The organism is Streptomyces sp. NPDC023723, from assembly GCF_040639815.1.
GTDB lineage: Bacteria > Actinomycetota > Actinomycetes > Streptomycetales > Streptomycetaceae > Streptomyces.
Window position 1 is genome coordinate 168,630 of the sequence record NZ_JBFAAP010000008.1, and the last position, 57,671, is coordinate 226,300.

Here is a 57,671-nt window from a genome sequence, read left to right on the forward strand (position 1 = left end):
TCGAGGTGTTGACCCCGGCGAAGTCGGGTTCGTTGTCGAGGTTGCGGTAGTTCAGTTCGGCGACCACCGCGCCCAGCTCCCGGGTGGCCAGGCCGATGTCGACGACGATGTTGTCCTCGTCCAGCTGCTCGCGCCGGAAGGTGGCGTCCACCAGGAACGTCGCTCCGTGCAGACGCTGCGCGGGGCCGAAGACCGCACCGCGGAAGCTGTGGGCGACCATGATGTGATCGCGGACGGTGATGCTGAACAACGGGCGACCCTCCAGGTGTGGTGCGGGTGTGGCGCGTCCGGTAGTACGGCCCGCCCGCCGCTCCCGTTCAGCGGTCGTACCGCACCCGGTGGCACAGCGCGGGCAGTTCTCCGTCGGCGAGACGCGGCAGCACGTCCGGCAGTTCCGTGAAGGCGCACTCACCGGTGACGAGGGCGTCGAGGGCCGGGTCGGCGAGCAGGTCCAGGGCGAGCGCGAGCCGGTCGGCGTAGGTGCGGCTGCCGGACCGGGCCGGGGAGACGGTGCCGACCTGGCTGCCGCGCACGGTCAGCCGGCGGGAGTGGAACGCCTCGCCGAGCGGCAGGGCGACGCTCCGGTCGCCGTACCAGCTCAGTTCGACGACCGTGCCCTCGGGGCGCAGGAGTTCCAGTGCGCGGGCCAGGCCCGCCGCCGTGGCGCTGGCGTGCACCACGAGGTCGCGGTCGCCGCGGGCCTGGCCGGGGAGGGCGAAACCGGCGCCGAGCGCGGCGGCGACCGCCGCCCGGCCGGGGTCGGCGTCGACCAACTGGACGTCCACGCCCGGGAACCGGGCCAGCAGCGCGGCCACCGAGCAGCCGACCATGCCGCCGCCGACCACGGTGATCCGGTCGCCGATCAGCGGGGCCGCGTCCCACAGCGCGTTGACGGCGGTCTCCACGGTGCCGGCGAGCACGGCCCGCCCGGCCGGCACCGACGAGGGCACCTCGGTCACGGCGGCGGCCGGGACCACGTAGCGGGTCTGGTGCGGGTAGAGGCAGAACACAGTACGGCCGACGAGCGCGGCGGGGCCCTCCTCCACCGTCCCGACGCTGAGGTAGCCGTACTTCACCGGGCCCGGGAAGTCCCCCTCCTGGAACGGCGCCCGCATCGCCGTGTGCTGGCTCGGCGGCACCTCGCCGCGGAACACGAGGGTCTCGGTGCCCCGGCTGACCCCGCTGAAGAGCGTGCGCACCAGCACGTCCTCGGGGCCGGGCACGGGCAGTTCCACCGGGCGGACGGCGCCGCGGCCCGGTGCGTCGAGCCAGAAGGCGGCGGCGGTGCGGGTCATCGGAGTCCTCCTGAACGGTCGGCGAACGGCCCACGTACCGAGAAGGCACAGGCCGCTGACTGGGTGGCGGCGCTGATCGACTCTGTCACACGGCCGGAGGATGTTCGGTGGCCCTGAACGACACGTACGACGCCCGTCCCGTATCCGGAGCCCGTTCCGTATCCGGCCCTCGCCGCCTGTACGGCGCGCGTCCCGCGGGCGACGCCCGGCCCGCGTACGACGCCCGGCCGGTGCGGCAGGAGACCGCTGTCGGGGCGGGCGCGCAGGTGCTGCTGCTGGCGCTGCTGGGCGCGGCGCACGGCATGGGCGCGGTGGGCTGGCTGACCGGGCTGGTCTTCGCGTTCGCCAGCTGGGCGGTGCTCTCCCGGGCGCTGCACCGCACCCGCCCACCGGTGTTCGGCCCGGCCAACCGGGTCACCCTCGGCCGGACCGTCCTGGTCGGCGCCGTCACCGCGCTGGTCGCGGACTCCTTCCGGGCCGCGCCGTCCGGCTCGCTGCTGGTCGGCCTCACCGCCGTGGCCCTGCTGCTGGACGGCGTGGACGGCCACGTCGCCCGCCGCACCGGCACCTCGACCCCGCTGGGCGCCCGCTTCGACATGGAGGTGGACGCGTTCCTGATCCTCGTCCTCAGCGTGTACGTGTCCGTCCGGCTGGGCCCGTGGGTGCTGCTGATCGGCGCGATGCGCTACGTCTTCGTCGCCGCCGCCCGCCACTGGCCGTGGCTGTCCGCGCCGCTGCCGCCGAGCCGGGCCCGCAAGACGGTGGCCGCGCTGCAGGGCGTCCTGCTGCTGGCGGCGGGCGCGGAGCTGCTGCCGCGCGCGGCGGAGCTGGGGCTGGGGCTGCTGGCGCTCACCCTGCTGACGTGGTCGTTCGGCCGGGACGTGCGCGGGCTGTGGCTCGGCTCCCGGCGCCGGGCGGCCGCCGAGCGGTGCACCGTGCCGTGCCCTTCCGGTCATTCCGCTTCGGCCGCCGTGCAGGTAACGCTGAGGTGACCATTGAACGATAGCTAGGGAAACACGAAGCATGCACGACCATCAGCAGCAGCCCGGGGCGTCCGACCGGGACGCCCGGCAGGGGGCGCCGCTCCCCCGCCCGCAGGGCAGGACCGCCACGGCGGTGCTGCCGTTGCAGCGTAGCGCGGGCAACACGGCGGTGAACCTGGCGCTGCGGCAGGGCCGGACGGCCGACGCGGCCGCCCCGGTCCAGCGGATGATGAAGCTGGTCGGCGGACTGACCGGGAAGGGCCGGGCGCCCAGCGGCCCGAGGGAGATCGCGGGCTGGCGCGGCCGCCTCCAGGAGATCACCGCGTCGCATCCGCGGGGCGAGCCGTCGCAGGCGGCGGCGGACGTCTGGGGCAGCGCGCTGGACGCCCTGGAGCACGAGGTGTACCGCTGGTTCACCGCGTCCCGGGGCGCCAGTGACGAGGACAAGCGGCTGGTCGCCGCGGTCATGGACGACATCCAGGCCGAGCACCGCAGGTACACCCGGTTCGTCGTCCAAGGGGGCTTCACCCCGCACATGGAGGGCCCGGTGAGCGACACCTCCCGGCAGACCTGGGCCAAGCTCAGCGGGAACCAGGGCGTCACGGTGGCGGAGACCGGGGAGAACGACGTCCCGGCGGGCGACGACTTCAAGACGTCCGTGCACGCGATGAACGCCCGGCTGATGTCCCGTCCGCACGGCCGCACCCTGCTCGACGCCCTGGTCGCGGACTCGGGGGAAAAGCCGCAGGTGACGGTCAAGGCGATCGACAACGCCCGGCTGGAGAAGATGCGGACCGCCGAGTTCGGCATCCCCGACCTGCACGAGGACGCGCAGGTGGGGCCGGACGACGACCGCGCCTACGCCCAGGACGGCAAGGACGGGCCGATCGGCAAGGGGCAGCCGTCGACCAGCACGATGCACCTGGAACGGGACTACCTGGACAGCACCGGCGGCCGCGCCGACCCCGACGCCAAGCCGCCGCGCGGTTACCAGGACCCGCTGTCACCGGCCTTCATGATCTACGGCCACGAACTGATCCACGCGCTGCACAACAAGCACGGCGTCAACGTCGCGAACGTCGGCACGACGAGCCTGCCCGAGGAGCACGAGACCGTCGGCATCGACAGCGGCAATCCGCACACCACCGCGTTCATGATGAACAACCTGCTCCAGGATCACATCACCGAGGCGGATCTGCGCAAGGAGCACGGTCTTCCCGCGCGGACCCGCTACTGACGGCCCGTCGCCGGGGCAGCAGCCCCGCCGCCGCCAGCGGCACGGCCGCCAGCACCAGCCACGGCACCGCGGCCGGCAGGCCGCCCGCCAGCAGGGAGCCGGTGAGGGAGCTGCCGAGCAGCACGATCAGCCCGGACACCGAGGACAGGGCGCCGGTGTACAGGCCGAGCCGGCCGTCCTCGGCGAGGTCCGGGACCCAGGCCCGGGCGACCGGCGCGACCAGCATCTGGCCGAGGGTGAGCAGGACGACGAAGGCGGCGGCGGGCAGCAGGCCCGCGACGCCGGTCCAGCCGGCCGGGCGGGCGGCGGCCACCACCGCGAACCCGGCCGCGACCAGCGCCAGTCCGGCGGTCATGGACCGGCGCGGGGTCAGCCGCCGGCCCGCCCACCGGGTGACGGGCAGCTGGGCCGTCACCACCAGCAGCGAGGACAGGGCGAACAGCCAGGCCAGCGGCGCCTGCGATCCGGCCGCCCGCTGCACCTCGGCGGGCAGCGCCAGATAGAACTGGTTGTAGGCGAGGAGATAGGCGCCGTACGCGCAGCACAGCGCCAGGAACGGGCGGTTGCGCAGCAGCAGCCGCGCGCCGCCGCCGGCCCGCACCCGGGTCCGGCCGGGCACCCGCTGCGGCAGCAGCCGGGCGTGCCCGGCCAGCACGAGGACGAAGATCCCGGCACCGGCCAGGCACGCGGTGCGGAAGTCGACGCCGAGCAGCAGCGCGCCGAGCAGCGGCCCGGCGAACGCGCCGGCCTGTCCGGCGACCGTGAACAGCGCGAGCACCCGGGTACGGTCGCCGCCGCCCGCCCGCTCCCAGCGCACCGCCTGCCGGGCGACCTCGGACTCGACGGCGGGCGAGAACAGCGCGGCGGCGAACCCGATGAGCAGCACCGCGCCGATGACCGACCAGGTGGCGTCGGCGTACCCGAGCCAGCCGAACCCGGCGATCCGCAGCGCGCATCCGGCGAGCACCACCGGCCGGATGCCGTACCGGTCGGCCAGCGCCCCGCCGACCACGAACAGCCCCTGCTGGCTGAAGGTGCGCAGCCCCAGCACGAATCCGACCAGCCAGCCGGCCATGCCGATGCCCTGCCCGAGGTGTTCGGCGAGGAAGGGCAGCACGGCGTAGAAACCGATGTTGAAGGCGAGTTGGGTGAGGATCAGCAGGCGCAGGAGCGGGGAGAGCCGGGTGCGGCCGTGCGGCCCGGCCGCACCGGTGGACACACCGGTCACCGGACCCCCGCCAGTGCCCCGGTCCCGGTCCCGGTCTCGCGCTCGGTCCCGGCGGCGGCCGGCCCGGTCTCGGGCGTACGGCGGCGGGGGCGGGGGCGGCGCGGCAGGCGTACTCCCCCGGCGGCGGTCACCGCCAGCGCGCCGAGCAGGGCGAGGACGGTGGCGGGGGCGAGGACGGCCCAGGGGGCGCGTTCGGCGTAGGGCTGGTTCTCGGCGAGCAGCAGGCCCCACTCGGGGGACGGCGGCTGGGCGCCGAGGCCGAGGAAGCCGAGCGAGGCGAGGGCGAGGGCGACGCCGGGCAGCCGGATCAGGGCGTGCCGGAGCACCGGCGGCAGCACGGCGGGCAGCAGTTCGCGGCGCAGCAGGTACCAGCGGCTCGCGCCCATGCCGCGGGTGGCCAGCACGTGCAGGGTGGCGCGTTCCTGCTGGAGCAGGGCGGCGGTGTGCGCGGCCAGCGGAACCCAGGCGACGGCGGTCACGGCGAGCACGGGGGTGGCGGTGCCGCTGCCCGCGACGGCGGTGACGAGGAGGGCGAGGAGTACCGGCGGAACGGCGTTGACGGTGTCGACGAGCGGCCCGGAGATGCGGGGTACGAGGCCGAGGAGCACGCCGATGACGAGCGCGGCGGCGCTGATGGTGAGGGCGAGGGCGAGGGTGTCCAGGGCGCCGTGGCCGACCCGGGCGAGCAGGTCGCGGCCGAGCGAGTCGGTGCCGAAGGGATGGGCGAGGGAGGGCGGGCTGAGCCGGGCGCCGGTCTCGATGGCGAGCGGGTCGCGGGGCAGGCCGAGGGCGACGACGGCGAGCAGTGCGGCGGCCAGGCCGAGCGGCAGCAGCGGGCCCGGTGAGCAGCCGGGCGGCGAGCCGGGCGGCGCCGGTGGCCAGGGCGGCGAGCAGCACCAGGGCGAGGGTGCCGGCCTGGAGGACCGGCAGGTCCTGGGCGAGGGCGGCCTGCAGGGTGCTGCGGCCGAGGCCGGGGATGTCGAAGATCTGCTCGACGGCGACGGCGCCGCCGGTCAGGCCGACGACGAACAGGCCGAGGTTGGGCAGCAGCGCGGGCACACAGCGGCGGACCGCCTGCCGGGCGATGCGCCGGCCGGTCAGGCCGCGGGCGGCGGCGGCCAGCGCCCACGGCTCGGCGAAGGCGCCGGGCAGCAGGTCGTCGAGGAGCCGTCCGAGTACCGCCCCGGCGGGCAGCCCGAGGGCGAGCGCGGGCAGCAGCGTGTACCGCGGCCCGTACCAGCCGAGCGCGGGCAGCCAGCCGAGCTGCACGCCGACCACGGTGGCGAGGACGGCGGCGAGCAGGAATTCGGGGAGGGCGGCGAGCAGGGCGGAGACGGTGCCGCGGGGCCGCCGGCCGCCGAGCCGCCGCCGGGCGCCCAGGCGGAGCGTACGGGCGCACACCGCCCCGGCGGTGAGCACGGCGACGGCCAGCGCCACCGCCATCAGCAGCAGTGACGCGCCCAGTGCCTGGAGCACGCCGGGCAGCACGTCGGAGCCGGAGATCCAGGACTGCCCGGCGTCCCCGCGCAGCAGTCCGCCGAGCCACGAGCCGAGCAGGTGCAGCGGCCCGTCACCGAGGCCGAGCTGGGCGCGGATCGCGTCCAGCACCTCGGGGGCCGGGTCGCGTTCGGCCGACCGGGCCTTGAGGACGGTCAGCGCGGGATCGGTCCGGGTCAGCCAGGGCAGCAGCCCGATCCCGCACACCAGTGCGGCCGCGAGCAGCAGCCGCCACAGGGCCGCCGTCACCTGCTGTCGCACGGCTCAGCGCCGCGTTCCGGTGCCGACCAGGGTGCGCTCGTAGGGGTCGAGGACGACGCCCTGGACGCCGTCGGCGACTCCGGTGATGATCCGCTGGTGCACCAGCGGCAGCACGGCGTCGCTGCCGAGGACGCGGGCCTCGGCGGCCATGGCGGCGTCGCGCCGCTGGTCGGTGTCGGTGACCTGCGCGGCCTCGTCGACCGCCGCGTCCACGTCCTGGTCGCAGAGCTGGGCGATGTTGAAGTCGCCGTCGCAGGTGTAGTCGCTGGCCAGGATGGAGACCGGGTCGCCGGTGTCGAGGAGGGTGTTGCGGGCCAGCACGAAGGCGTCGAACTCGCCGTCCAGGGCGTCGCTCTCCAGCCGCGAGTACTCGCGCACGGTGAGCTTCACCTTGAACCCGGCCTGCTCCAGCTGCTCCTTCACCACCTGGGCCACCTCCGGCAGCTCGGGCCGGTTGTCGTAGGTGGCGAGGGTGATGGTCTGCCCACTGGGCTGCTCGGCGGCGGCCCGCCCCACCGGCTTCTCCCGCTTGCCCGCCGCCCAGGTCACGGCGGGCCCGTAGATGCCGGCGCCGGCGTCGCCGTACCCCTCGTACACGTCCTTGGCGAAGACGGAGGTGTCGATCGCGGCCCGGGCGGCGGCCCGCAGTCCGGCGTCCTTGAGCGGCCCGGAGGAGGCGTTGAGCAGGAGGCTGGTGGTGCGGGTGGTGGCGGTGTCCCGCCGGGTGCCCTGGTCCAGGGTCGCGGCCTGGGCGACCGGCACCGCCTCGGCGATGTCCAGCTCCCCTGTACGCAGGGCGTTGGCCCGGGCGGTGCCGTCCGCGATGAAGCGGGCGTCGATGCCGGACGCCTGGGCCCGGCCGCCCCAGTAGTCGTCGAACCGGTCGAGGGCGGCGGACGTGGTCCCGTTCACCTCGGTGATCTCGAAGGGTCCGGTGGCGGTGCCGACCGGATCGACCTTGTCGCTCTTCCGGTACGCCTTCGCGGCGAGGATGGCGAGGGAGGGGCTGGAGAGCCGGAGCGGGAGTACCGGGTCGGGGTCGTCGGTGGTGACGGTGACCGTCCGGTCGTTGCCGGCCTTGGCGGTGAGTCCGACGCCGGACAGCGCGGCGGGCGCGGGTTCCGCCTCGACGGCGTGCGCGAGGGAGTCGGCCACGGCGTCCGCGGTGACCTCCGTGCCGTCCTGGAAAGTGGCCTCCCGCAACGTGAACGTCCACGTCCTGCTGTTCGTCTGCTGCCAGGACGCGGCGAGCGCGGGCGCGGCGCTGCCGTTGGCGTCCAGCGAGGTCAGTCCCTCGGTGACGCCGAGGCGGCTGAGCAGGGTGGCGTCGGCGCCGTACGGCGAGAGGTTCTCGGCCGGCGGGAAGGCGAGCGCGACCCGCAGCCGGGAGCCGTCACCGTCGTCGGACCCGGAGTCCGAGCCGCCGCCGGAGGAGAAGCAGCCGGCTATCAGCGGCAGGGACAGGAAGGGAGTGAGCAGCCGAAGGCGGCGGTGGGAACGCATGGTCCTCGGTTCGATCGGATTCGGGCAGGTCGGAACGGTGGCCCAGGCAAGACTACGTGGAAACCGTTTCCATCAAAACGTCAGGGCATGCCGAACGTAAGGGCATCGGGACGTCAGAGCATCGGGACGTCAGAGCATCGGGACCTCGAAGTGCACGACGTTCTGTCCGCCCCCGGCGTCCTCCCGCTCGTCGTGCACGACCTTGGCGAGCGACCGCCAGAAGGGCTCGGCGCCGGTGACGGCCGGGTCGGTGTGCAGATACACGGCCCGGTAGCCCCCGTCGGCGGCGGCGAAGGCGAGCAGTTCGCCGACGATCCGCCGGGCCAGCCCGCGCCGCCGGTGCGCGGGTCGCACGTAGATCCGCCGCAACTGCGCGGTCACGCCGCAGGGGTAGCGCTCGGCGAGGTGCGCCGGGTTCGGCGGATGCAGCGGCCCCCGGCTGTCCAGCGCCCCGGTGGCGACGATCTCCCCCGCCTCGTCCACGACGACCAGCAGGGTGTGCCGCGCGGGGCCGAGATACGCGCCGTCCAGGTCGATGATGTCGCGGTGCCACCGGGGCACGTACCCGCTGCCGAAGTCGTGGTAGACGGTGTCGAGCATGACGGCTCGGGCGGCGTCGAGGTCGGCCGGGGTCGCGGGGCGGAGGCTGTAGTCACTGGGGCGCACCTGCACATCATATGCAGTAAGCGAAAGGCCCCGGTCAGACCCCCCGCCGTACGTACGCGCCCGCGCGCGCCGCGGCCACCGCGGCCTCGGCGGCCCGGTCGGCGGCGGCCTCGTCGAGCGGGCCGCCGCCGACCAGCAACCGGTAGTAGAGGGGCGCGGAGACAGCGCGCACCACCTCGAAGGCGTCGGTCCCGGCCGGCACCTCGCCGCGCTCGACGGCCTGGTCGACACATGGGGCCCACTCCCCGACCCGGATGTCGTAGAAGTGACGCAGCGCCTCGGCCGCCTTGCCGTCGCACGCGGCGGCGACGATCAGCGCCTTGAACAGCTCCCCCTGCCGGGGATCGGTCAAAGTGCACCGCACCAGGCGCGCGTTGGCCCGCAGATCGCCCAGCAGCGAGCCGGTCTCCACGCGCGGCACGGACCGCTCGGCCATGTCCACCACGAGGTCGGCCACCAGCCCGGGAACGCTCCCCCACCGGCGATAGACGGTCGTCTTCCCCACGTCGGCACGGCGGGCGAGGTCGGCGAGGTCGAGCCCCGCGAAGCCGTGCTCGGCCAGCACGTCCTGCGCGGCCCGCAGCACCGCCTCCCGCACCCGCGCCGTACGCCCGCCGGGCCGCACCCGCCCCGGCTCGACCTCACCAGCCATAACGGCACCCCAGTTCCATTAACGCCCTCCTCCTGCTACGGTCGACACCACCTAAACGGAACTATAGCCCCGTTAGGCCAGATGTTCTTCGGAAGGGAACCGTCATGGAATACCGCCGCCTCGGCGCATCCGGCCTCACCGTCCCCGCGCTGAGTTTCGGGACCGGCACCTTCGGCGGGAGCGGGCCGCTGTTCGGCGCGTGGGGCACCACCGACGCGCGACAGGCGCGCCGGCTGGTCGACATCTGCCTGGACGCCGGGATCACGATGTTCGACACCGCCGACGTCTACTCGGCCGGCGCCTCGGAAGAAGTCCTGGGCGCGGCACTCAAGGGCCGCCGCGACCAGGTGATCGTCTCCACCAAGGCGGGCCTGCCGATGGGCGACGGCCCCGGCGACGCGGGCACCTCACGCGCCCGCCTGATCACGGCCGTCGAGGCCGCCCTGCGCAGGCTCGGCACCGACCGCGTCGACCTGTTCCAGCTCCACGCCTACGACGCCGGCACCCCGGTCGAGGAGGTCCTGTCCGCCCTCGACACCCTGGTCCGGGCGGGCAAGATCCGCTACACCGGCGTCTCCAACTTCTCCGGCTGGCAGCTGATGAAGTCGCTGGCGACGGCGGAGAAGTACGGCTACCCGCGGTACGCGGCCCACCAGGTCTACTACTCCCTGCTCGGCCGGGACTACGAGTGGGAGCTGCTGCCGCTCGCCCGTGACCAGGGCGTCGGCGCGGTCGTCTGGAGCCCGCTCGGCTGGGGCCGCCTCACCGGCAAAATCCGCCGGGGCACTCCGCTGCCGGCCGGCAGCCGGCTGCACCGCACGGCCGACTACGGCCCGCCCGTTCCCGACGAACACCTCTACACCGTGATGGACGCGCTGGACGGGATCGCGGCGGAAACCGGCCGGACAGTCCCGCAGATCGCCCTCAACTGGCTCCTGCGCCGCCCGACCGTCTCCTCGGTCATCATCGGCGCCCGTGACGAACACCAACTGCGGCAGAACCTGGGCGCGATCGGCTGGTCCCTCACCACCGACCAGCTCACCCGCCTCGACACGGCGAGCCACCGCCCGGCGCCCTACCCGTACTTCCCCTACGAACGCCAGGAAGGCTTCGCCCGCCTGAACCCGCCGATGAACCCACCCCACGCACCGGAGCCCACGGCGGACACGGACCCGGCCACCACCTTGGAGACACGCACGTGAAACCAGGGTGGTACGGGTGGCGGTGCGGCAGGGCGCGCGGGCAGCAGCCGGCGAGACATGCCAAGATGCTGTCCAGCCAGCGCGCACCACGGACAACGTGCGGAAGCGGCGCGCGAGTTCAGGACGGAGCCACGCACCATGACCTCCCTCGGCAGTGACGGCCGCAGTGACACCCCCGCCCACCGGATCGACACGAGCAAGCCGCATCCGGCGCGGATGTACGACTACTTCCTCGGCGGCAAGGACAACTACGAGGTCGATCAGGAAGCCGCCGAGGAGTTCATGAAGGCCGCGCCGGAGGTGCGGGAGGGGGTGCTCGCCAACCGGCGGTTCATGCGGCGTGCCGTCGAGCACCTGGTCACCGAGGGGGGCATCCGGCAGATCCTGGACATCGGCACCGGCCTGCCCACCGAGCCCAACGTGCACCAGATCGCGCGGCGCCTCGCCCCCGGGACCCGGGTCGTCTACGTCGACAACGACCCCATCGTCAGCACCCACTCCATGGCGCTGCTGAACGAGCCCGACACCTCCGTCGTCCTCGCCGACCTGCGCGACCCCCGGGGCATCCTCGACCACCCGGACGTCCGCAGGCTCATCGACCTCGACGAGCCGGTCGCGCTGCTGCTGGTGGCCGTCGTGCACTTCGTCTCCGACCTGGAGGACCCGGACGGCATCCTCGCCACCCTCCGCGACGCGCTCCCGGACGGCTCCTACCTGGTGCTGTCGCACGCGACCGGTGACGTCCACGAGGACCGGCGGGAGGGCGCGGCGGCCGTCTACCGGAAGGCCACCGCGTCCATGAACCTGCGCCCGCACGCCCGGGTGACGGAGTTCTTCGGGGACTTCACCCTCATCGAACCCGGGCTGGTGCGGGTGACGGACTGGCGGCCCGAGGAGCCGGTGGCGGCCGACGCTCCGCTGATCGGTATCTACGGCGGAGTGGCTCGGAAGGACGGCTGAGCCGCGCCGTCCACGGTCACAGCCACGCCGTGGCCGGCCACACCGTCGCCGCCGCCGTCAGTACCAGGGTGAGGTTGAGGGCGATCCGCCGGTCGCCCATCCGCAGATGGACCCGGGTCGCGGCGATCTGGAGGAGGACGAAGCCGATCGCCGCGGCCAGGGCCAGCCACGGGGCGATGCCGGTGAGCGGCGGGAGGATCAGCCCCGCCGCGCCGAGCACCTCCACCACCCCGATGGCCCGCACCGCCGGCATCGGCACGCTGTCCACCCAGGCCATCATCGGCCGGAGCCGATCACGGCTGCGCACCACTTTGATCCCGCCGCCGTAGAGGTAGAAGGCGGCGAGCAGGCCGGCGACGATCCAGTACGCGGCGTTCATGAGGCCACCGTGCCGAAGCCGATGGAGAAACCCGGTGTGTCAGTCATGTGCCGATCCCACCGGCCGGCCACCGGGGCCGTCCAAGACCTGTTCCGTCCGTCCGATACCGGACGGGTATCGTCGCAGCATGGAGCAGATGGAGTACATGCGGCACATGGAGCTGCGCACCCTGCGCTACTTCGTGGCGGTCGCCGAGGAACTCCACTTCGGGCGGGCCGCCGCCCGGCTGCACATGAGCCAGCCGCCGCTGAGCCGGGCGGTCAAACGGCTGGAGAACGACATCGGTGCCGCGCTGTTCGACCGGTCACCGGCCGGCGTCACCCTCACCCCGGTGGGGACGGTGCTGCTCGACGAGGCGCGGGACCTGCTGGACCGGGCCGACCGGGCCGGTGTCCGGGTGGCCGTGGCGGCCGGCCGCGCCGTCCTCACCGTCGGCATCCTGGGCGACAGCGGTGACCCGGCCGCGGCGCGGCTGGCCCGTGCCTATCGCGAGCGGCATCCGCACGTCGAGGTCCGGATCCGCGACACCGACCTGACCGACCCGACCTGCGCACTGCACGCCGGGACGGTCGACGTCGCGCTGACCCGGGGGCCGTTCGACGCGACCGGCCTGACCACCCGGCAGCTGCGCGCCGATCCGGTCGGGGCGCTGCTGCGGGCCGACGACCCGCTGGCCGGACAGGACCGTCTCACCCTGGCCGAGCTGGCCGGCCGGCCCTGGTTCCGGTTCCCCGAGGGCACCGACGCCCGCTGGCAGACGTACTGGCAGGGCGGGCAGCCGCGCGAGGGTCCGGTGGTGCGCGCGGTCCAGGAGTGCCGGCAGGCCGTGCTGTGGAACGGCACGGTCGGGATGACCCTCCTGGACCACGACCCCGGGCAGGGACTCACCGTGGTGCCGGTGGCCGACATGCCGCCGAGCCCGGTGGTGGCGGCGTGGAAGGCGGGCGACGGCAATCCGCTGGTCCGGTCGTTCGTACGGGCGGCGGTCGCCGCCTACCGCGAGTGAACCTCGGCGCCCGCCTCACCCCTTCTGCTCCACCCGCACCCAGTCCACCTCCGCCCGCACTCCGCCGCCCGCGATCCGGTCCACGCTCGACTGCGGCAGGCCCCAGTAGGGCGTGGTGACCTGGTTCCAGCCGGCCGGGTACGCGCCGCCCAGCGCCAGGTTGAGGATCAGGTACTGGTTGTGACCGAAGACCCACTGGCCCCGGGTCGCCTCCAGCTTGTTCCGGGTCGTCTCCTGGACCAGGCGGTCGTCGACGTAGAAGCGCATGCCGGTGGGCGTCCACTCCACCGCGTACGTGTGCCACTGGTCGGCCCGGCCGCCCGCCGGATACACCTGCCGGGCGCCGATGTTGCCGTCCGCCGAGTAACCCGGGCCGTGCAGCGCGCTGCTGGTCCAGTCGGCGTAGCCGATGTTCTCCATGATGTCGGTCTCGCCGGACGCGGGCCAGGAGACGGACGGGTCGTCGACATCGCTGCCGAGCAGCCAGAACGCCGGCCAGAAGCCGTCGCCAACCGGGAGTTTCATGCGGGCGCTGACCCGGCCGTAGGTGAAGTCGAACTTGGTGTGGGTGTCGATGCGGCCGGAGGTGAAATCGTACGTGCCGCCGCCCGCCTGCGTGCAGCCCTTGCAGTACTTCGGCTGGAGGACCAGCGCGCCGTTCTCCTGCCGGACGGTGTCGGTGGAGTCGACGTACGCCTGGGACTCGCCGTTGACCGGGCCCATCTCCGTGCCGGTGCGCACCACCCGCCACTTCGAGCGGTCCAGGGCGGCGGAGGTGAAGTCGTCGAAGAAGGTGGTCCGGTACGCGCCCGCCTGGTCGCCCGGCAGCGCCGGGTACGCCGCCGACGCTGAGCCGCCGGTGCCCCAGACCTCGAACTCGTAGAGCGAGTAACCGAATTGAGCGGTCGCCGGGGCCGGATTGTAGAAGGAGCGGCGTTCCTTGCCGAGCATGCGGACGTAGCGGCCGGTGGCGGGGGCGGGCAGCCGGACGCTGTCGTGGCGGCCGGTCGCCTCCGCCGGTGACTTGACGTCCGCGCGGCGGGCGGCCACCTCGGCGGCCGAGGGGCGGTACACCGTGCGCCAGGTGCGGTTGTCGTCGGAGACCTGGAGTTCGTAGTCGACCGCGTACGCCGCCTCCCAGTACAGGTCCACGGTGTCGATGGCCGACGTGGCGCCGAGGTCGACGGAGACCCAGCGGTCGGCGTTCCAGTCGCTGGACCAGCGGGTGGCGTCGGCCTTCAGGTCGGCCGGTGCGCCGCCGTCGGTGACGAACGCCGGTGAGTTGCCGGCGTGCTGGTAGTAGTTCGAGTAGGCGGGGTGGTTCAGGGCGAGGTTGGCGCGGGTGGTGGTGGCGGGGGCCGGTTCGCCGCCGTACACCTTGAAGGACCACAGCGAGTAGCCGTAGGGGGTGGCGCGCTCCACGCCGCGCAGGCGGACGTAGCGGGCTCGCACCTCCTGCGGGTAGGTGTGCGCGGTGACCGATCCGCCGGTGCCGGCCGTCTCCGTGTAGAACGGGGTCCAGGCGGTGCCGTCGGTGGACGCCTCCAGGACGTATCTCTTGCCGTAGGCCGCCTCCCAGTCGAGCACCACCCGGTCGACGCGGACGACCGCGCCGAGGTCGACGCGCAGCCACGCGTTGTCGGTGAAGTCGCTGGACCAGCGGGTGCCGGCGTTGCCGTCGAAGGCCAGGCCGGGTGCGCTGCCGGCGTTCTCGCTGCCGGAGGCGGTGACGGCGGCCGGGTTCGCGGCGTAGGCGGTGGCGGCGCGGTCGGTGTCCCAGGCCGCCGCCACCGCGGGGCGCGCGGCGGCCGGCGGCGTGAACGCCGGGCCGGCGGCCAGCAGGGTCAGCGCCGCGAGGGCGGTCAGGAGGGTGCGGGATGGCATGGAGGTCTCCTCACAACGGAATGACGTGTACCTGACATTACGTGTACCTGACATTCGGCTTGATGTACGGACCGGTGTTCGTACGGTCCACCGGGCGCGGGCTCCCGCGTCCGCGCCCGGTGACCACCGCACCGCCGGTCAGGCGGCCCTGCTACCCCGGACGCGCCCGTGCTCCCCGATGATCCCGGCGTACCGCCGTCCGCTGCCCTTGATGGTGCGGGTCTGCGTCCGGTAGTCCACGTGGACCAGCCCGAACCGCTTGTCGTAGCCGTACGCCCACTCGAAGTTGTCCAGCAGCGACCAGGCGAAGTACCCGGCGAGCGGGGCGCCCCTGCGGGCCGCCGAGGCGCAGGCGGCGATGTGGGCGGCCAGGTACTCCGCGCGCTCCGGGTCCTCGACCGTGCCGTCCGGGCGGACGGTGTCGGGGAAGGCCGAGCCGTTCTCCGTGACGTACAGGCGTCGTGCGCCGTAGTCGTGAGTGAGGCGGAGCAGCAGGTCCTCGATGCCGCTCGCATCGATCTCCCAGTCCATGCCGGTGCGCGGGACGCCGGCGCGGCGGACGGTACGGACGTAGGGGGCCGGGGCGGCGGGGTCGGCGGCGACCGTCTGGGGGAAGTAGTAGTTCAGGCCGAGCCAGTCCAGGTCGGCGCCGATCAGCGCCAGGTCGCCGTCGCGTTCCGGCAGGTCGACGCCGTACAGCTCGCGCATGTCGGCGGGGAAGCCGCGGCCGTGCACCGGGTCCAGCCACCAGCGGTTGGTGTGGCCGTCCATGCGGCGGGCGGCCGCCATGTCCTCCTCGCCGGAGGTGGCCGCGTGGATGGTGGAGAGGTTGTTGACGATGCCGACCTGGGCGCCCGGCGCCGCGGCCCGGATCGCCTGCATGCCCAGACCGTGGGCGAGCAGCAGGTGGTAGGAGGCCCGGACGGCCGCCGTCAGGTCGGTCCAGCCGGGGGCCATCGTGCCCTCCAGGTGGCCGATCCAGGCCGAGCACAGCGGCTCGTTGAGCGTGGTCCAGTGCGTGACGCGGTCGCCCAGGCGCTCCGCGACCACGGCGGCGTACGCCGCGAAGTGCTCCGCCGTCGACCGCTCGGGCCAGCCGCCCCGGTCCTGGAGCACCTGCGGCAGGTCCCAGTGGTAGAGGGTGACGGACGGGGTGATGCCCGCCTCCAGGAGCGCGTCGGTCAGTTCGTCGTAGAAGGCGAGGCCCTTGGCGTTGACCTCGCCGTCGCCGCCGGGCAGCACCCGCGGCCAGGCGATGGACAGGCGGTAGGCGTTGGTGCCCAGGCGCCGCATCAGGGCGATGTCCTCGCGCCAGCGGTGGTAGTGGTCGCAGGCGGTGTCGCCGTGGTCGTCGCCGGCGATCCGGCCGGGGGTGTGCGCGAAGGTGTCCCAGATCGACGGCGAGCGGCCGTCCTGCGCCACGGCACCCTCGATCTGGTACGCCGAGGTGGCCGTGCCCCACAGGAAGTCGTGCGGGAGGGCGGCGAAGTCGATGGTCACGTGGGTCCTTTCGAAGACGGGTGGGTCGGTCACTTGACGGCCCCGGCCGTCAGGCCGGCCACCAGGTAGCGCTGGAGCAGCAGGAAGCCGGCCACCACCGGGACGCTCACCACGAGCGAGGCGGCCATGATCTGGTTCCAGTAGACGTCGTTGAGGGTGGAGTAGCCCTGGAGGCCGACGGCGAGGGTGCGGGTGGTGTCGTTGGTCATCACGGACGCGAACAGCACCTCGCCCCACGCGGTCATGAAGGCGTATACGGCGACCGCGACGATGCCCGGGACCGCGGCCGGCACGACGACCCGCAGCAGCGCGCCGAGCGGACCGCAGCCGTCCACCAGGGCCGCCTCGTCCAGGTCGCGCGGCACCGAGTCGAAGTACCCGATCAGCATCCAGATGGAGAAGGGCAGCGAGAAGGTGAGGTAGGTGAGGATCAGGCCGCCGCGGGAGCCGAACAGGGCGATGCCCGTCGCGTTGCCGATGTTCACGTACATCAGGAACAGCGGGAGCAGGAAGAGGATGCCGGGGAACATCTGGGTGGACAGCACGGTGACCGTGAAGGCGCGTTTGCCGCGGAAGTCGTGGCGGCTGACGGCGTAGGCGGCGAAGACCGCGATCAGCACCGAGCAGACGGTCGCCGCGCCCGCCACCACCAGCGAGTTCAGGAAGTACCTGGCGAGCGGGACCGTCGACCAGATGTCGATGTACGGGCGGACGGTCAGCTCGCTGGGCAGCCAGCGGAACGCGCTCGTCACGTCGGCGAGCGGTTTCAGCGAGCTGGAGACCATGACGTAGACGGGCAGCAGGACGAAGGCGGTGAGGAGGGTGAGCACGGTCCGCCGGGTCCATACGAAGGAGCGGGGCGGGGCCATCGGGGACCTAGGCACGGACATGGACCCTCCGGCGGCGTGCGGTGACGGCCAGGTAGACGCCCGTCACGACGAGCAGGAACAGCAGCAGCAGGACCGACATCGCGGCGCCGCGGCCGAAGTTCCAGGTGGCGAACGACTCCTGGTAGATGTGGACGGAGATCAGGTCGGCGGAGCCCGGAGCGCTCCGGCCGAAGAGGACGAACGGTGTGTTGAAGTCGTTGAACGTCCACAGGAACAGCACCAGGACCAGCACCTGGTTGACCGCGCCGAGCGACGGCAGGGTGATGCGGCGGATTCGCTGCCAGGTGCCGGCGCCGTCCAGGGCGGCGGCCTCGTACAGCTCCCCGGGGATGTTCTGGAGGCCGGCCATGACGATCAGGAAGGCGAACGGCCAGCCCTTCCAGACCGAGACGGTGAGCAGCGCGACGAACGCGTTGTCGCCGATCAGCCAGAAGGAGGGCTGGTCGGTGAGGCCGAGCTGGTCGTGCAGCACGTGGTTCACCAGGCCGTTGTCGTGCTGGAACATGAAGACCCAGGTGATGACGGCCGCGTAGACCGGCAGCGCGTACGGGACCAGGAACAGGGCGCGCAGCAGGCCGCGGCCCCGGAAGGTGTCCTGCATGCAGATCGCCGCCGCCGTGCCGATCAGCCAGCACAGGCCCACCGAGGTGACGGTGAAGGCGACGGTGACGAAGAAGGAGTGCAGCAGGTCTTCGCCGACCGGGGTGTCGAAGTCGACGGAGACCCGGTAGTTGTCGAGGCCGGACCAGGGGGCGGTGCCCCAGTCCCGGATGAAGAACTGGGTCAGTTCCTTGAAGCTCATCACGACGCCGACCACCATCGGCACCAGGTGGACGAGGAGTTCGAGGAGCAGGGCGGGCAGCAGGAGCAGGTAGGGCAGGGAGACGCGGCGGAGCCGGCCGGGGCGGCGCCGGCGGCGGTCCGCCGCCGGACCGGCCGGGGCGGCGCCGTTGTCCGCCCGGCCGCCGGCCTGTTCGGGAGCGGTGGTCGTCACGGTGCTCACTCCGCCGGCATCTGCTGCTGGGCCTTCTCCAGCTTGGCCTCGACCGACGCGGTGGTGACCGCGCGTCCGGCGGCGGCGTCGGCGAACAACTCCTTGATCGCCGTACCGACGGCCGTCTCGAACTGGGACTCGGCGGGCACCTGCGGCAGCGCGACGGCGCTCTTGGCCAGGGTGTCCTTGAGGACCGCGTTGGCCGGGGTGTTGAAGGCGGGGTCGGACTGGGCGGCCTTGACCGGTGGTATGGAGCTGTACGCCTTGTTGAGGATCTTCTGCTCCTCGTCGCCGGTCATGAACTTCACGAACTCGGTGGCGCCGGTGAGGTTGTCGGTGTTCTTGAAGACGGCCAGGTTGATGCCGGCCACCATGGAGTTGACGCCGGTACCGGTGCCGGGGGTGCCCGACTGGACCGGGACCGGCGCGATGCCGTAGGCGTCCTCGGCCATGCCCTGGGACTCGAGGTTGGCGGTGGCGGTCTGCCAGAGCAGCATGGCGTTCTTGCCCTTGGCGAAGTCGCTGACCGACTGGTTCTGCGCGTACTCGGCGTTGCCCGGCGCGATGATCTTGTCCTTGGCCATCAGGTCGACGTACTGCTTGACGGCCGCCACGGTCGCGTCGCCGGTGAAGTCGGCCTTGCCGTCGGCGGTGAAGAAGTCGGCGCCGTGCTGTTTGACGAAGACGTAGGCGTGGTGGATGTTCTCCGACGGGTTGGAACCCTCGGCGCCCAGGCCCCACTTGCCGTCCTTGGACAGCCGCCGGCCCGCCGCGACCAGGTCGTCCCAGGTGGCCGGGGGTTTGCTGATGCCGGCGTCGGCGAACATCTGCTTGTTGTAGTAGAGCGCGTACGCCAGGGAGTACAGCGGTACCGCCGCCGGGTCCTTGCCCTGGGCGCCGGTGGAGCCGAGGGCGGAGGCGACGAAGCGGTCCTTGCCGCCGATCTTGTCGAAGTTCGCCGCGTCCCAGGGCAGCAGGGCGCCGGTGGCCTGGAGCGAGGCGCTCCAGGTGTTGCCGATGTTGAGGACGTCGGGGCCCTGCCCCGAGGTGGCCGCGGTGAGGATGCGGTTGAGCAGGTCGGACCAGGGCACGACCTCCAGCTTGACCTCAATGCCGGTCCGCTTCTCGAACTTGTCGAGTTCGGGCTGCAGGACCTTCTTGTCGATCTCGACGCTGGCGCCCTGGTTGGAGGCCCAGTAGGTCAGGGTCTTCGGCGCGCCGTCGGACCCGCCGCCCGTCGGTGAACCGCCGCCGCAGGCCGAGGCGGCGAGGGCGAGAGACAGGGTGACGGCGCCTGCGGCCGCGGCTCGGATGCTGCGCATGGCACTTCGGGTCCCTTCACGGAATGCACTCACGACTTAATTTAGGACGTGAGTTAAACCCTGAGAGATGGGCTCGTCAAGGGTTCGCGCACCACTCGTCGAACTCTGTCCCGCCCCTTGACGGCCGCGTTCGGAAGGCTGAAGCATTCCTCGCCGAGAGAGCGCTCCCTCCTCCCCCGCCGTTCACTTACTGAACAGACCGACAGGAGAGCCGCCCCATGCCATCCCCCGTGCCGTCCCCCGTACCGCCTCGTCCCGCCCCCGGCCGCAGAGCCGTCCTCGGCGCCGCCGCCGCGGCCGCCCCCGCGCTCGCCGGGCTGTCCGCCACCCCGGCCGCCGCCGCCCCCGCCGCCCCCGCCACCGGCCCGAAGAAGTCCCTGGCCGCCCTGCCCGGCGGCGGCGACCTCGGCCCGAACGTCATCGTCTTCGACCCGTCGACCCCCGGCATCCAGGCGAAGCTCGACGAGATCTTCCGGCAGCAGGAGTCGGCCCAGTTCGGCACCGGCCGCTACCAGTTGCTGTTCAAGCCGGGCACGTACAACGGCCTCAACGCCCAGATCGGCTTCTACACCTCCATCTCCGGGCTCGGCCTCTCCCCCGACGACACCACCATCAACGGGGACGTCACGGTCGACGCCGGCTGGTTCAGCGGCAACGCCACCCAGAACTTCTGGCGTTCGGCGGAGAACCTCGCCCTGGTCCCGGTCAACGGCACCAACCGCTGGGCGGTGTCGCAGGCGGCCCCGTTCCGCCGGATGCATGTGCGCGGCGGCCTCAACCTCGCCCCCGCCGGCTACGGCTGGGCGAGCGGCGGCTACATCGCGGACAGCCGGATCGACGGCCAGGTCGGTCCCTACTCCCAGCAGCAGTGGTACACCCGGGACAGTGCGGTGGGCGGCTGGCTCAACGCGGTGTGGAACATGGTCTTCTCGGGGGTCGAGGGCGCCCCCGCGCAGAGCTTCCCGAACCCGCCGTACACCACCCTGAACACCACCCCCGTCTCCCGCGAGAAGCCCTTCCTGTACCTCAGCGGCAGCGAGTACCGCGTCTTCCTCCCCGAGAAGCGGACCAACGCCCGCGGGGTGTCGTGGGGCAGCGGCACGCCGCGCGGCACCTCCCTGCCGCTGAGCCAGTTCTACGTCGCCAGACCGGGCGTCACGGCGGCCACCCTCAACGAGGCGCTGGCGCAGGGCCTGCACCTGCTGCTGACGCCGGGGATCTACCACCTGGACCGGCCGGTGGAGGTGAACCGCGCGGGCACCGTGGTGCTCGGCCTCGGGTACGCGACCCTGATCCCCGACAACGGGGTGACGGCGCTGAAGACCGCCGACGTGGACGGCGTACGGCTGGCCGGGTTCCTGATCGACGCGGGGCCGGTCAACTCCCCGGTGCTGCTGGAGGTCGGCCCGCAGGGCGCCACCCGCGACCACTCGGCCAACCCGGCCACCGTGCAGGACGTGTTCGTGCGGATCGGCGGCGCGGGCGCCGGCAAGGCCACCACCAGCATGGTGATCAACAGCCGGCACACCATCGTCGACCACACCTGGATCTGGCGCGCGGACCACGGCGAGGGCGTCGGCTGGGAGACCAACCGGGCCGACTACGGGCTCGTCGTCAACGGCGACGACGTGCTGATCACCGGCCTGTTCGTGGAGCACTTCAACAAGTACGACGTGCAGTGGAACGGCCAGCGCGGCCGGACCGTCTTCTTCCAGAACGAGAAGGCGTACGACGCCCCCAACCAGGCCGCGATCCAGAACGGGTCGGTCAAGGGGTACGCCGCGTACAAGGTCGGCGACAACGTGACCGAGCACGAGGGCTGGGGACTGGGCAGCTACTGCTACTACAACGTCGCCCCGACCATCGTCCAGCACCACGGCTTCGCCGCCCCGAACCGCTCCGGGGTCCGCTTCCACGGCCTGCTGGTCGTCTCGCTGGGCGGCAACGGGCAGTACGAGCGGGTCATCAACGACACCGGATCGCCGACGTCGGGGACGTCGACCGTGCCCTCGACGGTGGTGTCGTACCCGTGACGCGGCCGTCGTGAGACCGGGCCGGCCCGGCGGCGGGCCGGCCCCTTCGCGGACCGGCGCATTTTGATCCGGACATGGTGACCGACCGGTACGGTTCGACCATGGAATCCGGAACGAGTCCCGCCGCCGACGCGACCGTCGGGCCCACGGCGGCCATCAAGTCCACCGCCCGCCGACTGCTGGACACGCTGGGGGCCGGCGGGCTGTCCCTGGACGCCGTCGCCGACGCCTGCGGTCTGTCCCGCGCCGAGGTGGCGGCCGTCTTCCCGCACCGGGACGACCTGCTGACCGCGCTGCTCGTCGACGCCTACGACGCGTCCGGCGCCGCGCTGGAACAGGCCGACCGGGACGCCCTGGCCGCCGGTGCGCCGGCGGGCGCGCGGCTGCTCGCGGTCGCCCGGGCGCTGCGGCAGTGGTCCTTCGCGAACACCGCCGAGTTCACGCTGGTCTACGGTTCGCCGGTGCCCGGCTACCACGCCCCGCAGGAGACCGTGCCGCCCGCCTCCCGCACCCCCGCGGTGCTGGCCGGCATCGTGCGGTCCGCGCTGGAGGCCGGTGAACTGATCCCGCCCCGGCGCACGGTGCCGGGTCCGCCGCTGCTGCGGCCGGAGGCCGTGGCGCTCTTCGGCGGCACACCCGGCGCTCCGTACACCGACCTGGTGGAGCGCGGCATCGTGCTGTGGAGCGGGCTGATCGGGCTGCTGGTGTTCCAGGTCTTCAGCCGCACCCACGACAGCGTCAGTGACGAGGAGACGTTCTTCGACTTCGCCGTCGCCGTGGTGGCCGAGGGCATCGGGCTCGACGTCCCCGCGGGCAGAAGCACGGGTGGGAACACCGACGGACCGTGAACACCATCAGAACGCTCTGCTTCGCCATAGCGGCGCTGTCCTCGTACGCCGCGCTCGGCTACCGGCTGGGCCAGGTGCGGCGCAACCGGCGGGACAGCGCCTACCGCATCCTGGTGGCCACGCTGCTGCTCCAGTGCCTCACCTTCACCATGGGCGCCGTGGCCATGGGCGACGGCTCGCTGCTGGGCGTCGGCAACCTGGCCATCCTGCTGATGCACCTGTCGGCGGTGGCCTTCTGCGTCTGCGCGCAGATCATCCTGCTGCACTGGGCGGCCTCCGAGGCCGAGGCCGCCCGCCGCAGCCGGTACTGGCTGGTCACCGGCATCGCCCTGGACGTGCTGCTGACGGTGCTCTTCCTGGTCGCCGACGGCACCGGCCGGCCGGCCTCCGACTTCGACACCGGCAGCGGCCGGCCCCTGGTGCTGACCTACCTGCTGCTGTTCATCGTCTCCCAGGCGGTGCCCTGCGTCACCATCTTCCGGCAGTGCGGCCCGTACGCCCGGATGACCGACAAGCCCTCGCTGCGGCAGGCGCTGCGGCTGCTGTCCGTGGCGGCGGTGGTCCTGTTCCTGTACTGCACGGCCCGGACGGTCAACATCCTGACCGCCGCGGCGGGCCTGGACATCGGCGCCTGGACGCTCGCCTCCAACCTGTTCAGCGCGGCGGGCATCGCCATCCTCTCGATCAGCCTGACGAAGCCGTCCTGGGGCGGGCCGGCCGTCAGGCTGCTGGACTGGGCGGACAACTACCGCTCCTACCGGGTGCTGTATCCGCTCTGGCGGGATCTGTACGAGTCCTCCCCGGACATCGTCCTGGAGCCGCCCGGGTCCGCGGTCTCCGACCTCGACTACCGGCTGCACCGGCGGGTGGTGGAGATCCGGGACGGCTGGCGCGACCTCCGGCCCTACATCGACCGCAGGGTGAACGGCGCGGACGGGCCAGGTGCCGAGGCGAGCGCGGAGTCCCGGCAGGCGTTCGCCGAGGCGGCCCGGATCCGGCAGGCGCTGCACGCCAAGCGGGCGGGCACGGTCCCGGAGGACAACATGGACGCCGCGGACTTCGAAGATCGTGATTCGGACAACTTCGCCGCGGAGACCGCCTGGCTCACCCAAGTCGCCACCGCCTACCGTAAGCTCAGCAAGGTGGGTTGAGAGCTCCCGCCCGGTCCGTTCCCCCGTCGGACCGGGCGGGCCTTTTACTGCTCGGCCCGGTCCGGTCCCGCCCAGCCTCGTGACCCGTCCGTCGATGGGGCCGGGCCGAGCGGTTCGCCCGGCCCGGCCGGACCGGCCCACCCCCGAGGACCGGTCGGGCCGACACCGCCGGAAACCAACTCGGCCACCCCCGTGGACCGAGTTAACTGCCAGCTATCGGCGCGCTCCCACGTTGGCGGAGACATGCCCAATTGTCAACTGCCAGCTAATCTGGAAAACTGGCGGATAGCCAAGGGCATATCCGAGGGGCGCCGGAGGGAGGACCACCCGTGACCGAGCCCGACGACCGACCGCTGCTCGCCACGCGTCTGGAGGACCTCTTCAAGACGGTCCGCCCCAAGGGCAGGCACTGGACCAACGCCGAGGTGGCGGAGGAACTCAAGCGCCACAACCCCGACCTCAAGGTCGGCGGCGTGTACCTGTCGCAGCTGCGTACCGGCAAGCGCTCCAACCCCTCGCCGGACCTGCTGGCCGCCCTGGCGCGGTTCTTCGGTGTGTCGGTCGCCTACTTCTTCGACGACGAGGTCGCCGAGTCGGTACTGGGCGAGCTGGCCGCCGTCGAGGCGCTGCGGCAGGCGGGGGTGCGCGCCGTGGCGATGCGCGCGGCCGGCATGAAGCGGGAGAACCTCCAGGCGATCACGGCCATCATGGACCAGTACCGGCAGTTGCAGGGGCTGCCCCCGGTCACCGATGCCCCCGAGCCGGAGGGCGGGCGGCCGGCGCGATGAGAGCCTTCCGGAAGAGCCGGCCGGCCGAGCCGGACCGCCGCAGCCAGCTCAAGAAACTGCGCAAGGCCGGTGCCGAGCGGATCGCCGCCCTCGGCCTGCCGGACGTGGCCGACGTGGCCGAGCTCTGCCGGCACCTCGGCACCGTCCGCGGCCGGCCGATCACCCTGGTGCCGATGCAGATGCCGGCCTCGCACCCGTGCGGCATGTGGGTCGCCGCCCGCGACGAGGACCTCATCTTCTACGACGCCAACACCACCGGCGCGCATCAGGAGCACATCATCTTGCACGAGCTGGGACACATCATCTGCTGCCACCGCGGCGCCGGCTGGCTGGACGAGACGACCGCCCGTCTCCTCTTCCCCAACCTCGACCCCGATCTCGTGCGCGACATGCTCCTGCGCGCCACCTACGACGACGTCCAGGAACAGGAGGCGGAGATCATCGCCTACCTGCTCTCCCAGCGGGTGGGCAGCACCCGGGACCCCAAGGGCGCACCGCCGGTGGAGGAATCCGGCCAAGGCGGGGGCACGGACGGGAACGCCGTGCTCAGCCGGATCGAACGCACCCTCATCTGAGCCGCGGATCCGAGCCGCGGACCTGAGATGCGGACCTGAGATGCGGACCTTGACGCACCGGTCATCCCCCGGCCGCGGCCACCTCCTCGGCCAGCACCGACACCACGCGCCGGATGTCCTGCTCGCGGTGCTCGCTGGTGACGAAGAAGCGCAGCCGGGCCAGGCCCTCCTCCACGGCGGGGTGGAAGATCGGGTCGGCGACGACGCCACGGTCGTAGAGCCGGTCGGCGACCCGGAGGGTGCGGGCGGAGTCGCCGAGCAGGCACGGGACGATCGGGGTGTGGGCGCTGACGCCGGTGGCGAGCCCGGCCCCGGTGGCCAGGGCGCGGAAGAGGTCCGCGTTGCGCCGCAGGGCCCGTACCCGCTCCGGTTCGGCGCCGATCAGCTCGGTGGCGGCCAGCGCCGCCGCCGCGTTGGCCGGGGTCAGTCCGACGCTGTACACGAAGCCCGGCAGGGTGTGCCGCAGCCACCGCACCATCCTGGCCGAGCCGCCCAGATAACCGCCGCAACTGGCGAACGCCTTGGACAGGGTGCCCATCCACACGTCCACGCCGGACCGGTCGACGCCGAAGAACTCCCCGACCCCGCGCCCGTGTTCGCCGACCGTGCCGATGCTGTGCGCCTCGTCCACCATCAGCAGGGCGCCGTAGCGCCGCTTCAGTTCGATCACGGCCGGCAGGTCGACCAGGTCGCCGTCCATGCTGTAGGCGCCCTCGACGACGACCAAGACCCGCCGGAACCGGGCCCGGTTGACCCGCAGCAGGTGCTCCAGTTGGCCCATGTCGTTGTGCGCGAACGGGCGGCGCGCGGCGCCGGACAGCGCGCAGCCCTGCAGGATGCTGTCGTGTGCGAGCGCGTCGTGCAGCACCAGGTCGCCGTGGCCGACCAGGTGTCCGACCGCGGTGACGTTGGTGGCGTGGCCGCTCACCAGGGCCACGCAGTCCTCGGTGCCGAGGAAACCGGCCAGCGCGCCTTCGAGGCGCACGGTCAGCTCGCGTTCGCCGGAGAGCACACGGCTGGCGGACACCGAGGTCCCGTACCGGTCCACCGCGCGGCGCGCGGCCTCGTTCACCGCCGGATGGCCGGACAGGCCGAGGTAGTTGTAGCTGCCGAAGGACAGGTAGGGACGGTCGTCGATCACCGTGGTGTCGCGGATGTTGCCCTGGTGGACGCGGAAGTAGGGATAGCCGGCCCCGCTGTCCGCGATCGCGTGGAAGCGTTCCTCGAACTGCCGCAGCTCGGGGAAGTCGTCGACGCGGGAGCTGTCGGCATCCCACTGGGGTGGCCGCGGGGCGGCCGCGGCCGGCGCGGGCCCGGGCGGTCCGCCGGGGACCGGCCGCTCACCGCGGTGCGCGGCGGCCAGGTCGATCAGCCGCCGCACGGTGAGGCCGGGGGTGTACATCTCCTCGGTGCGGAAGCCCGGTATTCGCTTGCCTATGCCGACCTCCAGCTCCTCCAGCATCAGCGAGTCGAATCCCAGATCGGCACCGAGGGCCATCCGCTCCGCGACGTCGGACGGCGGGAACACCCCGACCCGCGCCACCTCTTCGAGTACGACGCCGGCGGCGACGGACGCGGTGGGGGTGCCGGGGACACCGGCCGGGACGGGCGCGGGCCCGGCACCGGGTACGTCCCGCGGCCGGGGCGCCGGGTGCACGGACTCCACCCGGGGCGCGCCCGCCTGGCGGGGCACGGTGGGTGCGGGCGCGCGGGCGGATTCGTCCAGTACCCAGTGCCGGCGCGGGGCCAGCGGGCTCGGCGGCAGCGTCAGTGGCGGTACGCGCTGCCCGGTGGGCGGCAACTCCGGTGCGGTCAGCGCGACTTCCGCGAGCCGGTCCAACGCGGCGGTGCGGGACTCGGCGGGCGCCGGCCGCGGGGGGGTGGCCGGCGCGGGCTCGCCGGGGCGTGCGGTGCCCGACCGTACGCCGGGCGCGAGTTCTCCGGTACGGCCCGCCGCCACCGCCTCGGCGGCGCGGGTCAGTTTGCCTACGGCGTCGGCGGCGTCCTCGGCGACCACGGCCAGCCGTTCGGCGAGCGGGGTGCGGCGCGCGAGGGTGTCGGCCACCTCGGCCGGCGACGGCTTGTCGTCGGCGATGGCCCGGGCCACCTCGCGGGCGTGCCGGGCCAGTCCGGACCGGTCCCGGGCGGTGAGCACCAGCAGCTGCGGCGCCTCGTCCCGCTCCGGGCGGGCCGGCCGCGTGGCGCACTCCTCCAGCACCAGGTGGACGCCGGTGCCGCCGAAGCCGAAGGCGCTGACGCCCGCCCGGCGCGGCTGCCCGGCGTCCGGCCACGGGGTGCCGCGGGTCGGGACGGTCAGGCGGGCCGCGTCCAGCCCGGCGGCACCGGTCAGCCCGAACGCGGGCTGCGGCGGCACCAGTCCGCGGTGCACGGCCAGGGCGGCCTTCATCAGCCCGGCCAGGCCCGCGGCGGCGAGCGAGTGCCCGACCACCGCCTTGACCGCGCCGAGGTAGGCGGGCGCGCCGTCCGCTCCGCGCAGCTCGCGCAGGGCACCGATCTCCACCGGGTCGCCGACCGTGGTCGCCGTGCCGTGCGCCTCCAGGTAGCCCACCGCGTCCGGGGCGAGGTCCGCGTCCCGGTAGGCGCGGCGCAGGGCGCGCAGCTGACCGGCGGCCTGCGGATGCATGCCGCCCTGCACGGTCCCGTCGTTGGCCGTGCCCACGCCGCGGATCACCGCGTAGACCCGGTCGCCGGCCGCGAGCGCGTCGGTCAGCGGCCGCAGCACCAGGATGCCGGCGCCCTCGCCGAGCACGAAGCCGTCGGCGTCCGCGCCGAACGGCAGGCACCGGCCGCTGCGCGAGATCGCGCCGATCCGGCACAGTCCGATCAACAGGTCGGGGGTCAGCACGAGTTGGGCGCCGCCGGCCAGGGCGATCCGGCTGCGGCCGGCCCGCAGCGCGTGCACGGCGTTGGCCACGGCGATCAGCCCGCCGGAGCACGCCGCGTCCAGCGCGTAGCTCTCGCCGTGCAGATCGAGCACCGAACTGACCGTGTTGGGGCCCATGTTGAGCAGCAGTCCGGCGACGGAGGTGCCGTGCAGCCGGTCGACCGCGCGGACCATCTCCAGCGCCCCGGTGTCGGTGGTTCCCGTCCCGAACTCGCCGCCGGCCAGCTGGCGCATCCGGATCTGGAGGGTGCTGATCTCCCGGTACCCGCTCTCGGTGAGCGCGGTGATCACCGAGGTCTCCTCGCGGTCGAAGCCCTCGGCCTCCCAGCCCGCGTCCTGCACCGCCTCGCGGGCCAGGTCGATCAGCAGCCGGTGCTGCGGGTCCATCGCGCGGGCCCGGCGCGGCGGGATGCCGTAGTGGGCGGCGTCGAAGTGGCCCACGTCCGGCAGCAGCGCCATGGTGTCGGTGTAGGCGGCCGAGGCGTCCCGGAAGGACTCCCCGAGGAAGGCGGCGGACCGCCACCGCTCGTCGGGTACCCGGGTGAACTGCGGCCGGGGGTCGGTGAGCAGCCGCCAGTACTGGTTCAGGTCCGCCGCGCCGGGGAAGCGGCAGGCCATGCCCACGATGGCGACGTCGTCGTGGCGTGCCCGGGGCGTGGCTGCCGGGGGGTGGGTGGTCTCGGGTCTCATGGGGTGTCCCCCACTCGCGCGCGCCACCAGTCCACGGTCGCCCTCAGCTGTTCGTCGAGCGGGGTGGCCCGCAGCGCGAACTCGGCCTCGTAGGCGCTGGAGTCGACGACGAAGGGCCGGTCGAACTGATAGCGGACCTCGCGCAGTTCGCGCAGCAGCGGGGAGAAGACCGCGGCGACGGCGTGCACGGCCGGCGGCAGGCCGCGGACCGCGACCGGTGCGGTGCCCGCCTGGGCGGCGAGGCGGTCCACCATCTGCCGGGTGGACAGCGCGGGCTGGTTCGGGAGGTGCCAGGCCCGGCCCCAGGCGCGTTCCTCGCCCGAGACCTCGACCAGCGCGCGGGCCACGTCGGGCAGATAGCTCCAGCTGTGCGGGGTGTCCGGGTCGCCGAGGGCGGAGACCGGCTTGCCGCGCAGCAGCCGGGGCATCACCCGGGCGGCCAGGTGGCCGCCGTCGGTGACGCCGGGGCCGAAGAAGTCGGCGGCCCGTACCTCGACCGCCTTGATCCGGCCCTGTTCGGCGAGTTCGCGGGTGCGTTCCCAGACGGCGGCGCGCACCCGGCCCTTGCGGCCGGTGGCCGCCGGCGGCAGGTCCTCGGTCAGCGGGCCGTCCACCGGCCCGTATCCGTACAGGTTGCCCAGCATGACCAGGACGGCGCCGGTCGCCTCGGCCGCCGTGTGCAGCGACGCGGCCAGCGGCGGCCAGTCGTCGGCCCAGCGGTGGTACGGCGGTGCGGCACAGCCGTAGACGGTGCTCGCGCCGCGCACGGCGTCGGTGAGCGCCGCGGGGTCGGCGGCGTCCAGCGCGATGTGCTCGATGCCGGGTTCGGGTTCCCGGCCCGACCGGGTGACGACACGTACGGGGTGGCCCTGTTCGGCCAGCAGCCGCGCGGTGGCGGCACCGGCGGGCCCTGATCCAATGACGACTTGAGGATTCACGCGCGCACCCTAGCGTGCGGGCCCGCCCGCGCGGCGCCAGACATGTCACGAGCATGCCACACGGACTCCGGGGCCTTCCACTACTCCCCGGGGAGTAGGCCCGGCCGACCGCCTCCCTGGGGAGTATCCGGCAACTCCCCCTGCCGCGCGACGAATTCGCCGTCCGTTCCCCCAAGACTGGAGCCCGTCCATTAACATCGATAGCTAACGAATAAATAGGAATCTAAGGAGGCCCCCGCATGGGAGGCGTTGAGCGCAAGAGCGGCATGCGCCGCAAGGCCCTGCCCTGGGCGGTGCTCGGTCTGTGGATCGTCCTGCTCGCGGTCGTCGCGCCGTTCGCGACCAAACTCGGCGACGTACAGGTGAACCGGGCGGTCGACTACCTGCCGACCAGTGCCGACTCCACCCAGGTCGCCAAGATCCAGGACGCGATGCCGGGCGGCGAGGCGACCTCGATCGTCGTGGTCTACCACCGCGACGGCGCCCTCACCGGGACCGACAGGGCCACGGCCGCCGCACAGATCACCCGGATCGACGGGCAGTTCGAACTGACCGGCACCCCGCGGGCGGTGACGTCCGAGGACGGCAGCACCGTCATGTATCCGGTCAGCACCACCACCCCCGGCCAGGACGACGAGAAACGGGACGCCTTCGTCGCCGACGTGCGGGAGGTGACCCGCGGCGGCGACGGCCTGGACGTGCGGGTCGGCGGCCCCGACGCCATCTCCTCCGACGCGCGGGGACTCTACGGCTCGGTGGGCGGCCCGGTCCTGTACACCACCGTCGCCGTCGTGGCGATCCTGCTGATCCTCATCTACCGCAGCCCGTTCCTGTGGCTGGTGCCGCTCGCGGTGGCCGGCATCGCCGACTTCATGTCGATGGGCGCCGCCTACGGCCTCAACCAGCTCTTCGACACCACCATCAGCAGCCAGAGCTCCAGCGTCATGACGATCCTGGTGTTCGGCGCGGGCACCGACTACGCCCTGCTCATCGTCGCCCGCTACCGCGAGGAACTGCGCCGCGCCGCACAGCCCTACGACGCCATGTGGGCCACCCTGCGCGGCTGCGGCCCCGCCGTGCTGGCCTCCTCCGGGACCGTCGCGGTCGGTCTGCTCTGCCTGCTCTTCGCCGACCTCGGCAGCAGCCGCGGCATGGGCCCGCTCGGCGCCCTCGGCGTGCTGTGCGCGCTGGCCGCCATGATGACCCTGCTGCCGGCCGTCCTGGTGCTGCTGGGCCGGCGGGTGTTCTGGCCGTCGGTGCCCGTCTACGGCTCCCGGCCCAAGGCCCGCCGCTCGCTGTTCTCCGCGATGGGCAGCTCCGCCGGCCGCCGGCCGCTGACGGTGCTGGCCTCCGGTGCCGTACTGCTCGGCGCGCTCGCGCTCGGCGCCTTCAGCCTGCCCGAGAGCCTCAAGCAGGAGGACTCCTACACCGAGACGCCCGAGTCGATCGTCGCCACCCAGACGCTCGCCGGGGCGTTCCCCGACCGGGGCACCGAACCCCTGGTCATCGCCGCGGCCACCGACCGGGCCGCCGAGGTCATGCGGACCGTGCGGGCGACCGCCGGGGTGGAGAGCGCGGAACGCGGGCGCAGCAGCGGCGGCTGGACCGAGATCTCCGTCATCACCGACTCGGTGCCGCAGACCTCCGGCGAGACCGCCACGATCGAGGCGCTGCGCGCCGAACTCGACGGCCAGGACGCCTACGTGGGCGGCCTGAGCGCCGAGCAGCTCGACCTGAAGGAGACCAACGACCGCGACCGCGTCATCGTGGTGCCGATCGTGCTGGCCGCCGTCCTGCTCATCCTGGTCGCCCTGCTGCGCAGCCTGGTCGCGCCGCTGATCCTGCTCACCGCGGTGGTCGCCGTGTGGGGCGCCTCGCTGGGCATCGCCGGTCTGGTCTTCGGGCCGCTCTTCGGCTTCGAGGGCACCGACCCGGCGCTGGCCCTGCTGTCCTTCGTGTTCCTCGTCGCCCTCGGCGTCGACTACGGCATCTTCCTGATGCACCGGATGCGCGAGGAGTGCCTGAACGGCCAGGACCCGGGCACCGCCGCGCTCACCGCGCTGCGCACCACCGGCGGGGTCATCGCCTCGGCGGGACTGGTCCTGGCCGGCACCTTCGCGGTGCTGACCGCGATGCCGGTGGTCACCCTGGTGGAGCTGGGCTTCGTGATCGCGGTCGGAGTGCTGCTCGACACCTTCCTGGTGCGCACGTACCTGGTGACCAGCGCGAGCGTGGCGCTGGGCCGCAAGGTGTGGTGGCCGGGCCCGCTGTCCCGCACCCCGGCGGCGGCCCCCGCCGAACAGGAGCGGAAGCTGTCGCCCACTCCGTGACCCGCCCACGGGCGCCCCGCACCGCGCGGGGCGCCCGTCCACGCTGCACAGCCCAGGGGGAGACGATACGTACGTGAACGCGATCCGAGCGGTAAGCCGGCCGGCCGGCGGCGCCACCGCGAGCGAGCGGCAAGTCCGGCGCCAGGACGCGCTGTCGGCGGTACTGATGGCGGTCAGCGCCGTGGTCATCGGGCGGCTCGGCCAGGACGACGGGCGGGCGCCCGACACCGTGGGCTGGGCGCTGCTGCTGGGCGCGCATCTGCCGATGGTGTGGCGGCGCCGGGCGCCGCTGCTGTCGTTCCTGGCCCTGGTCTGCTTCCTGGTGCCGTACCACGCGCTCGACTACCATCACGGCGCGCTGATGGTGGTCTCCATGGCCGCCCTCTACACCGTCGCCGCCACCGGGCCGGTGCTGCGCTCCGTGGTGGCGGGCGCGGGGGTGGTGGGGGTGATGCTCGCCGTGAAGTTCTCCCAGGGGCTGCCCCAGGGGGCCGACGCGCTGCGGGTGTCCGGGTGGATCGTGGCCTTCCTGGCCTTCGGGATCTGTCTGCGCTACCACCGGCAGAACGTCGCCGCCGCCGTCGAACGCGCCGAGCGCGCCGAGCTGTCCCGCGAGGAGGAGGTGCGCCGCCGCGTGGTGGAGGAACGGCTGCGCATCGCCCGCGACCTGCACGATCTGCTGGCCCACAGCATCACCCTGGTCGGGGTCCGCACCTCGGTGGCGGCCCATGTGCTCAACGCCGACCCGGACCGGCTGGACCGGGCGGCCGTGGCCCGGGCGCTGGAGGACATCGCGGAGACCTGCCGGGCGACCCGCACCGAGATCCGGGCCACCCTCCAGGTCCTGCGGTCGGGTCCGGAGCACGGGCGCGGCCCGCTGCCCGGCCTCAACGCGCTGCCCGGCCTGGCCGCCACCGCCCGTACCGCGGGTGCCGCGGTGACCCTGCGGATCGCCGCGGCGCCGGACGCGCCGCCCGCCGTCGGCGCCGCGGCCTACCGCATCGCGCAGGAGGCGCTGACCAACGCGGTACGGCACGGCGGGCCGCACCCCGCCGTCGAGCTGCTGGTGCGCGAGACGGACGGCGCGCTGCACGTCCAGGTCACCAACCGGGCCACCGAGCCGGTGCCGCCCGCCGCGCACCCGCCGGGTTTCGGACTGGTGGGCATCCGGGAGCAGGCCCGCAGCGTCGGCGGCACCCTGGAGGCGGGGCCGCGGCCCGGCGGCCGGTTCGAGGTGCGGGCGGTGCTGCCGCTGGGGCCGGCCACCGGGCCGGCGGGGCAGCCGGCCCAACCTGCCGGGCGGACCCGGCAGCACCGGGCCGGGAAGGCCGGCGAACACACCGGCACCATGCGGAGCACCGAGAACCCCGGAACGCGCGCCGGGACCGCCCCGGTGCCGGCCCACGCCGGTGCCGCGGCCCGGGACACCGATCCGGACACAGACAGGGCGATCCGATGACCATCCCCATCCGCGTACTGCTCGCCGACGACCAGACCCTGGTCCGGGCCGCGTTCGCCATGCTCGTCGAGTCGGCCCCCGACATGGTGGTGGTGGGCGAGGCCGGTACCGGCAAGGAGGCCGTCGAGCTGGCCCGGACCACCCGGGCCGACCTGGTCGTCATGGATGTGCGGATGCCCGACCTGGACGGCATCGAGGCGACCCGGGTGCTGGCCGCCGACGAGGACCTGGCCGGCGTCAAGGTCCTGATCCTGACGACGTACGACACCGACGAGCACGTGGTCGAGGCGCTGCGGGCGGGCGCCTCCGGGTTCCTGGTCAAGGACACCCGGCCGGCCGACCTGCTCGACGCGATCCGCACGGTGGCCACCGGCGAGGCGCTGCTCTCCCCCGGCCCCACCGCCCGGCTCATCGCGCAGGTGCTGCGCGCCCCCGGCCCCGGCGGTCCGGCCCGGGCCGTGCCCGCCCGGCTCGCCGCGCTCACGCCCCGGGAGCAGCAGGTCCTGGTGCTGGTGGCGCGCGGTCTGAACAACGCCGACATCGCCGAGGCGCTCGGCCTCAGCCCGCTGACCGCCAAGACCCACGTCAGCCGGATCATGGGCAAGCTGGACGCCCGGGACCGGGCCCAACTGGTCATCGTGGCCTACGAGTCGGGGATCGTGCAGCCCGGTACGGACTGAGCCGCCGGGACTGCGGAAGGGGCCGGTCGGCGGCCCTGCGGCTGCGACCGGCCCCCGGCGGTGCGGGCGGACGGGCCTACTCGGGCCGTCCGGCACCGGGCGAGCCGACCAGTTCCTCCCGGCCCGTCTCGGCCGGCCGGTGCGCGGCCGGCCGGCGGCGGCCCGAACGGGCGTCCAGGAACGCCCTGATGCGGCGCTCGACGGGGTCCTCGTAGAAGCGGTGCACCAGCCAGCCCACCAGCAGGGAGACCGCGAGGCTCACGCCGGCCCACAGCCAGTGCGCGTTGACCGGCGTGACCGGGTCCAGGAAGAAATCCACCATCTCCTTGTCCGGGTAGACCATCGCGGCGACCGTGAAGATCACCGTGAAGTGGAACAGGTAGACGCCCATCGAGATCTTGCCGAGCGAGACCAGCGCGGGCCGGGCCCACAGCGAGCCGCGGCCGTCGATCTCGCGCTGGGTGTAGGCGGCGAGCAGACAGGCGTAGAGCGGGGCCATCACCAGGTCCAGCGGGTCGTGCGGCACCTCGCTGCGGATCGAGGCGCCGGCCAGCAGCCACATCAGGCCGAGGGCGACCGCGATGACGGCGGTGACCTGGCCGACCGAGAAGCGGAACCGCAGTCCCCGGCGCATGGCCGCGGCCATCAGCACGCCGAACAGGAACTCCTGGATCCGGCCCGGCGGTGAGTAGATCCCGAAGGTCAGCCCGCTCGCGTCGTCCAGCGAGAGCGGCTCGCTGGGCGGATAGGCGAGCCACAGCACGATCCGCAGCGCCCAGCCGTAGGCGAGGGTCGCGACGGCGATCCAGGCCAGCTGCCGCAGGCTGCGGCGCAGCGCGAAGCGGCCGACCCACAGGAAGATCGCGTAGAAGAAGACGACGCAGGACAGCATCCAGGTCACCGGGTTGGTGGTCTCCAGCACCACGCCCGGTATCCACGCCTGCACGAAGAACAGGCTGGCCAGCGCCGCGCCGGTCATGTGTGCCACGTCGGTCCCGGGGGCCGCCAGGGCGAAGCCGAGGGGCAGCGCGATCGCGATCACCAGGGTGGGCCAGATCCGCGCCATGCGACGGCCCATGAACCAACCGAAGGTGTCGTTGCCGCGGAAGCTCCAGGTCAGCGCGAAGCCGGACAGGACGAGGAAGAACGTACCGCCGGAGCCGGCGAGTCCGAGGACGTCGTTCACGTGCGGGACCGGCGTCATCACGGCGATGTGCGAGATGAACACGGTGAGGGACATCAGGAACCGCAGGCCCGTGAGGGAACGGATGTTCCTGACCGGCGGTGGTTCCAGTTCTTCGTTGACGGACTTGGCCATTTTCGCCTCACTGAAGATTCGAGATCGACCCACCGACCGTGCCAGCGCGCCGCAAAGCCCCCATCAACCCGCGGCAAACCACCGGGCCCGGGCCCGGCCGGCAGCACGGACAGCGCAGCCGCGGCCGGGGCCGCGCGCTGCGCTGTGTCTGTGTGTGGGAGGCGGATGGCGGGTGGCGGGTGGCGGCCTCAGTCGATGCCGCGCACGATGTGCCGCTCCGCCGGATCGTCCTCCACGCCGGCCAGGACGAGTGGCGGCGCCGGTGACTGTTCCCGCTCGCGTCGCTGGTCCTCCGGTTCCTCGTGCATACGACTCCTCTCGAAGGCTGGGGGCGGGGACGGCCGCGGGTTACCGCCCGACCGCCGCGGTCAGGGCGGCGGCGCGGTCGGTGCGCTCCCAGGTGAAGTCCGGCAGTTCGCGGCCGAAGTGGCCGTAGGCGGCGGTCTCGGCGTAGATGGGCCGCAGCAGGTCCAGGTCCCGGATGATCGCGGCCGGGCGCAGGTCGAACACCTCGGTGACGGCCCGCTGGATGGTGCCGACCGGGACGGTGCCGGTGCCGAAGGTCTCCACGAACAGACCGACCGGCTCCGCCTTGCCGATGGCGTAGGCGACCTGCACCTCGCAGCGCCGCGCGAGTCCGGCCGCCACCACGTTCTTGGCCACCCAGCGCATCGCGTACGCCGCGCTGCGGTCCACCTTGGAGGGGTCCTTGCCGGAGAACGCCCCGCCGCCGTGCCGGGCCATGCCGCCGTAGGTGTCGATGATGATCTTGCGGCCGGTCAGCCCGGCGTCGCCCATCGGGCCGCCGATCTCGAACCGTCCGGTCGGGTTGACCAGCAGGCGGTAGCCGTCGGTCTCCACCTTGATGCCGTCGCCGGCCAGCCGGTCCAGCACCGGCTCGACGACCTGCTCGCGGACGTCCGGGGTGAGCAACCCGTCCAGGTCGATGCCGGCGGCGTGCTGGGTGGAGACGACGACGGTGTCGAGGCGCACCGCCCGGTCGCCGTCGTACTCCACGGTGACCTGCGTCTTGCCGTCGGGGCGCAGGTAGGGGACGGTGCCGTCGCGGCGCACCTCGGTCAGCCGGCGGGACAGCCGGTGGGCCAGTTCGATCGGCAGCGGCATCAGGTTCGGGGTCTCGTCGCTCGCGTAGCCGAACATCAGGCCCTGGTCGCCGGCGCCCTGCCTGTCCAGCGCGTCCGCGTCGCCCTCGACCCGGTTCTCGTACGCGGTGTCGACGCCCCGCGCGATGTCCGGGGACTGCGCGCCGATCGACACCGACACACCGCAGGAGGCCCCGTCGAAGCCCTTGGCGGAGGAGTCGTAGCCGATGCCGAGGACGGTCTCGCGGACCAGGGCCGCGATGTCGGCGTACGCCGTGGTGGTCACCTCGCCCGCGACGTGCACCTGGCCGGTGGTGATCAGTGTCTCGACCGCGACGCGGGCCGCCGGGTCCTGGCGCAGCAGCGCGTCGAGGATCGTGTCGCTGATCCGGTCGGCGATCTTGTCGGGGTGGCCCTCGGTCACCGACTCCGAGGTGAACAGTCGCTTGTCCATCTTCAACTCCGTTGCGGAAAGGGCGAGATGTGCGTCAGGGGTGGGCGCGGGCGGCGGGGGCCGGTCAGTCGTCGGCGTAGAAGCGCGCCCACAGGTCGATCTCCTCGGCGGACGGGGCGGGCGCCGCCGGCAGCCGTTCCGGGTGGCCGTCCGGCGGGGCGTTGAGGACCGTCCCGGACGGCTCGGGATCGTCGGCCGGGTCGGCGTCCGGCGGGACGTACACCCATACCGCGCCCGCCGCCCGCAGTCCGTCGTAGACGACCCGGCCGAGATGGCCCGCGCACATCCAGAGCCCCTTCGCCAGGACCACGAGGAGGCCCGGCCGCCGGCCGTCCCCCGCTCCCCGCCGCACGTCCGACACGTCCGCCCGCCTTCCGTACTACTCGGGAATGATCACTTCGCGTACGGCGCTGCCGGTGCCCGCCGGGACCGCGGGCTGCGTCGGCGCGAGGTAGCGCATCTCCTCGGGGGCGTCGTCCAGGAGCCAGGCGGACATCGCCTTCAGCTCGGGGATGCCGGGGAACATGAACCGCCGGTTCTTGTCCTCCACGCCGATGCCGCGCAGGATGCCCGGTGACGCCTCGATGGCCTGCATGAGCCTGCGTCCGGCGACGGCGGCGGGCATCTCGCCCCGGTCCACGGCGTCGCACAGGACCACCATCTCGTCGAACACGGCCTTGTACGCGGGCTGGTCGGGCAGCAGCAGGCCCGGGAACTCGACGTCCTCCATGTCCCGGAAGACCTGGTCGTCGCCGCTCTCGCGGAACTTCTCGATGAAGCGGTCGAAGCGCAGGTTGATGGGCACCTCGGCGGCGGCCCACACCCGGTAGACGGCGTTCCACAGCTCGTAGTCGGAGAAGGAGATGAACGAGGCGTTGACGAGCGCGTCGTTGTACTTGATGAGCCCTTTCTGGAGGGTGTCGACGTAGCGGAAGCGCGCCACGTCGAAGTCGTCCTCGCGCAGCGCCTCCAGCAGCCGCCAGGCGAAGGCGTTGATGAGTTCGGTGGTGTTGGTCAGGCCGCGGGAGTACAGCGGGTCGAGGAAGCCCGCCGCGTGCGACATCAGGCACCAGCGGTGGCCGACGGTCTCCTTGGAGGTGTACTGGAGCCGGCCGGTGGAGACCCAGGGCCGCACGGTGACCGCGTCGGCGAACATCCGCTCCACCGCCGGGAACCGCTTGATGAACGCCCGGAACTCCTCCTCCGGGGTGACCCCGTCGGGCTTGGGGTAGAGCCGCTCGTCGAAGGTGAGGCCGACGCTGACCAGGGGGTTCTTGGAGCGCGGTTCGTTGTTGAACGGGATGGACCAGATCCAGCCCCGCTCGAACATGTGGTGCATGGTGCCCTCGGCCCACGGGATGGGCGGCAGGTCCTCCGGCTCCATGCGCAGCACGTCGTCGGTCGGCTTCACCCCGATCATGTGCGTGAACATGGACCGCGAGTGGTGCTTGAGGGCGTCCGGGCCCTCGCGCAGCCCGAGCTTGTCGGCGACCGGGGAGCGGAAGCCGCTGCCGTCCACCAGGTAACGGGCGGTGTAGCGCTCGCCGGCCGCGTCCCGCACGGCGACCTCGTCCGCACCGAGTTCGATGTCGGCCACCCTGAAGCCCTGCCGGACTGCACAGCCGTACTTGATGGCGGTGTGGAAGAGGAAGGCGTCGGTGTCCTGCCGGAACAGGTGGCCGGTCTGCAGCGCCTTGGACGGCGGGCTAAACTGGTTGACCTCCAGCGGGTCGGGCTCCTCGCCCTCCTTGTGCAGCATGAAGCCGAAGTGCTTCTTGACGCCGGAGGTCGGCCCGATGTTCTCCAGCCCCGACTCGTACGACGTCAGGTACTCCAGCTCCGGGATGCCGTACCGCTCGGCGAGCTGCCGGTAGCCCTTGAGGGTGTACAGCGTGGTGGACTCCCCCACGGCGAACTTCGGGTGCACCGCCGCGTCGATCAGCAGCACCCGGGCGCCGTGGCGGGCGAGGATGGCGCCGAGGACCGTGCCGGCGCTGCCCGCGCCCAGGATGATGACGTCGTGGTCCTGCCGGGCGGTACCGGATTCGCTCATGTCACATGCTCCTCGTTGTCGGTCACTTGGCGTGGGCGGTGGCGCCGGTCGCTCCGGTGATCTGGGCGACCACCTCGCCGGTGTCGAAGACGTTGCGGTCGCGCACGACCCGGCCGTCGCGGATCTCCCAGATGACGATTCCGGAGACCTTGATCCAGCGGCCGGAGGCCGCGACGCCCCGGTAGCTGCCGGTGTGCCGGGCGGTGGTGGTGTAGTGGGTCACGACGTGCGTGCCGTCCGTGACGACGACGTCGAGCTCGACGCCGATGTCGGAGAACGCGCTGTGCACGGCGCGCACACTGCGCCGCGGGCCGTCCGGGCCGACGGCGCGGCCGTTGAGTTCAAAATCCGGTGCGAACACCTCGTCGGCGATACTGACGTCGCCGCCGGCCCAGGCCCTGGCGAACCAGTGCTCCGCGAGCCGCGCGTGTTCCGCGACGACGGTCCGGGCGGTCACTTCCTGGTCCCCGTCACGACGACGAAGGTGCCGAACATCAGGAAGGTGCCCTCGGCGTCCCGGCGCAGCAGTTCCTCGCCCCAGGCGCGGGCGGCGCTCTCGTCGACGATGCCCTGGGCGCCGGCCACGGCGGCGGCCTTGCCGATCCAGGTCAGGGAGTCGGCGGCGGCCAGGCTGGTGAGGACGACCGGCTGGAGCCTGACGGTGACGTCGACGGCACCGGCCCGGGTGAACAGTCCGCGCAGCCGGCGGGCCACCCACGGGTTGGGGACGTGGTCGCTCCACCAGTTCATGATGGTGCGGGTGACGTCCGGGTCGCTCAGGTCGGGCGCCCACAGGCCGTGGTCGGGGTCGGTGACCAGCAGCTGCCCGCCGGGCTTGACGACCCGCAGCATCTCCGCGACGGCCGCCGCGGGGTCGGGCACGTGCTCGATGACCCGCTCGGCGCGGGCCGCGTCGAAGGTGGCGTCGGCGAACGGCAGCGCGTCGGCCTGTCCGTGGTGGAACTCGGTCTCGGCGGCGCCGGGGGCCGCGGGCCGGGCCCGCGCGATCAGCTCCTCGCTGGAGTCCAGGCCGACCACCCGGCCGGTGGGGCCGACCCGCTCGGCGATGGCCCGTACGTCGTTGCCGGTGCCGCAGCCGACGTCCAGGACGTGGCTGCCGGTGCCCACCCGCAGCAGCTCGTCGAGTTCCCGCTTGACCGAGGCCAGTTCGACCGCCGCCCGGTCGAGGAACTGCTTCGCGTCGTCCGCCTTCCGCCACACGTCGGCGGGCTTGACCTGGCCAGTGACAGTCGTCATCGATCGGCTCTCCAAGGGATGCGTCAGGGTCTCCACCCGCCCGAGCGGCGGTGCCCCTCGACCGTAGGGAGGGCCGATTAAGCGAGGCCAAAGCACGGTGACGGTCGGGCGTGAACCGGCCCGGCGGGGATCACGGGGCGGCCGGGGCGGGCCGCCCGGCGAGCGCGTCGACGACGGCCGCGGCCACGCCGTGCACCTGGTGGTCCAGGTAGAAGTGGCCGCCGGCGAAGACCCGCAGGGCACCGGCCGCGGTGGTGTGCCGGGCCCACGCGCCGGCGTCGGCCCGGGAGACGATCGGGTCCTCGGTGCCGACCAGCGCGGTCACCGGGATGCCGACGCGGGCCCCGGGGTCGGCCCGGTACCGGGCCACCGCCCGGTAGTCGGCGCGGATCGCGGGCAGCGGCAGGGCGCGGAGCTCGGCCGCCGACAGCGGGCCCCGGTCGGCGGCGCCGAGCGCGGACAGTTCGGCCCGCAGCGTCGCGTCGTCGGCCAGCTGGGCGGTGGGCCGGCGCAGTACCGAGGGCGCGCAGCCGGCCGAGGCGAACAGCCGCAGCGGCGGCTCCGCGCCGGCCGCCTCGAACCGCCGGGCCACCTCGAAGGCGACCAGCGCGCCGAGGCTGTGCCCGAACAGCGCGAAGGGTCCGGGCGGTTGGCCGCGCAGGGCGTCGAACGCCTCGTCCGCCAGCCGCTCGACGCTCTCCAGCGGGGCCTCGGCGCGGCGTTCCTGCCGCCCCGGGTACTGCACGGCGACGGTCTCCACCCGGGGCGACAGCGCGATCGCGAGCGGCCGGAAGTAGCTGGCGGAGCCGCCCGCGTGCGGGAAGCAGACCAGCCGGGGGCGGCCGTCGGCGGGGCGGCGACGAGCCGTCGTATCCAGGGGGTTCGGGCATGGGTGTGCGGCATGGGCCGGCCTCCGGGTCGTGGCTGGGGGTGCGCCGGGAAAGCGTAGGCAGCGCGCGACGTGCGGGAAACACGTGCCGGCCCGGCTTGAGGCGGACCCGACGGTCCGCTTTATCGGCGCTTAACCGTCCCGGGTCAAGATCGGCCGGACTCCGCTCCCGCGCCCGCCCGCGCGGGACGGGGTTGCGCACGGACCCGACAAGACGATTTGATAGCTCACGAACTGTTGCGAACCGCTGGGCGCCAGCGCCTTTGTCCCACGACGCCGTTGAGGTACACCCATGTCGTTACGCAAGTCCCTGATCTCCCTGCGGATCACCGCGATCCTCCAGTCCGTGCTGATGCTCGCCCAGGTCGCCCTGGCGGGCGGTTTCCTCGGCGGCCACTTCGACATGCTGCGGATGCACGGCCTGCTCGGCCGCGGCATCGTGGTCGTCGCCGTCCTGATGGCCGTGGCCGCGTTCCTCGTCCGCCGGACCGGCGGCCCCGGGTCGGTGCTGCCGGCCTCCCTCGTGGTGCTGCTCGCGCTCGTCGGCCAGATGATGCTCGGCCTGAACCGCAGCGTGGCCGCGCACGTCGTGCTCGGCGTCGTCCTGGTCTCGGCCGTCGCCGTGCTCTCCCAGCGGGCGATGACCACCCCCCTGCCGCGGACCGGCCCGGCCGCTGCCGAGCGGGCGAGCACGGTCGAGACGGAGCTGGTCCCGTGAAACGGCGCGCCTTCCTCGGCGCGGGCGGCGCGGTGCTCGGCGCCGGCGCCCTCACGGCGGCGGGCTGGCCACTGCTGAGCGACTACGTCGCCGAGGGCCGCCCCGGCGAACTGCTCACCAGCGACGCCGAACTGCCGAAGCGCTACCAGGTGCCGCTGCCGGTCCCACCGGTGCTCGAACCGGTGTCGACGAGCGGCTCCACGGACACCTACGAGATCACCCAGCGCGCCGCCGAACTGGAGATCCTGCCCGGCACCCGGACCAGGGCGTGGACCTACAACGGCACGTTCCCGGGGCCCACCCTCGTGTCCCGCTCCGGACGGCGCACCGTCGTGCGGCACCGCAACGAACTGGACCGGCCCGCCGTGGTGCACCTGCACGGCGGCCACACCCCGGCGGCCAGCGACGGCTATCCGACCTCGCTGATCCTGCCGGCCGACGGCTCCTACGACGCCCACACCGCCGCGATGGACATGTCCGGCGGCGAGCACGGCATGGCCATGGACCACGGGGCGATGGACCTGGCCGAGGGTACCCGGAACTACACGTACCCGTTCAGCCAGCGGGCGGCCACCCTCTGGTACCACGACCACCGCATGGGATACACCGGCGCCGCTGTGTGGATGGGCCTCGCCGGGTTCCACCTGGTCCACGACGACGAGGAGGAGCGGCTGCCGCTGCCCCGGGGCGAGCGGGACATCCCGCTGATGATCACCGACCGTTCGTTCGCCGCGGACGGGCGGTTCAAGTACCCCTGGATCGACCCGGAGCTGCATGTGCCGGGGGTCACCGACGCGTACATGAACGGCGTGCTCGGTGACGTGGTGCTGGTCAACGGGGCGCCCTGGCCGGTGCTGGCGACGCAGCGGCTGCGCTACCGGCTGCGGCTGCTGAACGCCTCCAACGCCCGGCTGTACAAGCTGGAGCTGGACCCGCAGCCGCCGGGCGGCGGCGCGTTCGTGCAGGTCGGCAGCGACGGAGGGCTGCTGGACCGGCCGCGCCGGCACGACTCGCTGGAGGTGGCACCGGCCGAACGCTTCGACGTCGTGGTCGACTTCGCCCGCTACCGCCCCGGCACCCAGGTGCGGCTGCTGAACCGCTTCGGGGACGGCTCCACCGCCGAGGTGATGCGCTTCGACGTCGGTTCCGGCTCACCGGCCGACGACACGAAGGTGCCGCAGCGGCTGAGCGAGGTGACCCGGCTGGACGCGGACCGCGCGGCGGTCACCCGCGACTTCCACTTCCGGGGGTCCACCGCGGGCTGGACGATCAACGGCGAGGAGTACCAGCCGGGCCGTGCGCTGGCCCGGCCGAAACTGGGGCAGACCGAGGTGTGGCGCTTCACCACCAACTTCCACCACCCGGTCCACCTCCACCTGGACCACTTCCAGGTGCTCTCCCGCAACAACCGTGCCCCGGGGGCGTACGACCACGGCTGGAAGGACACGGTGGACCTGCGGCCGGCCGAGGCCGTGGAGGTGGTCACCCGGTTCACGGACTACGCCGGCGCGTTCATGATCCACTGCCACAACCTGGAGCACGAGGACATGGCGATGATGGGCGACTTCATCACCGAGTGACCCCGGTGGCGGCGGGCGCGCGCCGAAAGGCCCCGCCGCCACCGGCTCCCGTGCCGTTCCGCGCACACCTGAGGGGCGTCCACCGGTGACCCGGTGGACGCCCCTTTTTCAGCTGCCTTACCTCCGCTTCACAGCCGTCGACTGAGATGCGTCAGAGCCCGCGCGCGAGCGCGGGCGGACGCGTCACCGAGGCGAGGAACCCCATGCCGACAGCACCGCGCGCAGTGCCCGCTCAGTCCGGCCGGACGTTGGAGCGGATCTGCTCCAGCAGCGTGCTCAGCTGCGCCACGTCGGAGTCGCTGAGCCCGCGCAGCATCCGCTCCTGGCTGCGCAGGGCGACGGACTCGATCTCCTCGTACCGGGAGCGGCCCTCGTCGGTCAGGGCGACCACGGCGGTGCGGCGGTCGGCGCCGTCCCGGGTGCGCACCACCAGCCCGCGCCGCTCCATCGTCTCCAGATGCCGGGAGAGCGTGGGCCCCTCGATGCTCAGGTACTGGGCGAGGGTGCGCTGGATCATCGACCCCTCCAGCTTCAGCGTCGCGAGGATCGTCCACGTCGCGAAGGTCACCCCGGACTTGCCGAGTTCGTCCTCGAAGAACCCGCGCGACTCCTTGGCCGCCAGCCGCAGTTTGGGAGCGATGCTCTTGCGCAGCCAGACCGGCCCCGCGTCTGTTTCCTTGGCCCGTGCCTGGTCGGCCTCTTGCTTAGGCACCCGCACCTCCGCTCGCTGCCTGGTCACCACAGTATCTCCTGCCGCCGAACCGACGGGCAAAAGCCGGTTGACCATGATGAAAATCGTTCGTTAGGCTACTAACTATTTGCTCGTCCGGCAACCTGCGGGAGCCCATCGTGAGTGATCTCCGTACTGGCACCGCGGCCCGGACGGCCCCGTCCGATCCACCGCCGCCGTCGCGACGCACCTGGCTCGGACTGGCCGTCATCCTCCTGGCCGCCTTCATGGAACTGCTCGACGTCACGGTCGTCACCGTGGCGTCCCCCGAGATCCAGACCTCCTTCCACACCAGTTACGCCCAGGTGCAGTGGATCCTGGCGGGCTATCAACTGACGTTCGCCGCCGGGCTGGTGGCCGGCGGCCGGCTCGGTGACATCTACGGCTGCCGCCGGGTGTTCGTCTGGGGCGTGCTCGCGTTCGCCGCCGCCTCCCTGCTGTGCGGCACCGCGGCCGGCGGCACCCAGATCGTGCTGTACCGGCTGCTCCAGGGCCTCGCCGCGGCCCTGATGTTCCCGCAGGTCCAGGCGATCATCCACGTCACCTTCACCGGGAAGCACCGGGCCGCCGCGTTCGGCGCGCTCGGCGGCGTCACCGGGCTGGCCGGCATCGCGGGGCCACTGGTCGGCGGCGCGCTGGTGGACCTGGACCTGTTCGGCTCCGGCTGGCGGATGATCTTCCTGATCAACGTGCCCATCGGGCTGCTCGCCGCGGTCGGGGCGACGCTGCTGGTGACCGAGCACCGCTCCGCCCAGCGGCCCGGCCTCGACCTGGTGGGCACGGTGCTGGGCACCGGCGCGGTGGCCCTGGTGACCTTCCCGCTGATCCAGGGCCGGGACGCCGGATGGCCCTGGTGGATCTGGACGATGCTGGCCCTCGCGGCACCGGCCCTGGGCCTGTTCCTGCTGCACCAGCGGGCGCTGGAGCGGCGGGGCGGCCGGCCGGTCGTCGACCTGGCGCTGTTCCGCGGCGGTTCCTTCGGCACCGGCCTGGTGGTCCAGTTCATGAGCTTCGCCGGCATCTCCGCGTTCTTCCTGGTGCTGGCGGTCGAGTTGCAGGCCGGCTACGGGTGGTCCGCGCTCCGCACCGGCCTGGCCTTCCTGCCCATCGCGGTCGGCACCGGGCTGGCCTCCGGCATCGCCATCCCGCTGCTGCCCCGGCTGGGCAAGCGGCTGGTGCAGGCCGGTGCCGCCGTGATGGCGCTCGGCATGGTCGCGCTGATGGTGACACTGGACGCCTATCCGACCGACCTGTCCTTCTGGCGGCTCGCGCCCGCCGGTCTGGTCGTCGGCCTGGGCCTCGGCCTGATCGTCACCACCGTCAACGACGTCGTGCTCGCCGAGGCGGTCGGCCCGAGCGCCGGCTCGGCGGCCGGCGTCAAGGCCACGGTGGGCCAGTCCGGCAACGCGGTCGGCGTCGCGGTGCTCGGCGCGATCTTCTTCGGCCTGCTGAGCGGCAACGCCGGCGCCGCCGCCCGCCACGAAGTGCCGCACCTGGAAGCCGAGTTGCGGCATCTCGCGGTGTCCGCCACGGACACCCGGGCGCTGACGGGCGCCCTGGTCGACTGCTTCACCGCCCAGGCCCGGACCGACGACCGGTCCGCCCCCGTACCCGAGTGCGCGGCGCTCGACGAGCGGGCTCGCCGCACCGGCGACCCCGCCGTGCCGCGGCTGGTGCACGCGACCCTGGAGCGGGCCCGCCAGCAGCACTTCTCGGACTCGATGAAGACCGGCCTGCGCTACGAGGTGGCCGTCTACGGCCTGGTCTTCCTGCTCGTCTTCCTGCTCCCGCTCCGCCGGCTGAAGGCCGGATCGGGGCACTGACCCGCCCACCCACCGACAGCAGCACTCACCGTGAGGAAGCCACGCATCATGGACGACGCAACCCAGTACCGGCCGTTCGCCGGAAAGTCCGCCCTGGTCACCGGAGGCAGCAGCGGCATCGGGGCCGCCACCGCCCGGCTGCTCGCCCGGCAGGGCGCGGCCGTGGTGGTCAACTACCGGTCCAACGAGGCCGCCGCCCGGCAAGTGGTCGAGGAGATCACGGCGGCCGGCGGCACCGCGGTGGCCCTGCCCGCCGACGTCACCCGCGCCGAGGAGGTCGACCGGCTGGCCGACCGGGCCCGGGAGGCGGTCGGGCCGGTCGACATCCTGATCGCCAACGCGGCCGGCGTCGACGGCCGCACCGCCCGGCCGGGCCCGCTCCTGAAGGCGCCCCGCGGCCAGGCCCTCCAGGTGGTGCAGGCCCAACTGGCCGCCTTCCTCAACCCCGTGCACGCCCTGGTGCCGGGCATGATCGACCGCGCCGCCGGCGGCGCGGTGGTCGCCGTCGGCGCCACCCTGGCCCGGCGCTCCCCCGAGGGGTTCGGCGCGCTGTCCATGTCGAAGTCGGCGCTGGAGGCCGCGGCCCGGACGCTGGCCCGCGAGGTGGGGCCGGCCGGCGTGCGGGTCAACCTGGTGGCGCCCGGCCTGATCCTCAGCTCGCTCGCGTCGGACGTGCCGGAGCATGTCCGCAAGGCCAACGCCGACCGGACCGCCGTCAAGCGCAACGGGACCCCCGAGGACGTGGCCGAGGCCATCGTCTTCCTGGCCTCGGACCGGTCGTCGTACCTGACCGGCGGCCACCTCCTGGTGGACGGCGGCACCGCGATGCTCTGAGCTCGCGCGGAATAGGTATGCGGCCCGGGACGAGTGTGTGTCCCGGGCCGCATACCTATTCCCCGGCCCGCCCCGCCGCCGCGGAGCGGACCCGGTTCGTCCGAGAGGTTGATGCGACCCCAGTCGGCAACTGGTAGCTTCAAGCCATCGAAGAGAAAATACCGAGTTCCTGTGGTCAGCGCGCACCTCGAGGGGCACCATCCATTTTCCGTCCCCTCGGACAATCGACACGCCTCTCGACATGAAACAGGAAGAAGCACCGATGGCACAGCAAGCCACCGCGGCGGAACGCGACGCACTCATCGATCAGCGACAACTGCGCGCGATATTCGGGCGATTCGCGACCGGCGTGACGGTCATCACGGCGAATTACTCCGGCGAGCTTTTCGGAGTGACCGTGAACTCCTTCACCTCGCTCTCCCTCGATCCCCCGCTGGTCCTTTTCTGTCTGCACGACAGGTCGTCCTTCCGCGCCGCCCTGGACGTCGGATCGTCGTTCACCGTGAACATCCTGTCCGAGGAGCAGCGCGGCATCGCCGGCCTGTTCGCCTCCGGAGTCGACCGGTTCCTCAAGGTCAACTCCCTGCCGGGGCTGGGCGGCAGTCCCGTGCTCACCAACTCGCTGGCCTACATCACCTGCGAGGTGACCCAGCAGCTCCCGGGCGGCGATCACGTGATCATCGTGGGCCGGGTCATCGACACCGGTCTGCTGAGGCGCCAGGGGCGGCCCCTCGGATTCTTCGCCGGAGCCATGCACAAGCTGAAACCGTATCAGTAGTCGCCGATCCGCAACGGGGGATAAGTAAACGTGCGTTTCAAGCTTCTGGGACAATTGCAGGTGCACGACGGGGATCGTATTCTCACCCCGCAGGCACACAAGCTCCGTGCGCTTCTGGCCGCCCTTCTGGTCAATCACCACCGGGTTCTCTCCATCGAGTCCCTCATCGACGAACTGTGGCCGCAGGGCCCGCCCCGTACAGCACTCCAGGCGCTGCGCGTCTATATTTCGCAGCTCCGGAAAATGCTGCACAGCAGCAGCGCCGGCAGCGATCTGTTCCTCATCGGGGAACCGCCGGGGTACTATCTTTCCATCGGCGACGGAATGCTGGACGTCGTCGAATTCGACCGGCATCGCGAACTCGCCATGGCGGCCCTGGAGAACCACGACGCGGAAACCGCGCTCCAGCATTTCTCGAAGGCGTCGAAACTCTGGCGCGGAGCGCCCCTGGTGGGGCTGCGCGAAGGCATGCTGGTGCAGAGCGCCGCCTCCCGCCTGGAGGAGTCCTGGATCGGCGTCGAGGAGGGTCGCATCTCCCTGGAGGTGCGCCTTGGCCGGCGCCGCGGCGAGGCCATCGCCCGGCTGCGCGAGCTGGTCGCCGCCAATCCCTACAACGAGCGTCTGCACGCGCTGCTGATGGTCGCCCTCTTCCTGTCGGGCCGCAGTGGCGAAGCCCTTCAGGTGTACCGCACCACGAGGAAGTGCCTCGTGGACGAACTCGGCATCGAGCCGGGTGACGACCTCCGCCTGGTCCACCGGATCGTCCTGGACTCCGACCGGGCGGCGCTGGAAAACGTCGGCATGTGGACGGCCTGACCGTGAACCGAAAGGAAACTTCCATGACCACCTCGGAAAAGACCATCTCGCCGGCGCCCGGCGCCCCGCTGGACGACGCGTTCGACATCATGCTGATCGGCTGGTCGTTCATGCGCAGCAAGCTGCTCATGACGGCCATGGAGATGGGCCTGTTCGAAGCGCTCAGCAAGGAGTCCGGCACCGCCGGGCAGATAGCGGACCGCATGGGTCTGCACGAACGCGGGGTGCCCGACTTCCTGGACTCGCTGACCGCGCTGGGCCTGCTCACCCGCGACGCCGCCGGCGTGTACGCCAACGGCCCGGCCGCCGCCCGCAACCTGATCCCCGGCCAGCAGGGGTACGTCGGCGGCTTCCTGCGGATGACCACGGACTTCATGGGCGCCGGCTGGGAGACGCTGGCGGACATGCTGCGCACCGGCGACGCCCACGGCCAGGACAAGAGCAAGGTCCCGTTCGCGCAGATCTTCCGCGACCCGCAGCGGCTGCGCCAGTTCCTCAGCGCCATGGACAGCCTCAACGGCGCCATCGGCCCGGAGCTGGCCCAGCGCTACGACTGGTCGCGGCACACCTCCTTCGTGGACATCGGCGGCGCCCGCGGCAACCTGGCCGGCACCCTGCTCCAGGCCCACCCGCGGCTGCGCGGCGGAGTCTTCGACCGGCCGGTGATGCGGCCGTTCCTGGAGGAACTGGCCGACGAGCGCGGCGTGCGCGACCGCATGTCGTTCCACGGCGGTGACTTCTACGTCGACCAGATCCCCGGCGCGGACGTGGTGATCTTCGGCAACGTGCTGCACGACACCCCGGTGGCCACCCGGCAGGACCTGATCGCGCAGGCCGCCGCGCGGATCCCGGCCGGCGGCGCCGTCATCGTCTACGACCCGATGATCGACGACGACCGGCGGGACGCCGACACCCTCCTGATGAGCCTCACCATGATGATGCAGTCCCCGGCCGGCAACGAGTACACGGCCGCCGAGTGCCGCTCCTGGATGACGGCGGCGGGCCTGGAGGTCGAGCAGGTCCTGCGCCTGCCCGCGCACGCGACGGCCGTGGTGGGGCGCAAGCTCGCCTGACCCCGCCCGGTCCGAACGAGATCCCCGATGGGCGGCCGGCCTCCCCTTCCCGGCCGCCCATCGGCGTGTCCCCGCACATCCGGCACAGCACACCGAAACGGAGCGCAAGGATGGCCAGGAACGGCAAGAGCCACGTGGACCTCACCATCATGCTGGTCAGCCACGACGCCTTCCGGCGGGACCTCAGACGGCTGGAGCGGGCCGCGGCCGGCCGCGGTCCCGGCGACGACCCGCTGGCCCGCGAGCGGGTGGCGACCGGCTGGCAGATCTTCAGGTCGCAGCTGCACATCCACCACGAGGGCGAGGACCGGGACCTGTGGCCCCGGATGGTCAAGGGCCTCGCCCACCGCCCCGAAACCCTCGCCACGCTGGCCGAGCTGGAGGCCGAGCACGAACGGCTGGACCCGCTGCTGGCCCGGGTGGACGCCGTGCTGACCGACCCGCTGGTGCCCGCGGACCGGGCCGAGGAGGCGGTGGCCGACCTCGCCGCGTGTCTGGAGTCGCACCTGGCGCACGAGGAGGCGGACGGCCTGCCGTACATCGCGGAGGCGCTCACCGCCGAGGAGTGGAGGGCCTTCACCGCCGTACAGCGCGAGAGCCTCGGTCCGACCGGGGCCGCCGAGCTGTTCCCGTGGCTGCTGGACGAGGCGTCCGAGGAGAACCTCCAGCGGGTGCGCTCCTTCATGCCGGCGCCGATGCGGATGGCCATGAAGACCCTCTGGGGGCCCGCCTACCGGGCCCGCGGCACCTGGACCGGCTGACCGACGGCCGCCCCTTCCGCGCGGGCACTGCCCAGCTCTTACGGTGCCTTAATCGCCCTCTGACACGGTGAACATGCCCCTCCAGGCTCCCCCGGGCCCCGGCGGGGCATGTCGAGCTTCCGAGCATCCGGAGAGGGTTCCATGGCACACGCGATGTCCGCCGAGAGCGGCTTCAAGCTGGGGCTGTTCGCGCCCAACGCATCATCCGGCCTGGCCATCACCACCGTCCCCGAACGCTGGTCGGGGAGCTGGGACGACAACCTCCGGCTCGCCCGGCTGGCCGACCGGACCGGCATCGACTTCCTGCTGCCGGTGGGCCGTTGGATCGGCTGGCCCGGCACCACCTTCCACGACAGCGTGCTGGAGACCATCACCTGGGCCGCCGGCCTGCTCGCGGCCACCGAACGCGTCCGCGTCTTCGCCACCGTGCACAGCGCGCTGCTGCCCCCGGTGGTCGCCGCCAAGCAGCTGGCCACCCTCGACCGGATCGGCGGCGGCCGGGCCGGGCTCAACATCGTCGCCGGGTGGTACCAGGCGGAGTACGAGGCGTTCGGCCTCGACCTGCCGGGCAGCCCCGAGCAGCGGTACGCCCACGCCCAGGAGTGGTGGGACGTGGTGCGCCGGCTGTGGAGCGAGGACGAACCCTTCGACCACGACGGCGAGTTCTTCCCCGGCCTGCGCGGCCTCGGCACCAGTCCCCGGCCGGCCGCCGGCCGGCTGCCGGTCATCAACGCCGCCGTCTCCCCGGCCGGCCGCGCCTTCGCCACCCGCAACGCCGACTTCCTGCTGACCGCCACCTTCGATCCGCGGCGGGGCCGGGCCCTGGTCGACAGCGTCGAGGAGGCCGCGGCGCGGGCCGGCCGGCCGCGGATCGGCGTGCTCTCCAACGCCTATGTGGTGTGCCGGCCCACCCGCGCCGAGGCCGAGGAGTATCTGCGTTACTACGCCGAGGAGAACGCCGACTGGGCGGGCGTCGACACCGTCATGAGCGGCCAGGGCATCAGCCCCCAGTCGTTTAGCCAAGCGCAAATAGACCTGTTCCGTCCGCGCTTCGCGGCCGGACACGGTGGCTTTCCGCTGGTGGGTACGCCGGATGAGATAGCTGACAGCATCGTGTCGTTCGCCGAAGCGGGCGTTTCCGGCCTCGCACTGTCGTTCGTCGACTATCTTGGCGAACTCGAGTACTTCTCGGCCGAGGTGCTGCCGAGGCTCGAGAAGGCGGGTGTCCGACGGGCGGTGAGGAGGTAGCGCGTCCGCGTCCCGCGTCGAGGCCGGCGCAACCGTCGATGATCAGGGGGAGTCATTGATATCCGTGCGCGTCATGGGAAATGACGATGTCAGACGCCGCACTCTGCACGAACGTTTTGTCGCACTGGGCGAGTTCGAGGTACTGCCGGGCCAGGGACAGCCGGCCCCGCGGGTGGATCTCGTGGTGGCCGCCGTCGACCGGGACAGCATGATGCTGGCGCACCGGTTCACGTCCCACCCGTCCGCCCAGCCGTCCGTCTCGCACGCGCCGACGCTGTTCGTGGCCGACGAGCCGTTCCGGGAGCTGTCCGGAGCCATGTGGTTCGGTGCCCGCGGCATCGTGCTGAGCACCGCGCCGGACCGGGAGCTGGCCGACGCGGCCCTCCTGGTGGCGCAGGGCTGCACCGTCATGGCGGAGGAGGTGCTGCACTGCGATCAGCTCAGCTCGGGGCACCTGGCCTTCGAGTGGACGGTGAACCGCGACGCGCGGGCCACGCTGAGCGTGATGTCGGAGCGGGAACGCGAGGTGCTCGCGCTGATCGGCTCCGGCCGGGACAACACCGAGATCGCGGACCTGCTGTGGGTGAGCGTCAACACCGTGCGCTCGCACGTCCAGCGGCTGATGCGGAAACTGGGCCTGCGCAACCGGCTGTGCCTGGTCATCTTCGCGCTGGAACTGGGCCTGGTGGACCTGGAGGACACCGTTGTCAGCGGTGCGCGGGCCACGGCCGCGCCGCTGGCCCGGCGGGAGTAGCCGTACGCCGCAGCGGGCCCCGGCACCTGGTGTGCCGGGGCCCGCTTCGGTGTACCGGGGGGGGCGGTCAGACGCGGTACATCCGCCGCACCACCGCCTGGAGCAGTGGCCGCGGTGTGGCGCTCAGGAAGTAGGGCTGCATCCGGTTCATGGCCCCGGGTGTGACGAACGGGCGGCCCTTGGCGACCGCCTTCAGGGACGGCTCCACCACCTGCCCGGGCGTCAGCCAGGCCATCTTGGGCAGGCCGGCCGTGTCCAGCCCCGCGGCCTCGTGGAACTCGGTGCGCACCAGCCCCGTGCGCACGGTGGTGACGTGCACCCCGCTGCCGCGCGCCTCCAGGTACAGGCTCTCCCCGAACGAGCCGACGAACGCCTTGGCGGCGCCGTACACCGCGGACTTCGGCATCGGCAGTCCCGACACGATGGAGGAGACGTTGAGGACGCCGCCGTGCCGGCGCTCGGTCATCGGCCCGAGGGCGGCGTGCGTGAGCGCCACCGGGGCCAGCAGGTTGACCCGGATCTGGTGCGTCTCCCGGGCCAGGGACAGGTCTCGGAAGTAGCCCGTCGAGCCGTAACCGGCGCAGTTGACCAGCAGGTCGACGGCGCGCTCCCCCGGCTCGCGCAGCCGCTCGCACGCCGTCTGGAGGCCGGAGTCGTCCCCGAGGTCGAGGGCGAGTACGTCGACCCGTACGCCGTGCGCGTCGGCCAGGTCGGCGGCGAGTTGCTTGAGCCGGTCCTCGCGGCGGGCGACCAGGGTCAGGTCGACGCCGCGGCGGGCCAGCCCGGCGGCGAACTCCGCGCCGATGCCGCTCGACGCTCCGGTCACGAAGGCACTTCGGTAGGGATAGGGCATCTCGGTCTCCAGCGGGGCGTCGAGGGATACGGGCCGTCACTTGGTGCGCGGCAGGGCCGTCTCGGGCAGCGGCAGGTCGGCGGCGGCGCGCGCGTAGGACTTGCGGGGGACCAGCGGGCCGGCCAGGGCGGTGGTGACCAGTGCCATCAGCACCATCATGGTGAACATCCGCTGGTCCAGGACGCCCATGCTGACCCCGGCGTTCAGGATGATCAGTTCGGTGAGTCCCCGGGTGTTCATCAGTACGCCGATGACCGAGGACTCCTTCCAGGTCAGGCCGGCCACCCGGGCGGCCCCGGTGGCGCCGGCCAGTTTGCCGAAGCAGGCGACGGCCACGACGGCGGCCAGCTCCAGCGCCCCGGCGCCGCCGAGCTGGGTGACGTCGACCGCGAGGCCGGTGGTGATGAAGAAGATCGGCATGAGCAGCGTCGTGATGTGTTCGAACGGCACGCTCACCGACGACTTCAGCAGCTTCATCGAGGAGCGCGGCATGATCAGGCCGAAGGTGAACGCGCCGAAGATCGCGTCGAGTCCGATCCAGTGCGTGACGAAGGCGCACCCGAGGGCGCCGGCCGCGATCAGCGGCAGCAGCCGGGGTGAGACCACGTCGTTCCGTGTCATCGCCCTGATCACCCTGTGCAGCGCCGGGCGCACCACGGCCGTGAGGGCGACGGCGTACAGCAGCGTGCCGCCGATCACCGTGTAGACGTGGCCGGAGCCGGTGGAGACCGCCACCACCGAGACGAACGCGAGCATGCACCAGGCGAGGGCGTCGCCGACGGCGGCGCTGGCCAGCGCGAGGATGCCCACCCGGGTGTGCTGGAGCCGGTGTTCGAGGATGATCCGGGCCAGCACCGGGAACGCGGTGATGGCCATCGCGGTGCCCACGAACAGCACGAAGGGCGTCTGTCCGACGTGCTGTCCGGCGACCCGGTCGTGGTGGCCGTACAGCCAGCCGGCCAGCGCCACGCCCGTCACGAACGGTACGGCGATCGCCGACAGGGAGATCCCGAGGACCGCGTTGCGGTGGGTGCGGATCTGCCGCAGATCGATCTCCCAGCCGATCAGGAACATGAACAGCAGGATGCCGATCTGGGCGATGGCGGACAGTCCGGCGCGGGTTTCGGGCGGGAACAGCAGATCCGGCAGCTCTCCCGGGAACAGGCCCAGGAGGCTCGGGCCGAGCGCGATGCCCGCGAGGATCTCGGCGATCACGGGCGGCTGTCGCAGCCGCCGCAGCAGCGGGACCAGTACCGATCCCGCCACCAGCACGACGCAGACGCCCGCGACCGTCTCGGCGAGGATCGTGGCCGAGTCCTGGGCCATCCGCTAGCCCCTCCCGCCGACGGGCCCGGAACCACCCGGCCCACCGGGACGCCCGGAGCCCTCGGCCGCGCTCTGGCCACCCGGCCCTCCGGGGCCGCCGACCACGCCGGAACCACCCGAACCACCGGCAGCAGCCGCGCCCCCCGGGCCGGCCGGCCCACCAGGACCCGCAGGTCCCCCGGCCGCGCCCGGCCCACCCGGCCCCCCGGGACGCCCGCCTGCGCCGGGACCGCCCGCGGTGGCCGCACCGCCGGGAGCCGCACCCCCCGGGCGCCCGCCGCCCGGTCCTCCGGGGCCGCCGGGCCGTCCACCCGGCCCGCCGGGTCCCGCCGCCAGCGGGCCCCGCTGCGGGCGGAAGCCCACGATGTGGTGTTTCGTCGCGAGGGCCTGCATCTTCTCCCAGTCCGGCGGGCCCTGGCCGTCGATCAGCCCGCCCAGTTCCTCGAACCAGTCCTCCACCCCGCCCGGCGTGGCGATGCACAGCATCTTGCTGGGCCGGTTCCAGGTGTTGACGAAGGCGTGGCCCACCCCGCGCGGCCCGTACACCAGGCTGCCCGGCGTGGCCTTGTGCTTCTCGCCGTCCAGCTCGATCTCGTACTCGCCCTCGATCACGTAGAACGACTCGTCGACGTCCTCGTGGATGTGCAGCGGCGGGCCGCCGCCCGGGGGCGACGTCACCTCGAAGAACGAGTAGAGACCGCCGGTGTCCTCACCGCGGAGCAGCCAGCGCCCCGTCTCGCCCGCCCATTTGATGGGCTTGACGCCGTCCAGTTGGACGACGCGTCCACGCGTAGCCGTCACAGTCCGTCCCTTTCTCGGGGCCGTTGGGATGCGACGAGTATCGGGAGCGCCGTTGCGGGTTCCGGTAAAGCGGCCAATAAGCAGGCGGCCCGCCCCGGCGGCTTTGCGTTCGCCTCACAGGGACTTTTTTCCCCGGCAGCAGACTCCGACGAGTACCGGCCGACCGTGGCCGGACGCGTGAGCAGGTCAGCTGGAGGGAGCGTGAGTGGCGTGTCGGAAGTGGAGCGGCATGGCACCGCCGTCAAGGATGTGCGCCCGGCCCAGGAGGGCGTCCCGCGGGAGCTGCCGGCCGAGGGCCTGGCCGACCGTACGGCGGAACTCGCCGTCATCCGGCAGCGGGTGGTGGAGGGGCTCGACGCGGAGTCCGCGGCACGGCAGCACCGGCTCGGCAAGTCGACCGCGCGGGAGCGCGTCGCGCGGCTGCTGGACGAGGGGTCCTTCAACGAGCTGGAGATGTTGCGCAGGCACCGCGCGACCGACTTCGGCATGGACGCCAAGCGCCCGTACACCGACGGCGTGGTCACCGGCTGGGGCACCGTCGAGGGCCGTCAGGTCTTCGTGTACGCCCATGACTTCGGGATCTTCGGCGGCTCCCTCGGCGAGGCCCACGCCGCCAAGATCCACAAGGTGATGGATCTCGCGGAGCGCGCCGGCGCTCCCCTGATCGGCCTCAACGACGGGGCCGGCGCCCGCATCCAGGAGGGCGTCATGGCCCTCGCGGGCTACGGCGGCATCTTCCGCCGCAACGTCCAGGCGTCCGGGGTGATCCCGCAGATCAGCGTGATGCTCGGGCCCTGCGCGGGCGGCGCCGCCTACTCCCCCGCGCTCACCGACTTCGTCCTGATGGTGCGCGGCACGGCGAGCATGTACGTGACCGGCCCGGACGTGATCAAGGCGGTCACCGGCGAGGAGATCGACTTCGAGGGGCTGGGCGGCGCCGAGGTGCACGCCCGCTCGGGACAGGCGACGTCCGTCCACGACGACGAGGACGACGCGTTCGAGCAACTGCGGTGGCTGCTGTCGTTCCTGCCGCAGAACAACCGGGAGTTCCCGCCGGAGGCGGACAGCGACGATCCCGTCGACCGGCCGTGCGACGGTCTGCTCGACATCGTGCCCAACTCCCCCAACCAGCCCTACGACGTGCGCCGGGTGATCGAGGAGATCGTCGACCACGGCGAGTTCCTGGAGCTCCAGGAGGCGTGGGCGGGCAACATCGTGATCGGTCTGGCCCGGATCGGCGGGCAGGTCGTCGGTCTGGTCGCCAACCAGCCGCTGGTGCTGGCCGGCGTGCTGGACATCGACGCCTCGCAGAAGGCGGCCCGGTTCATCCGGTTCTGCGACTCGTTCAACATCCCGCTGGTCTCCCTGGTGGACGTGCCCGGCTTCCTGCCCGGTGTCGACCAGGAGCACAACGCCATCATCCGCAACGGCGCCAAGCTGCTCTACGCCTACTGCGAGGCGACGGTGCCCCGCGTCCAGGTGCTGATGCGCAAGGCGTACGGCGGCGCGTACATCGTCATGGACTCGCGGTCCATCGGCACCGACCTCTCGCTGGCCTGGCCCTCCAACGAGGTGGCGGTCATGGGCGCGGAGGCCGCGACCAACGTCATCCACCGCCGGGCCATCCTGGCGGCCGAGGACCCGCAGGAGACCAGGCGGCAGCTGGTGGAGGAGTACCAGCGCACGCTGATGCACCCCTACTACGGCGCCGAGCGCGGCCTGGTCGACGACGTCATCGACCCGCGGCAGACCCGGTCGGCGATCCACCAGGGGCTGCGCATGCTCCGCTCCAAGCGCGTCGACCTGCCCAAGCGCAAGCACGGCAACTCACCGCTGTGACCGGATTCCGACACCCACAGGAGACAACAGCCATGAGCCACGAGATCACCGGAGAGCCGCGGACCGCGCCCCGCAAGGTCGCGTTCGACGAGGTGCCGGTCAACCTGCACCGCGGCGGCGCCCTGCGCACCCTGCTCGGCCCCGGCAACGTCGGCGCCACCAGCGGTTTCATGGGCCATGCCCGGCTGGAGCCCGGCGAGTACATCAGCGAGCACTACCACCCGTACTCGGAGGAGTTCGTGTACGTGCTCGCCGGCACCATCGTGCTGCGCCTGGACGGGCGGGAGACCGAGGTGTCCGCGCGGGAGGGCTTCCTGGTGCCGATCAAGGCCCGGCACCGGCTGGAGAACCGCGGCGCGGAGCCGGCCGAGCTGATGTACCACCTGGGCCCGCTGGCCCCCCGCCCCGACCTCGGGCACGTCGACACCGAGGACCTGCCCCGCCCGGAGCTGGCGCCCGCGGGAGAGCCTCGATGAGCTCGACGGACACGGACCGCTGGGGTGCCCTGGTCACCGGCATCGGCGTGGTCGCGCCCGGTGCGGTGGGCCGGGACGCCTACTGGGACCTGCTGACGGCGGGCCGCACCGCCACCCGGGGCATCACCCTGTTCGACGCCACCGGGTTCCAGTCCCGGATCGCGGCGGAGGTCGACTTCGATCCGGCGGCCTGCGGGCTCACCCCGGACGAGGTGGCGCGCATGGACCGGGCCGCCCAGTTCGCGGTGGTCGCCGCCCGCGAGGCGCTCGCGGACGCCGGCCTCGCGGCGGGCGGCGCGGACCCGGAGCGCACCGGGGTCAGCATCGGCAG

51 protein-coding genes and 1 pseudogene (2 of these 52 cut by a window edge) are annotated in these 57,671 nt (G+C 72.8%); 26 read left to right on the top strand and 26 right to left on the bottom strand.

Annotated features, from left to right (window positions below):
• Positions 1-250, bottom strand: partial view of a 6-carboxytetrahydropterin synthase gene (locus AB0G32_RS12450; protein ID WP_361161863.1) — the 5' portion only. The gene continues 149 nt to the left of window position 1, outside the view; the window shows 250 of its 399 coding nt (coding positions 1-250); it begins with the start codon at positions 248-250; its stop codon lies off the left edge, out of view.
• 67 nt (positions 251-317) lie between these two features.
• Positions 318-1,295 carry a zinc-binding alcohol dehydrogenase gene (locus AB0G32_RS12455; RefSeq protein ID WP_361161865.1) on the bottom strand — a complete coding sequence of 326 codons (978 nt, stop codon included), beginning with the start codon at positions 1,293-1,295 and terminating at the stop codon, positions 318-320.
• 176 nt (positions 1,296-1,471) lie between these two features.
• On the opposite strand from AB0G32_RS12455, the gene AB0G32_RS12460 reads away from it, so the two are divergent.
• Complete coding sequence (locus AB0G32_RS12460; protein ID WP_361161998.1) at positions 1,472-2,287, top strand: CDP-alcohol phosphatidyltransferase family protein; 816 nt, start codon at positions 1,472-1,474, stop codon at positions 2,285-2,287.
• A gap of 31 nt (positions 2,288-2,318) precedes the next feature.
• On the top strand, positions 2,319-3,515 hold the full coding sequence (locus AB0G32_RS12465; protein WP_361161867.1) for a M91 family zinc metallopeptidase: 1,197 nt from the start codon (positions 2,319-2,321) through the stop codon (positions 3,513-3,515).
• Here AB0G32_RS12465 and AB0G32_RS12470 read toward each other — a convergent pair.
• From AB0G32_RS12470 to AB0G32_RS12490, 5 genes and pseudogenes are all read right to left on the bottom strand, one after another.
• Positions 3,460-4,734 (bottom strand): MFS transporter, encoded by a 1,275-nt coding sequence (locus AB0G32_RS12470; RefSeq protein ID WP_361162000.1) that lies wholly within the window; start codon positions 4,732-4,734, stop codon positions 3,460-3,462. The genes AB0G32_RS12465 and AB0G32_RS12470 overlap by 56 nt on opposite strands.
• Positions 4,735-4,739: 5 nt before the next feature.
• Positions 4,740-6,501: pseudogene (locus AB0G32_RS12475) on the bottom strand (ABC transporter permease subunit).
• 3 nt (positions 6,502-6,504) lie between these two features.
• Complete coding sequence (locus tag AB0G32_RS12480) at positions 6,505-8,004, bottom strand: ABC transporter substrate-binding protein (RefSeq protein WP_361161869.1); 1,500 nt, start codon at positions 8,002-8,004, stop codon at positions 6,505-6,507.
• 129 nt (positions 8,005-8,133) lie between these two features.
• A complete protein-coding gene (locus AB0G32_RS12485; protein ID WP_361161871.1) occupies positions 8,134-8,670 on the bottom strand; it encodes a GNAT family N-acetyltransferase in 537 nt (178 codons plus the stop codon).
• A 34-nt stretch (positions 8,671-8,704) separates the two neighbouring features.
• The gene (locus AB0G32_RS12490) at positions 8,705-9,322 is read right to left on the bottom strand and encodes a TetR/AcrR family transcriptional regulator (protein WP_361161873.1); all 618 of its coding nucleotides are present in this window, start codon (positions 9,320-9,322) and stop codon (positions 8,705-8,707) included.
• A 104-nt stretch (positions 9,323-9,426) separates the two neighbouring features.
• Between AB0G32_RS12490 and AB0G32_RS12495 the strand changes: the two genes are divergently transcribed.
• Entirely contained in the window at positions 9,427-10,524 is a 1,098-nt protein-coding gene (locus AB0G32_RS12495; RefSeq protein WP_361161875.1) for an aldo/keto reductase, read from the top strand.
• Between the two features lie 138 nt (positions 10,525-10,662).
• Positions 10,663-11,484 (top strand): SAM-dependent methyltransferase, encoded by an 822-nt coding sequence (locus tag AB0G32_RS12500; protein ID WP_361161877.1) that lies wholly within the window; start codon positions 10,663-10,665, stop codon positions 11,482-11,484.
• Between the two features lie 16 nt (positions 11,485-11,500).
• On the opposite strand, the gene AB0G32_RS12505 is transcribed toward AB0G32_RS12500, so the two are convergent.
• Complete coding sequence (locus tag AB0G32_RS12505) at positions 11,501-11,863, bottom strand: DoxX family protein (RefSeq protein ID WP_361161880.1); 363 nt, start codon at positions 11,861-11,863, stop codon at positions 11,501-11,503.
• Positions 11,864-12,017: 154 nt separating this feature from the next.
• Here AB0G32_RS12505 and AB0G32_RS12510 point away from each other — a divergent pair, with 154 nt between their 5' ends.
• On the top strand, positions 12,018-12,869 hold the full coding sequence (locus tag AB0G32_RS12510) for a LysR substrate-binding domain-containing protein (protein WP_361162002.1): 852 nt from the start codon (positions 12,018-12,020) through the stop codon (positions 12,867-12,869).
• A gap of 15 nt (positions 12,870-12,884) precedes the next feature.
• Here the strand turns inward: AB0G32_RS12510 and AB0G32_RS12515 are convergent, their stop codons facing one another.
• From AB0G32_RS12515 to AB0G32_RS12535, 5 genes are all read right to left on the bottom strand, one after another.
• Positions 12,885-14,753, bottom strand: a complete 1,869-nt coding sequence (locus AB0G32_RS12515; RefSeq protein ID WP_361161882.1) for a discoidin domain-containing protein — start codon at positions 14,751-14,753, stop codon at positions 12,885-12,887.
• Between the two features lie 138 nt (positions 14,754-14,891).
• Entirely contained in the window at positions 14,892-16,253 is a 1,362-nt protein-coding gene (locus AB0G32_RS12520; RefSeq protein WP_361161883.1) for a GH1 family beta-glucosidase, read from the bottom strand.
• A gap of 29 nt (positions 16,254-16,282) precedes the next feature.
• Entirely contained in the window at positions 16,283-17,122 is an 840-nt protein-coding gene (locus AB0G32_RS12525) for a carbohydrate ABC transporter permease (RefSeq protein WP_361162004.1), read from the bottom strand.
• Positions 17,123-17,129: 7 nt separating this feature from the next.
• Entirely contained in the window at positions 17,130-18,146 is a 1,017-nt protein-coding gene (locus AB0G32_RS12530; protein ID WP_361161886.1) for a sugar ABC transporter permease, read from the bottom strand.
• Positions 18,143-19,459 (bottom strand): sugar ABC transporter substrate-binding protein, encoded by a 1,317-nt coding sequence (locus tag AB0G32_RS12535; protein ID WP_361161888.1) that lies wholly within the window; start codon positions 19,457-19,459, stop codon positions 18,143-18,145. The genes AB0G32_RS12530 and AB0G32_RS12535 overlap by 4 nt, the downstream gene beginning before the upstream one ends.
• 218 nt (positions 19,460-19,677) lie before the next feature.
• On the opposite strand from AB0G32_RS12535, the gene AB0G32_RS12540 reads away from it, so the two are divergent.
• The 5 genes from AB0G32_RS12540 (at position 19,678) to AB0G32_RS12560 (ending at position 24,854) form a co-directional block, all read left to right on the top strand.
• Entirely contained in the window at positions 19,678-21,492 is a 1,815-nt protein-coding gene (locus AB0G32_RS12540; RefSeq protein ID WP_361161891.1) for a coagulation factor 5/8 type domain-containing protein, read from the top strand.
• A 101-nt stretch (positions 21,493-21,593) separates the two neighbouring features.
• The gene (locus AB0G32_RS12545; protein WP_361161893.1) at positions 21,594-22,340 is read left to right on the top strand and encodes a TetR-like C-terminal domain-containing protein; all 747 of its coding nucleotides are present in this window, start codon (positions 21,594-21,596) and stop codon (positions 22,338-22,340) included.
• A complete protein-coding gene (locus AB0G32_RS12550) occupies positions 22,337-23,491 on the top strand; it encodes an MAB_1171c family putative transporter (protein ID WP_361161895.1) in 1,155 nt (384 codons plus the stop codon). The genes AB0G32_RS12545 and AB0G32_RS12550 overlap by 4 nt, the downstream gene beginning before the upstream one ends.
• A 329-nt stretch (positions 23,492-23,820) precedes the next feature.
• On the top strand, positions 23,821-24,279 hold the full coding sequence (locus tag AB0G32_RS12555) for a helix-turn-helix domain-containing protein (RefSeq protein ID WP_361161897.1): 459 nt from the start codon (positions 23,821-23,823) through the stop codon (positions 24,277-24,279).
• Positions 24,276-24,854, top strand: a complete 579-nt coding sequence (locus AB0G32_RS12560; RefSeq protein WP_361161899.1) for a toxin — start codon at positions 24,276-24,278, stop codon at positions 24,852-24,854. The genes AB0G32_RS12555 and AB0G32_RS12560 overlap by 4 nt, the downstream gene beginning before the upstream one ends.
• A 61-nt stretch (positions 24,855-24,915) precedes the next feature.
• Here AB0G32_RS12560 and AB0G32_RS12565 read toward each other — a convergent pair whose 3' ends face one another.
• Both AB0G32_RS12565 and AB0G32_RS12570 read right to left on the bottom strand, forming a co-directional pair.
• Positions 24,916-28,449: an aminotransferase class I/II-fold pyridoxal phosphate-dependent enzyme gene (locus AB0G32_RS12565; protein WP_361161901.1), complete on the bottom strand. Its 3,534-nt coding sequence runs from the start codon at positions 28,447-28,449 to the stop codon at positions 24,916-24,918.
• Positions 28,446-29,387 carry an NAD-dependent epimerase/dehydratase family protein gene (locus tag AB0G32_RS12570; protein WP_361161903.1) on the bottom strand — a complete coding sequence of 314 codons (942 nt, stop codon included), beginning with the start codon at positions 29,385-29,387 and terminating at the stop codon, positions 28,446-28,448. The genes AB0G32_RS12565 and AB0G32_RS12570 overlap by 4 nt, the downstream gene beginning before the upstream one ends.
• 239 nt (positions 29,388-29,626) lie before the next feature.
• On the opposite strand from AB0G32_RS12570, the gene AB0G32_RS12575 reads away from it, so the two are divergent.
• The 3 genes from AB0G32_RS12575 (at position 29,627) to AB0G32_RS12585 (ending at position 33,856) form a co-directional block, all read left to right on the top strand.
• Positions 29,627-31,717, top strand: a complete 2,091-nt coding sequence (locus AB0G32_RS12575; protein WP_361161905.1) for an MMPL family transporter — start codon at positions 29,627-29,629, stop codon at positions 31,715-31,717.
• 82 nt (positions 31,718-31,799) lie between these two features.
• Positions 31,800-33,176, top strand: coding sequence for a histidine kinase (locus AB0G32_RS12580; protein WP_361162006.1), 1,377 nt, complete (start codon positions 31,800-31,802; stop codon positions 33,174-33,176).
• Entirely contained in the window at positions 33,173-33,856 is a 684-nt protein-coding gene (locus AB0G32_RS12585) for a response regulator transcription factor (protein WP_361161907.1), read from the top strand. The genes AB0G32_RS12580 and AB0G32_RS12585 overlap by 4 nt, the downstream gene beginning before the upstream one ends.
• Positions 33,857-33,932: 76 nt before the next feature.
• Here the strand turns inward: AB0G32_RS12585 and AB0G32_RS12590 are convergent, their stop codons facing one another.
• The 7 genes from AB0G32_RS12590 to AB0G32_RS12620 form a co-directional block, all read right to left on the bottom strand.
• Positions 33,933-35,174 (bottom strand): acyltransferase, encoded by a 1,242-nt coding sequence (locus AB0G32_RS12590; RefSeq protein ID WP_361161909.1) that lies wholly within the window; start codon positions 35,172-35,174, stop codon positions 33,933-33,935.
• Positions 35,175-35,522: 348 nt separating this feature from the next.
• A complete protein-coding gene (gene metK / locus AB0G32_RS12595; protein ID WP_361161911.1) occupies positions 35,523-36,731 on the bottom strand; it encodes a methionine adenosyltransferase in 1,209 nt (402 codons plus the stop codon).
• A gap of 64 nt (positions 36,732-36,795) precedes the next feature.
• The gene (locus tag AB0G32_RS12600; protein WP_361161913.1) at positions 36,796-37,092 is read right to left on the bottom strand and encodes a DUF6059 family protein; all 297 of its coding nucleotides are present in this window, start codon (positions 37,090-37,092) and stop codon (positions 36,796-36,798) included.
• A gap of 18 nt (positions 37,093-37,110) precedes the next feature.
• A complete protein-coding gene (locus AB0G32_RS12605; RefSeq protein ID WP_361161915.1) occupies positions 37,111-38,784 on the bottom strand; it encodes a tryptophan 7-halogenase in 1,674 nt (557 codons plus the stop codon).
• Between the two features lie 22 nt (positions 38,785-38,806).
• Positions 38,807-39,241, bottom strand: coding sequence for an ester cyclase (locus AB0G32_RS12610; protein ID WP_361161917.1), 435 nt, complete (start codon positions 39,239-39,241; stop codon positions 38,807-38,809).
• Positions 39,238-40,041, bottom strand: coding sequence for a methyltransferase domain-containing protein (locus tag AB0G32_RS12615; RefSeq protein WP_361161919.1), 804 nt, complete (start codon positions 40,039-40,041; stop codon positions 39,238-39,240). Before AB0G32_RS12615 ends, AB0G32_RS12610 begins: the two co-directional genes overlap by 4 nt.
• Before the next feature lie 130 nt (positions 40,042-40,171).
• A complete protein-coding gene (locus AB0G32_RS12620) occupies positions 40,172-40,918 on the bottom strand; it encodes an alpha/beta fold hydrolase (RefSeq protein ID WP_361162008.1) in 747 nt (248 codons plus the stop codon).
• A 304-nt stretch (positions 40,919-41,222) separates the two neighbouring features.
• Between AB0G32_RS12620 and AB0G32_RS12625 the strand changes: the two genes are divergently transcribed.
• A complete protein-coding gene (locus AB0G32_RS12625; protein WP_361161921.1) occupies positions 41,223-41,648 on the top strand; it encodes a hypothetical protein in 426 nt (141 codons plus the stop codon).
• On the top strand, positions 41,645-43,228 hold the full coding sequence (locus AB0G32_RS12630) for a multicopper oxidase family protein (protein ID WP_361161923.1): 1,584 nt from the start codon (positions 41,645-41,647) through the stop codon (positions 43,226-43,228). Before AB0G32_RS12625 ends, AB0G32_RS12630 begins: the two co-directional genes overlap by 4 nt.
• Before the next feature lie 232 nt (positions 43,229-43,460).
• On the opposite strand, the gene AB0G32_RS12635 is transcribed toward AB0G32_RS12630, so the two are convergent.
• Entirely contained in the window at positions 43,461-43,967 is a 507-nt protein-coding gene (locus AB0G32_RS12635; RefSeq protein WP_361161925.1) for a MarR family transcriptional regulator, read from the bottom strand.
• Between the two features lie 110 nt (positions 43,968-44,077).
• Here AB0G32_RS12635 and AB0G32_RS12640 point away from each other — a divergent pair, with 110 nt between their 5' ends.
• From AB0G32_RS12640 to AB0G32_RS12675, 8 genes are all read left to right on the top strand, one after another.
• A complete protein-coding gene (locus AB0G32_RS12640) occupies positions 44,078-45,781 on the top strand; it encodes an MFS transporter (protein WP_361161927.1) in 1,704 nt (567 codons plus the stop codon).
• A gap of 48 nt (positions 45,782-45,829) precedes the next feature.
• Complete coding sequence (locus tag AB0G32_RS12645; RefSeq protein ID WP_361161929.1) at positions 45,830-46,615, top strand: SDR family oxidoreductase; 786 nt, start codon at positions 45,830-45,832, stop codon at positions 46,613-46,615.
• A gap of 262 nt (positions 46,616-46,877) precedes the next feature.
• Positions 46,878-47,393, top strand: coding sequence for a flavin reductase family protein (locus tag AB0G32_RS12650; RefSeq protein WP_361161931.1), 516 nt, complete (start codon positions 46,878-46,880; stop codon positions 47,391-47,393).
• A gap of 30 nt (positions 47,394-47,423) precedes the next feature.
• Entirely contained in the window at positions 47,424-48,209 is a 786-nt protein-coding gene (locus AB0G32_RS12655) for an AfsR/SARP family transcriptional regulator (protein ID WP_361161933.1), read from the top strand.
• A 23-nt stretch (positions 48,210-48,232) separates the two neighbouring features.
• Positions 48,233-49,282: a methyltransferase gene (locus AB0G32_RS12660; protein ID WP_361161935.1), complete on the top strand. Its 1,050-nt coding sequence runs from the start codon at positions 48,233-48,235 to the stop codon at positions 49,280-49,282.
• A 110-nt stretch (positions 49,283-49,392) separates the two neighbouring features.
• Positions 49,393-50,043, top strand: a complete 651-nt coding sequence (locus AB0G32_RS12665) for a hemerythrin domain-containing protein (RefSeq protein ID WP_361161937.1) — start codon at positions 49,393-49,395, stop codon at positions 50,041-50,043.
• Between the two features lie 141 nt (positions 50,044-50,184).
• Complete coding sequence (locus AB0G32_RS12670) at positions 50,185-51,291, top strand: LLM class flavin-dependent oxidoreductase (RefSeq protein ID WP_361161939.1); 1,107 nt, start codon at positions 50,185-50,187, stop codon at positions 51,289-51,291.
• A 73-nt stretch (positions 51,292-51,364) separates the two neighbouring features.
• On the top strand, positions 51,365-52,045 hold the full coding sequence (locus AB0G32_RS12675) for a response regulator transcription factor (protein WP_361161941.1): 681 nt from the start codon (positions 51,365-51,367) through the stop codon (positions 52,043-52,045).
• A 67-nt stretch (positions 52,046-52,112) separates the two neighbouring features.
• Here AB0G32_RS12675 and AB0G32_RS12680 read toward each other — a convergent pair whose 3' ends face one another.
• The 3 genes from AB0G32_RS12680 to AB0G32_RS12690 form a co-directional block, all read right to left on the bottom strand.
• The gene (locus AB0G32_RS12680; protein WP_361161943.1) at positions 52,113-52,871 is read right to left on the bottom strand and encodes an SDR family oxidoreductase; all 759 of its coding nucleotides are present in this window, start codon (positions 52,869-52,871) and stop codon (positions 52,113-52,115) included.
• Positions 52,872-52,934: 63 nt separating this feature from the next.
• Complete coding sequence (locus AB0G32_RS12685; protein ID WP_361161945.1) at positions 52,935-54,224, bottom strand: cation:proton antiporter; 1,290 nt, start codon at positions 54,222-54,224, stop codon at positions 52,935-52,937.
• 3 nt (positions 54,225-54,227) lie between these two features.
• The gene (locus tag AB0G32_RS12690; RefSeq protein ID WP_361161947.1) at positions 54,228-55,025 is read right to left on the bottom strand and encodes a cupin domain-containing protein; all 798 of its coding nucleotides are present in this window, start codon (positions 55,023-55,025) and stop codon (positions 54,228-54,230) included.
• Positions 55,026-55,274: 249 nt separating this feature from the next.
• Here AB0G32_RS12690 and AB0G32_RS12695 point away from each other — a divergent pair, with 249 nt between their 5' ends.
• The 3 genes in view from AB0G32_RS12695 to AB0G32_RS12705 are tightly spaced (at most 32 nt apart) and all read left to right on the top strand, a layout consistent with a single transcriptional unit that may run on beyond the window.
• Positions 55,275-56,864: an acyl-CoA carboxylase subunit beta gene (locus AB0G32_RS12695; RefSeq protein WP_361162010.1), complete on the top strand. Its 1,590-nt coding sequence runs from the start codon at positions 55,275-55,277 to the stop codon at positions 56,862-56,864.
• Between the two features lie 32 nt (positions 56,865-56,896).
• A complete protein-coding gene (locus tag AB0G32_RS12700; protein ID WP_361161949.1) occupies positions 56,897-57,340 on the top strand; it encodes a cupin domain-containing protein in 444 nt (147 codons plus the stop codon).
• Positions 57,337-57,671, top strand: the 5' end (the start) of a protein-coding gene (locus AB0G32_RS12705; protein WP_361161951.1) for a beta-ketoacyl-[acyl-carrier-protein] synthase family protein. The gene runs 949 nt beyond the window's last position; 335 of the gene's 1,284 nt are visible here — the first part of the coding sequence; the start codon lies at positions 57,337-57,339; the stop codon falls past the right edge of the window. The genes AB0G32_RS12700 and AB0G32_RS12705 overlap by 4 nt, the downstream gene beginning before the upstream one ends.

Coding starts and splice junctions, on each gene's coding strand:
- AB0G32_RS12540 (WP_361161891.1), top strand. CDS start 19,678: ATGCCATCCCCCGTGCCGTCCCCCGTACCGCCTCGTCCCGCCCCCGGC.
- AB0G32_RS12605 (WP_361161915.1), bottom strand. CDS start 38,784: ATGAGCGAATCCGGTACCGCCCGGCAGGACCACGACGTCATCATCCTG.
- AB0G32_RS12685 (WP_361161945.1), bottom strand. CDS start 54,224: ATGGCCCAGGACTCGGCCACGATCCTCGCCGAGACGGTCGCGGGCGTC.
- AB0G32_RS12490 (WP_361161873.1), bottom strand. CDS start 9,322: ATGGCTGGTGAGGTCGAGCCGGGGCGGGTGCGGCCCGGCGGGCGTACG.
- AB0G32_RS12645 (WP_361161929.1), top strand. CDS start 45,830: ATGGACGACGCAACCCAGTACCGGCCGTTCGCCGGAAAGTCCGCCCTG.
- AB0G32_RS12510 (WP_361162002.1), top strand. CDS start 12,018: ATGGAGCTGCGCACCCTGCGCTACTTCGTGGCGGTCGCCGAGGAACTC.
- AB0G32_RS12515 (WP_361161882.1), bottom strand. CDS start 14,753: ATGCCATCCCGCACCCTCCTGACCGCCCTCGCGGCGCTGACCCTGCTG.
- AB0G32_RS12545 (WP_361161893.1), top strand. CDS start 21,594: ATGGAATCCGGAACGAGTCCCGCCGCCGACGCGACCGTCGGGCCCACG.
- AB0G32_RS12575 (WP_361161905.1), top strand. CDS start 29,627: ATGGGAGGCGTTGAGCGCAAGAGCGGCATGCGCCGCAAGGCCCTGCCC.
- AB0G32_RS12625 (WP_361161921.1), top strand. CDS start 41,223: ATGTCGTTACGCAAGTCCCTGATCTCCCTGCGGATCACCGCGATCCTC.
- AB0G32_RS12650 (WP_361161931.1), top strand. CDS start 46,878: ATGGCACAGCAAGCCACCGCGGCGGAACGCGACGCACTCATCGATCAG.
- AB0G32_RS12700 (WP_361161949.1), top strand. CDS start 56,897: ATGAGCCACGAGATCACCGGAGAGCCGCGGACCGCGCCCCGCAAGGTC.
- AB0G32_RS12660 (WP_361161935.1), top strand. CDS start 48,233: ATGACCACCTCGGAAAAGACCATCTCGCCGGCGCCCGGCGCCCCGCTG.
- AB0G32_RS12525 (WP_361162004.1), bottom strand. CDS start 17,122: ATGGCCCCGCCCCGCTCCTTCGTATGGACCCGGCGGACCGTGCTCACC.
- AB0G32_RS12675 (WP_361161941.1), top strand. CDS start 51,365: ATGGGAAATGACGATGTCAGACGCCGCACTCTGCACGAACGTTTTGTC.
- AB0G32_RS12560 (WP_361161899.1), top strand. CDS start 24,276: ATGAGAGCCTTCCGGAAGAGCCGGCCGGCCGAGCCGGACCGCCGCAGC.
- AB0G32_RS12480 (WP_361161869.1), bottom strand. CDS start 8,004: ATGCGTTCCCACCGCCGCCTTCGGCTGCTCACTCCCTTCCTGTCCCTG.
- AB0G32_RS12590 (WP_361161909.1), bottom strand. CDS start 35,174: ATGGCCAAGTCCGTCAACGAAGAACTGGAACCACCGCCGGTCAGGAAC.
- AB0G32_RS12500 (WP_361161877.1), top strand. CDS start 10,663: ATGACCTCCCTCGGCAGTGACGGCCGCAGTGACACCCCCGCCCACCGG.
- AB0G32_RS12495 (WP_361161875.1), top strand. CDS start 9,427: ATGGAATACCGCCGCCTCGGCGCATCCGGCCTCACCGTCCCCGCGCTG.
- AB0G32_RS12565 (WP_361161901.1), bottom strand. CDS start 28,449: ATGAGACCCGAGACCACCCACCCCCCGGCAGCCACGCCCCGGGCACGC.
- metK (WP_361161911.1), bottom strand. CDS start 36,731: ATGGACAAGCGACTGTTCACCTCGGAGTCGGTGACCGAGGGCCACCCC.
- AB0G32_RS12665 (WP_361161937.1), top strand. CDS start 49,393: ATGGCCAGGAACGGCAAGAGCCACGTGGACCTCACCATCATGCTGGTC.
- AB0G32_RS12455 (WP_361161865.1), bottom strand. CDS start 1,295: ATGACCCGCACCGCCGCCGCCTTCTGGCTCGACGCACCGGGCCGCGGC.
- AB0G32_RS12505 (WP_361161880.1), bottom strand. CDS start 11,863: ATGAACGCCGCGTACTGGATCGTCGCCGGCCTGCTCGCCGCCTTCTAC.
- AB0G32_RS12465 (WP_361161867.1), top strand. CDS start 2,319: ATGCACGACCATCAGCAGCAGCCCGGGGCGTCCGACCGGGACGCCCGG.
- AB0G32_RS12615 (WP_361161919.1), bottom strand. CDS start 40,041: ATGACGACTGTCACTGGCCAGGTCAAGCCCGCCGACGTGTGGCGGAAG.
- AB0G32_RS12670 (WP_361161939.1), top strand. CDS start 50,185: ATGGCACACGCGATGTCCGCCGAGAGCGGCTTCAAGCTGGGGCTGTTC.
- AB0G32_RS12585 (WP_361161907.1), top strand. CDS start 33,173: ATGACCATCCCCATCCGCGTACTGCTCGCCGACGACCAGACCCTGGTC.
- AB0G32_RS12535 (WP_361161888.1), bottom strand. CDS start 19,459: ATGCGCAGCATCCGAGCCGCGGCCGCAGGCGCCGTCACCCTGTCTCTC.